Genomic DNA, 56,632 nt, shown 5'->3' on the forward strand with positions numbered 1-56,632 from the left:
GGTCGCTGCGGGCCAGCCCGAACCGGTTGAGGGCGCGCAGCAGTTGGGCGACGGCCATCTCGTCGCGGGGTTCGTCGTCGTCCATGGTGAGGGCCCGGGTGACGGCCCAGCTGTAGAGCAGCCGCATGGGGATCGGGTCGGGGCCGAAGAAGGAGCAGATCTCCAGCATCTCGACGGCGGCGCGGTTGCGTTCGCGCAGTTCCTCCACCGCGATCTGCCAGGTGCGGGCGGCGGAGTTGGGGTACTCCCGGGGCGGCAGCGGGGTGTGGTCGAGGATGTCGACGGTGCGGTCGCGCAGCCGGGCGAGGTAGATGTCGACCGGCATGCTGCTCTGGCTCAGCCAGACCGCGGCCTGGCCCACGGCGAGCGGCAGGTCGCCGAGTTCGACGGCGATCTGGTCCGCGTCCTCGGGGGCGAGCAACGGGCTGAATCTGCGCAGCAGTTCGACGCTCTCCTCGCGGGTGAACACCTCCACCTCGGCCCGGCCCACGCTGTTGACCCAGGCCCGGTCGCGGGAGGTGATCAGCACATGCCCGCCGAGCGGCCCCTCGGGGAGGAGGCCGTCGAGTTCGGTGGGGTTGCCGGCGTTGTCGTAGACCAGGAGCCAGCGGTCGTACGGCCGTCCCTGTCCGAGGGCGCGCAGCACGGCCTCGGCGGTGGAGCCCACGTCCTCGCCCTCCTCCAGGTCGAGGTAGGGGGCGAGGTCGGCGAGGGCGGAGCGGATCAGGCCGGGCTGGGCGGCGTTCATCCACCACACCACGTCATAGGCGGATTTGTAGCGGTGTGCGTATTCCAGGGCGGTCTGGGTCTTTCCCATGCCGCCGAGGCCGTACAGCACCTGGCTGGGCACGGCGGCGCCCGGTCCGGCGGTGAAGTGGTCGCGCAGCCGCTCCAGGAGCGGGCCGCGGCCGGTGAAGGACAGGTTGCGCGACGGCAGGCGCTGGGCCGCCGGGATCGAGCCGGGGAAGTTGGGCAGGGTGGTGCCGAGGGGCGGGGTGGAGCCGTCCGGGAGACGGCGGCCGGGGGGTGCTCCGAGGACGGCGAGGAGCTGGTCGGCGGCCTCGGCCGGGGCGCAGCGGCCGAGGTCGGCGAGCGTGCTGTCGAGGTAGGGCTCCGCGGCGGCCGGGTCGAGGTCCTGGACCCGGACGGCGACCAGGCCGGGGCCGCCGGGCGTCTCGTGCCCGGTCAGCTGGAAGCGGATCGCGGCGGCCCGCGGCTGGGCGGCGTACTCCGGCGACAGCAGGGCCAGCACCCGGCCCTGACCGCCGAGGGTGCCGGTCACCTCGGGCAGGACGCCGCCGTCCGCGGCGACCGTGCTGTGCAGGGAGACCTGGTAGCCGGCGGCCTCCAGGGTCTCGGCCGCCCATTCCGCCCACATCCGGCCCAGCGGGGCGTAGCTGACGAAGATCTGGGTGGGCAGGGTGCGGGGCACGCGCAGGTAGGCGGCGCGCAGTTCGGCGCGCCGGTCCGCGGGCAGCGGGGCGAGCCGTCGTACCCGGCCGTCCGAGATCCACTCCGTGAGCCGCTCGAACGCGGTGAGCAGCGAGCGCTCCTGGCGGGGCCGGTCGGCGACGGTGGCGGGAATCTCCTCGTAGGCGTAGAACGCCTTGTACGGGATCTCGATCTCGCCCCAGTAGCGGCTGCGCTCCTCCTGCGGCAGCCAGGCGAGGAAGGGGTCGAACTCGGTGCGGGAGAAGTCCCGTCCGGCCTCCAGCCGTTCGGTCTCGGCCTCCTCGACCCGCATCGGGACCGGCAGCACCTTGATGGGCCGGGGCGCGGAGCGCTGAACGGCCGCCGCCGCGTCCACACCGCCGCGGATGCTCTGGACGCTCATGGTGAAGCAGTCGACCAGGATGTCGGGCAGCAGGATGGTGCAGATGCCGGAGGTGTCGCTGACGCCCGTACGGCTGTCGATCAGCACATAGTCGTAGGAGGAGATCATCTCCTCGCGCAGCGCCTGCAGGAAGTGCCCGCCGCCGTGCCGGTCGTAGAAGCTGTGCCAGTTGAAGCTGGTGACGGCGGCCGAGTAGGCGGCCGACTGGCGTCCGGCGGGCAGGAAGTCCAGCCGCCCGCCGGAGGGGAGTTCCAGCAACAGTCCGATGGTGTACGGCGTCGGGTCCGCGGCGGTCCGCAGCCAGTCGTCGGTCTCGGTGGCCGCCGCGGCGGATCGCGGCTCGGGGCCCGAGGCGGCGGTCGTCCGGACGGGGGGCGCCTGCGGGCTCAGCACGGTCCGGACGTAGGCCTGCACCATGTTGATCAGGCCGTTGGACGAGCGCAGTTCGGGATCGACCAGCAGCGGGTGCAGATAGCGGTGCAGGCCGGGGGCCTCCAGATCCCAGTCGACCAGCAGCACCCGGTGGCCGCCGCCGGCGAGGATCCAGCCCACGTTGGCCAGCGCCATGGTGCGTCCGGTACCGCCCTTGTACGAGTAGAACGTGACGATCTTGCCCGGTCCGGTGGGCCTACTGGTCATCGTCCGTGTCCTTAGTAGCGGGCGGTCCGCCGGGCGGCTCCCCCGGGCCGGCGGCCACCGGCCCGCCGAAGCCCAGGGGCGGCTCCTGCGGGGGCGGGGCGGCGTCCGGCCGGTGGACGGGGAAGGCGCCGGGGAACGGGGGCGGGGGAAGCGGGCCGCCGGGGTCGGGCGGGCCCGGGACGGTGAGGCCGCCCAGCGGAGGCGGGGGCGGGCCGCCGGGGAGCCGGAAGGGGGTGGTGCTCTCCATCTCCATCAGCCGGTTCTGGGCCACCGCCAGCATCACGGACAGCTGGGCGTCGAACTCGTCCGCAGCCACCCTCACCCGGAACAACTGGTCGTGCGGATCGTTCTGCCGGCGCCAGTTGCGCCAGAAGACGTGGCTCAGTTCCTGCCAGATCGCGTCGCCGCCGGATTCCTCGTCGGCCTCGTGGCAGGGCACCAGGACGCCGGTGGCCGGGCGGTTCTGACCGTCGTAGTCGGCGAGCGCGTCCCGGTAGGTCCCGGTGCGCACGGCCCACGGGTCGACCAGCAGGATGCTCGTCTGGTTGTTCACCATCGTCTCGTCGAGACGGCCGCTCAGCCCGGCGTCGACGACGTCGATGTTGCTGGTGTACCCCTCTTCCGCGATCACCTTCTGGGCCCGGAGGGCGACCGTGGGGTGCCTGGGCGGGTGGTACGGCGTCCACTCGCGCGGTGAGCGCCCGTAGTACTCCTGCCGGTGCCGCCCTTCCGGCAACGGGTCGGCGACCCCGGCGGCGAGGAACACCTGGACGTGCCCGGTGCCCGACGCGGCGGCCCGCTGCTGGTCGGCCACCGGGAACAGACCGCGTACGTCGGCGAGGTCGAGGCCGGGCGTGAACGGCAGCCGGAACCGGTCGGCGGCGATCCGCACCCGGGCGGCGACCTTCTCGACCACCCTGCGGTACACCGGGCCCGTGGGGTCGGTGCGCAGGATCTGCATCAGCCCTCGCGACGCGTACTCCTCGCCCATGCCCGCCTCGTGGTACTGAAAGCGGGCGATCTCCGCCGGAATGTCCCCCTCCATGGGGGTCCACAGGACCGGGACCAGCGCCGGTACGTCGATCTCCGTCTCCCGGCGGTACTCCTGCAGCCGGTCCCAGAACGCCGTCCACTCCTTGCCGCAGAACTCGCTGTTCAGATACGCGGGGGAGTACAGCGCGACGAAGGCGCGGCAGTGCCCCACCGCCGCGCCGAGCACCCGCGCCCAGTTCGAGCCCAGCCCCAGCCGCTCGACGTCACGGAACGGTGGTTGCGCGGCCGGGTCGGCACCGATCCGGCGCAGCTCCAGCACGAGGTCGTCGTAGAACCGCTTCACGAACTCGTCGCGGTCGTCCTTCCGCGCATAGCTGAGGAAGAAGTACGGCTCGTGAACCAAGGCGTCCCCCGATACCTCCCTGGCCGACCTGACTGCATGCCACTCGTATGCCGGAGCACGTACGGGTCATACCCAGAGCCGTGAGGCCTCAAGCTGTGAGGTTCGGACATCCGTCCGAGGTCCGTCCGGGTGCCCATGTGCGGGCCGGGACCTGCTCAGATGGAGGAGTCGAAGGCGGCGAACGTCTCGCCGGCGGGGTGGACCGCCTCGTCGACGACACGACGCAGCACCGCGCCCAGGGCGGTGTCGGGCAGTCCTTCGAGCAGCTTGTCCAGCGCGTCCATGCCCAGGCCCGTGACGTCCAGCAGGCATGAGTCGATCCGGGCGCTCGCGTCCATCGGCATCCTTCGCACACACGCGTGCTCGGGTCGGTCCTTGGCACGCGAAACCTACCGCACCCTATAGGGATCCGACGGCCCGATTCCAGGCACCACAGCCCACCGTTCCTGATCAGTGAGCAGGAGTGTGTCTTGGACCCAGACCTGGTCAACTGGCGCATCCCGAACGGTTGTGGATGCGCTGGTCGCCCGCATTCGCGCCGCGTCCGGCGACACGGATCGTGTCCGTGGTCCGGGGATGCGGGGGCGGGTTTCCTCACGCCCGCGGGTTCCGTGTCCGGCCTGGGCGGTCCGATGCCCCACACGATCGCTCTGGTCGTGTGAGGGCGGTGCCGTCCGGCGCCGGACGCGGTGTCCGAGAGCGCGTCGTCCGATCGCGACGCCAGCAGCGTCGTGGCGGGTGGTCTTGCGGTTCTTGCTGCTGAGGGGCTTCTGCCAGTGCTCGGCGCCCCAGCGGGAGGTGTAGGCGGGGTCGACGACGACGATGGTGATGCCGAGTTCGGCGGCCATGGACACCAGCCGTGCCCGCAGTTTGGCGACGGGCATGCCGGAGATCAGCTTGCGGAACCGCTTCCTGCGGCCGTGTTTCTCCCGGGTCTTCTCCGCGCTGAAGTCCAGGTCCTCGATCGCGATGGAGACGCCTGCGTGCCGTGCCCAGCGAAGGAGGCGGGTGAGGGCGTGCCTCACCTGGGCGTCCCGGCAGGTGGCCGGCCCATCGAGACCGTAGAAGAATCGGCGGGGCTCACCCATCGGGTTGCCGTGCTCATCCAGACGCCACGCTGCGAAGTGGTCGGCGTTGGTGTCCACGCCGATGAGCCCGTTCGTCCTGGCTACGGCCAGGGGAACGGTCTGGACCGGGGGGATCGTCCACGACGCGGCGAGGTACCAGCGGCCCCGGTCCACGTCCAGATGGATGCGGTAGGCGACAGCACGGTTCGCCGATACGCGGTCGGCCCACTCTTCGCCGCGGTGCCGGAAGTCGATCCGGCCGTCGAGCACGTACCGGCCGCGCGGGGCATTGGCCAGGTGCGCCAGCGGAGCGGGGAGCTTGATGTCGACCTCGCCGTCGGAGCTGACGCGGATGGTCTCGTTCCCCAAACGCTTCCCCGACTCCCCGTCTGCCTGGAGGAACCAGCGTTCGGCATCCCAGCGCCTGCGCCACTCGTACTCGGTGAGCTGGGCAACTTCCAGATTGTGCCGGCCTTGAGCCAGTCGCTTCCCGCCCCGCACCACGTGCACGACACCGGCGTCACGGTCGGACCGCTCACGCTCCAGCCGGTCTTGCAGCACATGCAGGCGCCGGGTCTTTTGGAACCACTCCTGCTTCGTGCGGTAGCCGCCCGGCGCCCGCTTCGTGCCCTTCTCCCCGACCGGCTGGGACAGGCGGTGCGCGATCGTGCGCGCCCCGGCCTCAAGGTTGTGGATGTGGGCGAGCTGGGTACGGCGCGAGAGGCCCCACTGGTCGTGGGTGGTCTTCGTGATGCTCCCGGCCCAGCGGGCGGACGACTCCTCGGTCAGGGCCCGCTTGCGCTCCGCCCACTGGTCGCTGTCGTGATCGGTACCCGCCCGGCAACGTGCCTTGAGGTCGGCGGAAGCCAGCGAACCCAGGTGTGCGCCCACCAGCGGCAGCACCTCACTGTCCCGCTGGGACATGCCCTTGATGCTGGTGCGGATCGCCACCCCGGACGGGCCCAGCGCAACGAACGGCGCCTCGATCGTGCGTAGTGTGGAGTCAGCCATGCTCGGCGGCCTCCAAAGCCTTGCGGGCCCGGTTCTTCGCCGACCGGCGACCGTACAGGCGGGCACAGAACGAGGTCAGCACCTCCACCATGTCGCGCACCAGGTCGTCTTCGACCTCGCCGTCATCAAGGACCACGAGGCGGCGCCCATGTGCGGACAGGGCAGCTTCGACAAGTTCGGTGTCCATCCGGCCCAGCCGGTCCTTGTGCTCGACCACCACCGTGGTCACGTCCGGATCGGCCAGCAGCCGCTTGGCTTTGGGGCGGGCACCGTTCATACCGGATGCGATCTCCGCCTCCACGCGTACCACCCGGTGACCGGCCTGCGCCGCCCACTGGGACAGCCGGGCGACCTGCCGCTCCAGGTCGGTCTTCTGGTCACGGGAGGAGACACGGGCATACAGGCCCAGCCCGCCGATCGCCTCGGGCACGGCGTTGACCCCAACATTCACGAGGATCGTGCGCGGGCCGACCCGCTGAGCCGGTACCGGCAGCATCCCCTCACGGAACCAGCGATACGCGGTCTGCGGATGCACACCCTGCGACTTCGCCCATTCCGTGAGATTCATGCTCTGACAACGACACTCACTCACACATGGTTACGCTCACTCACTCGACTTTGAAGAGCAGCGGTTGAAGACCCCGCGCGGCCCCCTCACCCAGGATCCGCGGCTCGTGGATCTATGGGGCACACTGGACGAATGTGTGCTCATCTACGCCCCCTCCACCGGTGTCACGGCAGCAGCCGGACCCGGTCATCACGCCGCACACCAGTGTCGCCCTGGGATGCGTCGAAGCCCTGGTTGAATTCCACGCCAAGGGCTGGGCTCACGGAGACGTACAGCCCGCCCACTTCATCCTCGGGCTCGAACGGACGCACCTCATCGACCTCGCCCTGGCCAAGGGTGGGCACGTGCCCCAGGGGTACGACTTCCCGTTCCGCGGCTGCCTCGCCCACTACGAAGCCCCGGAGATCGCCCGTAGCGTGCTCGCCATTGGTGAGGCCAAGCCGACACAGGAAGCCGACGTCTACGCGCTCGGCGCCTCCCTGCTCATCTCGGCCACCGGCTTCCGGGCGGTCGAGTACCCGGACGACGCTCCCCGCCCCGTACAGAGAGAGGCCGTGGCGAACGGACGCCGTCGCCCGTGAAGGCGCCTGGTGAGCTGGGCGAACTGATCGACGCGATGCTCAGTCACGCCCCCGAGGACCGACCGACGATCTACGAGGTGGGCAAAGTCCTGAGCTGATCCCGAAGCCCGTTCGCCGTGGGTTGCTCGTGCGGCGGCGGCCGACAACAAGAGACCGGACCACCCCTCAGCCTGGACAGCATCCCGGGTGGTCCGGTCGTGGAAGTCATGATCAGGCCCCCGGTGCCGATGGTACCGGGGTGATCGGCGTGCCCGAACAGGGGTGCGTCTACAACCTCGGCCTCCTACCCATGAGTTAGAGAGAGCTAGATGAAGTCACTCCGAGGAGAGCCCAGTTCTGACCAGAGCCACCGAAAGTCAGCCACGATGGCGGGTTGGCCAAACGCGCACCCGTCAGGTGTGCCTCCAGCAACCCCGTACGGGCCTCAGAAGCTGTGCCTGACGCAGACATGCAGGTGAAGCCTCGGGTCACTTCTACCCTTGACAATGAGCCATATCATCGGTCGGCCAGATCTTTGCGCGGGCTAGCCCCACGCTCGGCGAGCACGAGGTGCCCCCGCAGGCCGACAACATGGGAACACCGCCATGGGTAGATCCACGGGCTTTGGTAGCGATGCCAAAGACACCTTCATAGGCTTCGTGGTACTCGGCATCATCATCGTTGCCATCGTGCAGAACTGCGACGCCGACGAGCCGGAATCAGATCCCTCGCCGCGCCCCGCTGCAACGGTGAATGAAACCGCTTCTACACGTGACCTCCCAGAGACAGAGCAAGAGCCCGACGTACCGGAGAAAGATGAAGGCGACAACGGCGGAACAGGCGGCCAGGACTTCGATGGCCAGGTGGGCATCCAGTTCGGATATGCCTGCTCCCCGGTCGGCGCTCTAGGCATCGCCGAGGACGGACGTCCCGCCAAGTGCTTCATGGGCAAGGACGGCCGGGCGCGGTGGGGCTATGACTCGAACCGTGGTTAGTGCGGGCTGGAGACTCCCGTTGACGATGTTGGCTTCGTACGGTGCTCGTATGGGCAGCGACGGCCCCGGCTGCGGCTGATCGTGGTCACGGCCAACGATGCGGGGCCGCGCTTGTGCCGTGGATGCGGTGGCCCGCTGATGCCGTCAGCGAAGGCGACAGCAGTGTTCCGTTCGTCGGCCTGCCGTTCTCGGCACTGACGTCGGCTGCGGCGCACGAGGGCGAGGACCGAGGCGATCCAGGCCGGAGTGACGTCCAGCTGCCCGGAGTGCGGCGCGTCGTGGACGGTCGGGATCGAACATCCTGCCTCGGCAACGTACTGCTCTCCCACCTGCCCCAAATGGGCCTGGCACAGGCGGCGCGCGGCTGACACCGGGTTGTGAGACGGCGCATTCGGCGGCCGTCATGGTGCTTCACTGCGGGGCCGTGCTCCCCTGGCGCGTGGAGTCGGTTGGATGGTGCGAAGGTAGCTCGGGAGAAGTCGTCTCGTCCGTTTCACGCGATAGGCGAACATAGATACCGGCGCGCATCCCCGGCGCGTCGGCCGGTACGCCCTTCCAGCGCCGGGCACGGGGCATGGCCCGAGCCGTGGCAGGTGCACTGTCTGTCACGCTGACAATCCTATCCGTGGAGGTATGCGTGTCCTGCCTGATCGTCCAGTCGGACAAAACCCTGCTCCTCGAAGTCGACCACGAGCAGGCCGACGAGTGCCGTCGGGCCATCGCGCCGTTCGCCGAGCTGGAGCGGGCGCCCGAGCACATCCACACCTACCGGGTGACCCCGCTGGGCCTGTGGAACGCGCGGGCGGCCGGGCACGACGCCGAGCAGGTGGTGGACGCGCTGGTGCAGTACAGCCGCTACCCGGTGCCGCACGCGCTGCTCGTCGACATCGCGGAGACGATGGACCGCTACGGCCGGCTGACGCTCAGCAAACACCCGGCGCACGGGCTGGTGCTCACCACCACCGACCGGCCGGTCCTCGAGGAGATCCTGCGCTCGAAGCGGATCACCCCGCTGGTCGGGGCCCGGATCGACCCGGACACGGTCGCGGTGCACCCCTCGGAGCGCGGGCAGATCAAGCAGACCCTGCTGAAGCTGGGCTGGCCGGCCGAGGACCTCGCCGGGTACGTGGACGGCGAGGCGCATCCGATCGAGCTGGCCGAGGACGGGTGGGCGCTGCGGCCGTACCAGAAGCAGGCCGTGGAGAACTTCTGGCACGGCGGCAGCGGAGTCGTCGTCCTGCCCTGCGGGGCCGGGAAGACGCTGGTCGGCGCCGGGTCGATGGCCCAGGCGAAGTCCACGACGCTGATCCTCGTCACGAACACCGTCTCGGCGCGGCAGTGGAAGCACGAGCTGGTGAAGCGGACCTCGCTCACCGAGGAGGAGATCGGCGAGTACAGCGGGACGCGGAAGGAGATCCGCCCGGTCACCATCGCCACGTACCAGGTGCTGACGACGAAGCGGAAGGGCGTCTACCCGCACCTGGAGCTGTTCGACTCCCGGGACTGGGGCCTCATCGTCTACGACGAGGTGCATCTGCTGCCGGCGCCCGTCTTCAAGTTCACCGCCGACCTCCAGGCCCGTCGCCGGCTCGGTCTGACGGCGACCCTCGTCCGCGAGGACGGCCGTGAGTCGGACGTGTTCTCCCTCATCGGCCCCAAGCGGTTCGACGCGCCGTGGAAGGAGATCGAGGCGCAGGGGTACATCGCGCCGGCGGACTGTGTCGAGGTACGGGTGAACCTCACCGACTCCGAGCGGCTGGCGTACGCGACCGCCGAGACGGAGGAGAAGTACCGCTTCTGCGCGACGACCGCGACGAAGCGGAAGGTGACGGAGGCGATCGTGCGGCGCTTCGCGGGCCAGCAGATCCTCGTCATCGGCCAGTACATCGACCAGCTCGACGAACTGGGCGAGCACCTGAACGCGCCGGTCATCAAGGGCGAGACCTCGAACGCGCAGCGCGAGAAGCTCTTCGACGCCTTCCGGGAGGGCGAGATCAGCGTGCTGGTGGTGTCGAAGGTCGCGAACTTCTCGATCGACCTGCCCGAGGCGACGGTCGCCATCCAGGTGTCCGGCACCTTCGGCTCCCGCCAGGAGGAGGCCCAGCGGCTGGGCCGGGTGCTCCGTCCCAAGGCGGACGGTCACCAGGCCCACTTCTACTCGGTCGTCGCCCGCGACACCATCGACCAGGACTTCGCCGCCCATCGGCAGCGGTTCCTGGCGGAGCAGGGGTACGCCTACCGGATCATGGACGCGGACGAGCTGCTGGCGGAGGGCTGATCCGGCCGGTACCGGTCACCGCCTGCGGCGGACTCCGGCCTCCTCGCCGTACTCGCCGAGGATGATCACGTCGAAGGCGGCGCCCACGAAGACCCTGATCGCGTGCAGGGCGTCGCCGAAGGGGTGGCGGTGGGCGTCGGAGAGGGGGGTCGCTCCTGACGGGCGACCGGGGGCTGGGGTGAGGGTCGCTGTACTCATGTCTCCATGGTGCGTCGGCAGGCATAAAGGGGGCATCGGTCCCAGGTCCCCACTTGGCGTACTACCTGAGTACACCGGGGAACCGCGGTCTCCCCCAGGGGGACGAGGCCCCAGGGAGACCTGGGGGGAGGAAAACCATTCGCCTCCCCTCCCCCGTTCCCCTAAAATCTCCGCTCTTGCCCGCCTCCCTTCACGGAGTGCCGCCGCCCGGACGGAAACCGGACGGCATCGCCGTAGCCCATCCCCAGCAGGCCCGGAGGCACCGCCTTGTCCACGCCCGTCCACGACCCCCTCGGCCGCGAGCGCGCCCATCTCACCTCCTCCCGGGCCGCCCTGCGGGCCATGCGCGAGGACGTCGAGGCGCTCGACATCAGTGACGTCACCGCGAACTGGGTGAACGCCGAGGTCCTCTCCCGCCAGATCGGCGAGCGCATCAAGGCGCTCGCCGATCTGAGCGACACCCCGTTGTTCTTCGGTCGGCTCGACTACCTGCACGCCCCCGGTGCCGCGCAGGCGGAGGGCGCCGAGGGTGAACGCTTCTATATCGGGCGGCGGCATGTGCACGACGGCGACGGCGACCCGATGGTCATCGACTGGCGTGCGCCGGTCTCGCAGCCGTTCTACCGGGCGTCGAAGAAGGACCCGATGGACGTGGGGCTCAGGCGCCGCTTCGGGTACACCGGCGGCGACCTCACCGCGTACGAGGACGAGCACCTCTCCGACCCGGAGGAGGGCGCCCGCACCAGCAAGCTGCTCCAGCAGGAGATCGAGCGGCCGCGTGTCGGCCCGATGCGGGACATCGTCGCCACCATCCAGCCCGAGCAGGACGAGATCGTCCGGTCCGGGCTGGGCGGGACGGTCTGCGTGCAGGGAGGGCCGGGAACGGGGAAGACGGCCGTGGGCCTGCACCGGGTCGCGTACCTGCTGTACGCCCACCGCGAGCGGCTCGCCCGCACCGGCACCCTGGTCATCGGCCCGAACCGGTCCTTCCTGCACTACATCGAGCAGGTGCTTCCCGCGCTGGGCGAGTTGACGGTCCGCCAGGCCACCGTCGACGACCTGGTCGCGCATGTCGAGGTGCGCGGCACGGACGACGCGGCCGCCGCGCTCGTCAAGGGCGACGCGAGGATGGCGGAGGTGCTGAGGCGGGCCGTCTACGCCCACGTACGGATGCCCACCGAGCCGGTCGTCGTGGTGCGCGGCTCGCGCCGCTGGCGCGTCCCGGCGTACGAACTGGAGGACATCGTCCGCGAGTTGCTCGGCCGGGACATCCGCTACGGCGCCGCCCGCGACGCTCTGCCGCAGCGCATCGCGCACGCCGTGCTGGTGCAGATGGAGCGGTCCGGCGAGGCACCGGACGACCGGGTGCAGGACGCGGTGGCCCGCAACAGCGCGGTCAAGGCGGCGGTGAAGGAGAGCTGGCCGCCCGTCGACCCGGCGAAGCTCGTCCTGCGGCTGCTCACCGACGCTGACTTCCTCGCCGTGCACGCGGAGGGGATCCTCGACGAGGACGAGCAGAAGACGATCCTGTGGGCGAAGCCGGTCCGCAGTGTGAAGTCCGCCAAGTGGTCGGCGGCGGACGCGGTGCTGGTCGACGAGGTGACGGATCTCGTGGAGCGCACGCACTCACTGGGCCATGTGGTGCTGGACGAGGCGCAGGACCTCTCCCCCATGCAGTACCGGGCCGTCGGCCGCCGCTGCACCACCGGATCGGCCACCGTCCTGGGCGATCTGGCGCAGGGCACCACGCCCTGGGCGACGAGGAGCTGGGCCGAGGCCCTGTCCCACCTGGGCAAGACGGACGGCGTGGTCGAGGAGCTGACGGCCGGTTTCCGCGTCCCCACGGACGTCATCACCTACGCCTCCCGCCTTCTCCCGCACATCGCGCCGGGCCTCACCCCGGTCGCCTCGGTCCGTGAGAACCCCGGTTTCTTCGCCCTCCGCCCGATCACGGACACCGCCGAAGTCGTCGCCGCCTGCGAGGAGTTGCTCCGCAACGAGGGCTCGACCGGTCTCATCGCCGCCGACGCCCGCGTCCCCGCCCTCGCGGAGGCCCTGACGGCGGCGGGCATCCCGTATCTGAACCCGGGCGAGGAGACCACCGCCGAGACCCGCCTCACCCTGGTCCCGGCCTCCCTCGCCAAGGGTCTGGAGTACGACTACGTCGTCCTCGACGAGCCCCGCGCGGTGGTGGACGGCGAACCCGACGAACGCACGGGCCTGCGCCGCCTGTACGTGACCCTGACCCGAGCGGTGTCGGGTCTGATCGTCACCCACGCGAGCGACCTGCCGCCTCAGCTCGGCTAGGGCACAGCGTTCCTTTCGACCAGGACAGCGTTCCTTCAGGCTTCAACCAACATGCCCCAAAATGCCAGCAATTGGTATAATTGCCACGAGCAGGGACACGGGGTTGATGGCGATGGACGCGTTCATATCGTCGGCGGCCACAGCGTTGGTGGGGGTCATGACCACCGACGCATGGCAACAGGCACGGACCCTGCTCGTCACCTGGTGGCGCCGTGTCCGCCCGCGACAGGCGGGGCGGGTGGACACGGCGCTGGTGGAGTGCAGAAACCGCGCCCTGGCGGCCCGCCGGGAGGGGGACGAGAACGCGGAATCCCACCTGGTCGAAGCCTGGGAATCCCGTCTGACCGCACTGGTGCGGGACGAGCCCGCGCTCACGGACGAACTGCGGCGGCTGATCGACGAGGAGATCGCTCCGCTCCTCTCCCCTGAGGGCGACGTCCGCACCGGATCGCACGACTTCCGGGCCGAGGCATCCGGACACGGCCGGGTGTACCAGGCCGGACACGACCAGCACATCTACGGGCCGTGACTCCCGCCGACCGGCTGCCGACACCCGGACAGGACATCCGGCTGGAGGCCCACGCGTCGGACCGCGCCAGGATCTACCAGGCACACCGCGACCTCTACCTGTCGGAACGGGACCTGCACCTGCACTACGAGGACGGCGTGCGCTCGGCCCGACGTGTGCGCACCACCGAGATCTCCCAGGAGTGCCCGTATCCCGGCCTGGCCCCCTTCAGCGCCGAACAGGCCCAGTGGTTCTTCGGCAGGGACGCGCTGGTGGCCAAACTGCTGGTCCGGCTGGACGTCAGCCGCGCGGTGGGCGGAGCACTGGTCGTCGTCGCGCCCTCGGGGGCCGGGAAGTCCTCGCTGCTCAGAGCGGGACTCCTGGCCCAGGTCGCACGGGGCGCGCTGCCCGGCTCGTCGGGCTGGCCCCGTCTGTGGATGACCCCGACGGCGCATCCCTCGACAGCCCTGGACCGCGCACGCGTGGCAGCCGTCGGCAACGCCGCTCCGCGGCGACCCCTGCTCCTGATCGTCGACCAGTTGGAGGAACTCTTCACCCTCTGCACCGACGAGCGGGAACGGCGGACCTTCCTGGACACGGTCCTGGGCATGACGGTGGCGGGCCCGGGCGGTGAACCTCCGGCCGGCCTGGTCGTCTTCGGCCTGCGGTCCGACTTCTACACCCAGTGCGCGGCCCATCCCCGCCTCCTCGACGCCGTGGAACGCAACCAGGTGATCGTGGGGCCGCTGTCCCAGGCAGGAGTGCGGGAGGCGATCCTCCACCCCGCCCGCGCGGCCGGGCTGGAGGTCGAACCGGGCCTTGTGCAGGTCCTGTTGCGCGATCTCGGCGCACCTGAGCCGGGCGACGGGCCCGGAAGGACGGACGACGTCGACGCCTACGAGATCGGGCGGCTACCGCTCCTCGCGCACGCGTTGCGGGCCACCTGGCTGTGCCGGGCGGGTCACGTCCTCACCGTGGACGGCTACGAGTCGACCGGCGGCATCGCGCACAGCGTGAGAGTCGAGGCGGACCGCTGCTTCGACCGTCTCGACGCCCGGTCCCGGCGGACGGCGGAGCGTGTCTTCCTGCGGCTGGTCAAGTTCGGCGACGACACCCACGACACGCGTCGTCCGGTCCGGTACGCCGACCTCCTGGGCCACGGCTCACGCTCCGACGAGGCCGCCGAGATCATCGAGACGTTCACCCGGGGGCGGCTGCTGACCCGGGAGCAGGACACGGTCACCATCACCCATGAGGTGCTGCTGCGGGCCTGGCCGCGCCTTCGTGAGTGGATCGAGGCCCACCGCGCCCGGTACACGGCCCGCCAGCGACTGGACGACACGGCCGCCGCGTGGCAGGAGGCCGACCGCGACCCGGGGCTGCTGTACCGGGGCCACAGACTGGACGAGGCCCGGGCCCTGGCCGACGAGAAGGACACGGGCGAGTGCGGTCCGGTCGTGTCCGCGTTCCTGGCCGCGTCGGTGCGGCAGCGGCACCGTACGCGGCGGATCCGCCAGGGGGTCCTCGCGGGTCTGACCGTGCTGGCCGTACTCGCCGCGTTCTCCGCCGTCCTCGCGTTCCAGCAGCGCGACACGGCACAGCAGCAACGCAACACCGCGATCCTCGGCGAGATCAGGGCCCAGGCCGACCTGATGCGGGCGACCGACCCGTCCCTGGCGGCCCAGCTGGACCTGGTCGCGCACCGGATGTCACCGGCCGCGTCGACGGAGACCCGGCTGCTCAGCGCCCAGAACGTGCCGCTGGCCACCGTGCTGACCGGTCACACGGACCGGGTGAACGCCGTGGCCTTCAGCCCGGACGGACGCGTGCTGGCCAGCGCGGGCGGTGACGGGACGATCCGGCTGTGGAACACCGCCCGCGCGGGCGATCCGGTTCCGCTGGGCGATCCGCTGCGCGGCCCCCGGGGCGCCGTACGGGCGCTCGCCTTCAGCCCTCGGGGACAGCTCCTGGTCAGTACGGGCGACGACGGCGTCGTACGTCTGTGGGACCTCAGCAGTCCCGGCCGCCCGGAGGGTCTGGGCACCCTGGCCCGTGACGGTACCGGAGCCCTGAGGACTCTCGCCTTCAGCCCGGACGGACACGCCCTGGCAGTGGCGGGCGACGACGGCCGGGTCCACCTGTGGGACGTCACCGACCCCGGGCACCTTCTGCCCCTCGCCAAACCTCTGTCCGCCTCCGCGTACGAGGTCAACGGAGTGGCCTTCAGCCCGGACGGCAAGCTACTGGCGAGCGCCGGAAACGACGGGACGGTGCGGCTGTGGAAGATGACGGACCCGCGGCATCCGTCGGCCGTCGGCCGGACGGCCGACATCTCCTACGAGAACGGGCTCCCGGGCTCCGCCCAGGCGGTCGCCTTCGGCCCGAACGGTCGCACGCTGGCCGTGGCGGGGAGCGACGAGACCACCCACCTGTGGGACGTCAGGAACCCCGCCAAGCCGGTCCGGATCGACTCGGCCTCCAGCAACAACGTCGTCAACACCGTCGCCTTCTCCCCCACCGGCAACCTCATGGCCTACGGCGGGGACGACAACAGCATCTGGCTCGAGAACGTGACGAATCCGGGCGACGTCCGGAACCTCACCAATGCCCTGGACGGTCACACCGGGCCCGTGCTGGCCCTGGCCTTCGACCCGAAGGGCACCATGCTGGCCAGCACCGGCGCCGACCACTCCATCCGCCTGTGGACCATCCCGCGGACCATCCTGATCGGGCACTCCGGCTACGTCGACACCGTGGACGTGAGCCCGGACGGCCGACTGCTCGCCTCGGGCTCCCAGGACAACACCGTCCGTCTGTGGGACGTCAGGAACCCCGCCGATCCCCGCCCGGTCAGCGCGTCGATCCGCGGCCGCACACCGTACGTCAACTGGGTCGCCTTCAGCCCCGACGGGAAGACGCTCGCCGTAGCGGCCGGGCCGGACATCCGGATGTGGGACGTCACCGTACCGAGCAGACCCGAGCCGCTGAGCAGGCCGCTGCACAACCCGCAGGGCAACTTCCTGGCCGTCGAGTTCACACCGGACGGGCGCACCCTGGCAGGCGGCAACGGCGACGGCTCGGTCGCACTGTGGGACGTCTCCGATCCGTCTCGCCCCGTCGGCCTCGGACGGCCGCTGGAGACCGGCGCCGGCACCATCTGGCGGGTGGCCATCAGCCCGGACGGCCGCACACTCGCCGCCTCCGGCGACGACGGCACGCTCCGCCTGTGGGACATCACCAGGACCACGAAACCCGCAGCCCTGGGCGCACCCCTGCACGCCAGTGCCTACCCACTCAGGACAGTCGTCTTCAGCCCGAACGGCCGTACCCTCGCCGCCGCCGGCAACGACGGCACGATCCGCCTGTGGAACCTCACCGACCGCACACACCCCGCGTCCGTGGGCCCGCACCTCACCGGCCACTCGGACACCGTCTACGGCCTGGCCTTCAGCCCGGACGGGCGCACTCTGGTCAGCAGCAGTTACGACACCACACTCAGAGTGTGGGACATCGACGAGCGAGGCCACGCTCAAGCCCACGGCCTGCCGGTCACCGGCCCCTCCGACTACGCCAACGTCACGGTGTTCTCCCCCGACGGCCGCTTCCTCTTCACCGGCGTCGGTGAGGCGACGGTGCAGATCCTGCCGTTGTCCATCCAGACCGCCATCGACCACGTGTGCCGGGCGACCGGAAACCTGCTGACACCCGAACTCTGGCGGAAGTACATCCCTCAGCCGGACTACGACCCCCTGTGCAGCTGACCCCCCGAAGTCCGGCCGTCCACCACAGCCCGCCACTCCGCGACCGCGTCCGCCGACACCGGCTCGCTCCAGCCCCCCGGCCGGGCCGCGCCCCCGATGTGAAAGGCGCTCACGCCCGCCCCCCGCAGGGCCGGTACATGGTCGAGGCGGAGGCCTCCGCCGACGAGGAGGCGCTGCTCGTATCCGGGTTCACCGCCGCGCGCCGCCTCGGCGAGCAGTGTCGGAAGGCCCTTGTCGACGCCGGCGGCGGAGCCGGCGGTGAGGTAGGTGTCGAGGCCGGGCAGGTCGGCGAGTTGCTTGCGCAGGGCGTGCCGGTCGGTGGTGTGGTCGATGGCCCGGTGGAAGGTCCAGTGGCAGCCCTCCAGCTCCGCCAGGACGCGCTCCACCGCGGGCAGGTCGACCTGCCCGTCGGCGTCGAGGAACCCGAGCACGAACTCCTCGGCTCCGGCGGCCCGCATTTCCCGGGCGGCCCGCACCAACCGGTCCACCTCCCCCGCCGCGAACCCGTCCGCCAACCGCAGCATGACCCGCAGCGGGATGTCGACGGCGGCCCGGATCCGCGCGAAGGTCGCCACCGGCGGGGTCAGCCCGTCCGCCGCCATGTCGGTGACCAGTTCGAGGCGGTCCGCGCCTCCGGCCCGGGCCGCGATCGCGTCCTCGGCGTCGAGGGCGATCACCTCCAGCACTGCACGCTCGCTCATGGGACCCCATTCATCGACGGCTGCGGGTGAGGGACCAGAGACCGACCCAGGCCGCCCGACGACCTGGAGGTCCGGAGGCTTAGAGGTCTAGTCCAGTTGTCTAGTCCAATTCCACCATACGCTCGCCCCGAACCCTCGCCCCCGTCCCTCACCCGCGTCCCGCGCCCGCGCCCGCGCCCCGCGCGCGAGAATGGGCCCATGGCCGACCTCGACGCCCTGCGCACCCGCTTCGTCCACGCCCTGGAAGCAGCCCGGGCCCCCGGCGCCGGCGGCCCCGACCCCGCGCCCTACGCCGACGACCTCCTCGCCCGCTGGCAGGAACCCCAGCGCCGCTACCACACCCTCACCCACCTCACCGCGGTCCTCGACCGCGTCGACGCGCTGGAGGAGTACGCGGACGACCCGGCCGCCGTACGCCTCGCCACCTGGTTCCACGACGCCGTCTACCTCCCCGACCGCTCCGAGAACGAGGAGCGCTCCGCCCGGCTGGCCGAGCGTGCCCTGCCCGAGGCGGGGGTGCCGGACGCGAGGACCGCCGAGGTGGCCCGGCTGGTCCGGCTCACCGTCACCCACGACCCCGCCGAGGACGACCCCGACGGCCAGGTCCTGTGCGACGCGGACCTCGCGATCCTCGCCGCGCCGCCCTCCGCGTACGCCGCCTACACCGCCGCCGTCCGTCAGGAGTACCACTTCGTCCCCGACGACGCCTTCCGCACCGGCCGCGCCGCGATCCTGCGCCAACTCCTCGACCTGCCCAGGCTGTTCAGGACGCCGTACGGCGCCGCCGAGTGGGAGCCGACCGCGCGCTACAACCTGCGGTCCGAACTGGAGCTCCTGACCTCGTGACCCGCATACCCGGCCCCCGCCTCACCCTCGAGGGCGCCTCCCTCACCACCCTCGCCGACCTGTGGTCGGGCGGCGACGGCGGGTTCGACTGGCTCGGGGGCACACCGTTCGACGGCACCCGGAACGCCGCAGGAATGATGTTCCGGGCGCACCAAGCGGGCTTGCTGCGGCCCGAGTTCGGGCTCTACGTCCTCGTACGGCAGGAGGACGGCCGCGCGATCGGCAGCATGGGCTTCCACGCCGCCCCCGACGAGGACGGCCGCACGGAGATCGGCTACGACCTCGTCCCGCCCGCCCGCGGCCACGGCTACGCCACCGAGGCGCTGCGGGCACTGGCCGGCTGGGCGCTGGCCCGGGACGACGTACGACGCCTGTTCGCCATCGTCGAACACGGCAACGCCCCCTCCCGGGCCGTACTCGAACGGGCCGGGTTCGTCCGGGTCTGGGAGGGCGAGGGCGAGTACGCGTATGAGCTGCGCGGCTGACCTGGACCTGGCGTAGCCCGGGGCGATCTTCCGGCCTTCGGCTCCCCTCGCACCCCACGCGCTTCGGATAATTCCGGCACGGCCGCGCCGCGCACGGGCCGCGTACGCCGGGGGAAGCGGGGGAGCGTCATGAGTCAGCACGGCCCGTCCACGCCACCGCAGCCCCCCGGACCGCCGCTGCCGGACCCTCATGCCGGTCGGGGTGTGCGCTGGACGATCATCGGCGTGGTGATCAGTACGGTGATCGCCCTGGTGAGCCTCTATCTCCAGGCCCAGCAGTCCAAGGGGGACAGCCCGGACCCGCCCACGACCAGCAGCGGCACGCCCGTCGAGCCCGTCCGCTCACCGTCCGGCGAGAGCCCGAGCAGCGACCCGCCCTCCCCCGGCCCGGACGACTCCAGCCCCACCCCGCGATCCGGCAACGACGGCCTCACCGTCGCCGAACACGAGCTGCGCGACTCGCTCAACACCGACCAGTGGTCCCGCGAGAGCTGCTCCCACACCGTGTGGCAGGGCGCCACGGCCGCCCTGTACTGCACGGTGACCACGGTCGACCAGTACGGCGTCACCGGCACCGGCAAGGCCAGCGTCGCGATGTACGAGACGAAGACCGACCGGGACGCCGTCTTCCAGACCTACGCGGGCAGCCTGCCGGAGGGCGACTGCGAGTCCCAGATCAACGTGCGGGGCAGCTGGGCCGAGAACAACACCGGCCAGGCGGCCGGCGACGTGGTCTGCTTCCTGTCGAGCACCGGCCAGTACGTCTTCCTCTGCAGCTACTACGACCGCCCCGCCCTGGTCCAGATCACCGGCCCGGACCAGCTGAGCCTCACCACCTGGTGGCACACCATGGAGCCGGTCTTCACCGGCTGACCGCGCCGGCGTCCCCGTTCCCGGCCCCGGACCCGCCCTTGCGCCGGCGCAGCCCCGCCGCGTGCAGCAGCCGCACCACCTCACGGCTGCCGACCTCGACCGCGCCGGCGGCCACCACCTCGGCGTACCGGTGCGACGGGATGTCGTAGTGGTCGCGCTCGAAGGCACGCCGGGGCACGCCCAGTTCCTCGGCGAACTTGTGCAGTTCGTCGTACGAGACGTCGCTGACGAGGTGGGACCACATCCGGCCGTGGCCGGGCCAGTTCGGGGGGTCGATGTAGATCGTCACGAGTGCCTCACGAGGGCGGCGCCCCACCCGTCGCCGACCCCAGCGTCCCCACCGCCGCGACCTTCACGCCCGCCTTGTGGCACACCCAGTGCGGATCGGGACCCAGCTCGGGCTCCACGTCGAGCGCGTGCGGATCGCCGGAGCCGCAGACCGGGCACAGCGGCCAGCGGCCGTAGCGTTCGAGGAGCGCGTCCTGCACGTCCTGCGCGACCAGCCCGGCCAGGTACGCCACGCCGTCCGGCCACTGCTCCACCCACCAGCGGCGCTGCACGACGGAGTCCTCGACCATCGACACCACGTCCGCCGCGGCCACCTCGCCCGCGGCCAGATCGGAGAGCACGAGGGCGCGCGCGGCGTGCAACGCCTGTTCCAGGGAGCTGATGCGGGCGCCGGAGGGCGGATCGGAGGAGTCCATGTCCCTATTGTGCGCACGCTTGACCCGACCCCGAACCGAAAATATCTTTCAAGAGTGACCCAGGAAGCGAAGGAAACCTTCAATCCGGAAGCCTTCCGTCCGGCACCTGCCGCGCTGGCCAGCAAAGTCCGTACGCTCGCCCCCTCCCTGACCCGCTCCATGCAGCGCGTCGCCGAGGCGGTCGCGAGCGACCCCGCGGGCTGCGCCGCCCTCACCGTCACCGGCCTCGCCGAACGGACCGGCACCAGCGAGGCGACCGTCGTCCGCACCGCCCGCGTCCTCGGCTACCCGGGCTACCGCGATCTGCGCCTCGCCCTCGCCGGGCTCGCCGCCCAGCAGCAGTCGGGCCGCGCGCCCGCCCTCACCACCGACATCGCCGTCGACGACTCCCTGGCGGACGTCGTCGCCAAACTCGCCTACGACGAGCAGCAGACCCTCGCCGACACCGCCGCCGGTCTCGACACCACCCAGCTGGAGGCGGCGGTCGCCGCGGCGGCCGCCGCGCGGCGCATCGACGTGTACGGCGTCGGCGCGAGCGGGCTGGTCGCCCAGGACCTCACCCAGAAGCTGCTGCGGATCGGGCTGCTGGCGCAGGCCCACAGCGACACGCATCTCGCGGTGACGAACGCCGTGCAGCTCGCCTCCGGCGATGTCGCCGTCGCCGTCACGCACTCCGGGTCGACGGGGGATGTCATCGAGCCGTTGCGGGTGGCGTTCGAGCGGGGGGCGACCACGGTCGCCATCACCGGGCGGCCCGAGAGTGCGGTGACCCAGTACGCCGATCATGTGTTGACCACGTCCACCTCGCGGGAGAGCGAGTTGCGGCCTGCGGCGATGTCGTCCCGGACGGGGCAGTTGCTGGTGGTGGACTGTCTGTTCGTGGGGGTGGCTCAGCGGACGTATGAGGTGGCGGGGCCGGCGTTGGCCGCGTCGTACGAGGCGTTGGCGCACAGGCACCGGTAGACCGTAGGGGTCACTGTGTGTGGGTATGTGCGGCGCCGCCGTGGCTGGTCGCGCAGTTCCCCGCGCCCCTTAGGTAGGACATCGCACCGAAGTCGAAAAGAGCTGTCTGTCCATGACCTCCGCCTTCCCTTCCGACGATCTGCGCGCCCAGCTGAACTCCCTCACCACCGAAGCCTTCCGGCCCGAGCTCGCCAAGATCGACTGTCTTCCCACGCTCGACCTCGCCCGGCTGATGAACGGTGAGGACGCCGGGGTCGCGGCGGCCGTCGCCGCGCAGTTGCCGCGGATCGCCGCCGCCATCGACGCCGTCGCGGAGCGGATGGCGCGCGGCGGGCGGTTGGTCTATGCCGGTGCCGGGACGGCAGGGCGGCTCGGTGTGCTCGACGCGTCCGAGTGTCCGCCGACCTTCAACACCGCCCCCGGGCAGGTCGTCGGGGTGCTCGCCGGCGGGCCGGAGGCGATGGTCACGTCCGTCGAGGGCGCCGAGGACTCCCGGGACCTGGCCGTCGCCGACCTGGAGGCCCTCGGTCTCACCCCGGTGGACACGGTCGTCGGCGTCTCCGCCTCCGGCCGTACCCCGTACGCGATCGGCGCGGTGGAGTACGCCCGTGCCCGGGGTGCGCTGACCGTGGGGCTCGCCTGCAACGCGGGGAGTGCGCTGGCGGCGGCCGCCGAGCACGGGATCGAGGTCGTGGTCGGGCCGGAGCTGCTCACCGGGTCGACGCGGCTGAAGGCGGGCACGGCGCAGAAGCTGGTGCTCAACATGGTGTCGACGATCACGATGATCCGGCTGGGCAAGACGTACGGGAACCTGATGGTCGACGTCCGTGCCTCGAACGAGAAGCTGCGTGCCCGTTCGCGGCGGATCGTGGCGCTGGCGACCGGGGCCGCGGACCGGGAGATCGAGGCGGCTCTCGCGGCCACCGACGGCGAGGTGAAGGACGCGATCCTGGTGCTGCTGGCCGGGGTGGACGGGCCGACGGCCGCCCGCCTTCTGGAGGAGTCCGGCGGTCATCTGCGTGCCGCGCTGGCCGCGGCGGGGAGCTGAGCCGCACGCTCGACGGGTGCAGACCTCCCACGATCTCGCGGCCGCGATCCTCCCCCTGGTCGGCGGCCCCGCCAACGTCACCTCCGTCGCCCACTGCATGACCCGGCTGCGGCTGGGCCTGGCCGATCCGTCCCTGACCGACGAACCGGCGCTGCGGGCGCTGCCCGGTGTGCTGGGGGTGGTGGCCGCCGACGGGACGTACCAGGTGGTGCTCGGTCCGGGGGTCGTGACGCGGGTGACGGCCGAGTTCGAGAAGCTGGTGCCGACGACGGCCCCGGCGACGGGGACTCCCCCGGAGGCGCGCGCGGGGTCCTCCCTGCGCGGGGCCCTTCGCCGGATCGCCGCCGTCTTCGTCCCCCTCGTCCCCGCCCTGATCGGCTGCGGAGTCCTCGCCGGTCTGAACGGGCTGCTCGTGAACGCCGGGCTGCTGCCCGGCCTCACCCCCGCCCTCGCCTCCCTCGCCGCCGCCTTCATGTCGCTGATCGCCGTCTTCGTCGGGTACAACACGGCGAAGGAGTTCGGCGGCACCCCGATCCTGGGCGGCGCGGTCGCGGCGATCGTCGTGTATCCGGGGGTCGCGAAGGTGACCGCCTTCGGGGTGTCCCTCTCCCCCGGCCAGGGCGGGGTGCTGGGCGCGCTGGCGGCGGCGCTGCTGGCGACCAGGGTCGAACGGTGGTGCCGGGGCAGGGTGCCGGACGCCCTGGACGTCCTGCTCACCCCGACCGTCACGGTCCTCGTCGCGGGCCTGGGCACGCTGTACGGGATCATGTACGCGGCCGGCGCGGTGTCCTCGGCGATCGGTACGGCGGCGAACTGGCTGCTGGCGTCGACGGGTGCCGTCGCGGGACTGCTGCTGGGCGGCCTCTTCCTCCCGCTGGTGATGCTCGGCCTCCACCAGGCCCTCATCCCGATCCACACCACCCTCATCGAACAGCAGGGCTACACGGTCCTGCTCCCGGTCCTGGCGATGGCGGGCGCGGGTCAGGTGGGCGCGGCGGCGGCCGTCTACGTCCGTCTGCGCCACCACACCGCCCTGCGTACGACGATCAGATCGGCGCTCCCCGCGGGTCTTCTCGGCGTCGGCGAACCCCTCGTCTACGGCGTCTCCCTCCCGCTGGGCCGCCCCTTCCTCACCGCCTGCGTGGGCGGCGCGGCGGGCGGGGCGTTCGTCGGCTTCTTCGCGATGCTGGGCGACCAGGTGGGCGCGACGGCGATCGGCCCGTCGGGCTGGGCGCTCTTCCCCCTGCTGGCGGGCAACAGGGGGCTCGGCACCGAGGCTGCGATCTACGGCGGGGGCCTGCTGACGGGCTACGCGGTCGGCTTCGCGGCGACGTACCTCTTCGGCGTCACCGACCGCGTGGCCGCCGCCGCTACTTCCGCCGGTTCCTCCGGTACCCCGACACCTTCCCGATCCACGTGACGAAGTCGCCCGGGTCCAGGTCGGCACCGTGGCCGGCGTCCCAGTAGTACGACGTGTCGACGTCGTCCCCGAGGCTGCTCAGGCGGGTGGCGAGGTTGGCGACCACGGACAGGGAGGTGTCGGTGTCCTTGGTGCCCACGCGGATCCACCAGTGCCTGGCGCGGTGCGGGTTGACCCTGTCGACCAGGTGGTACATCGGGTTCATCAGGTGCAGCTTGGCGGGGATGTCGGCGTCCGGGCGGGCGCTGTCCCCGGCCGTGTGGCGGAGGCTGTAGAGGGTGAAGTGGCGGGCCCTGGTGGTGCCGGTGCCGTAGAGGTTGCACTCGGGCGTGGACAGGTCGAACGCGTCGAACGAGGGGGCGTTCTTCTTGCGCGCGCCGACGTGGGTGAGGAAGTCGGCCCAGGTGAAGCCGGCCTTGCCGGCGGACCAGGTGATGAAGGGGTTCGCGGCGAGGTAGGCGGCGCGGGCCGTGTCCGACAGGGCCGCCAGGTACTTGGTGGCGGACGGCTGGATGAAGGTCTCCAGGATGTACGTGTCCAGGTTGCGGGCGCTGAGGGCGCCGTAGCCCCGGGCGCGCAGTCCGAGGGACGCGAGGTAGTCCGTGTACTGGGCCTTGAGGTCGGCGGAGATCGTCGCGTCGACGCTCGCGCCCGAGGCGAGGGGGTTGGCGCCCCAGTTCCACTCGTAGGCGGCGTCGGCGTGCTCCAGGTCGGTGATCGGGCACCAGTCGCCGCTGGCGAAGATGGCGTCGCTCGCGTCGGCCGCGCCGATCTCCTCCAGGTAGGGGCGGTAGAGCGGGCTGTCGCCGGACGCGCCGAGGAGGGCGGAGAGGGCGCCGCCGGCGCTGACGCCGGAGGAGACGATCCGGTCCACGTTCCCGGGCACCCGGCCCCTGTTGAACTTCAGGTACCGCACGGCCGCCTTGAGGTCGACGATCGCGGCGGGCGCGGTGCCGTAGTAGGTGCCGTTCGCGTCGACGAGGGTCCGTCCCCGCGCGCCGGGCTCGACGACGACGTACCCGGCGGCGAGCGCGAGGGCCTGCCGGCTGGTGCCGCCGCCCATGCCGGACGCGCTGATCCCGGTGGCGTTCGCCACGGACGACGGCATGTAACCGCCGACGGCGTTGGCGAGCAGGATGGGCGCGTCGGAGGCGTCCACGGCGGCGCCGTCGACGGCGACCGGGACGCTGACGTTGAGGGACTGGTAGGCGGCGTTCACCGGGTTGGCCACATAGCTGGCGACCTTGAAGAAGCGGTAGGTCACGCTGTGGGCGGTGCCGGTCGTGTCGGTGATGGCGATGGTCTGCTCGGTGTACGCGGACGGGTCGAAGACCAGGGCGGAGTCGGCGGCCGCCTTCCGCACGGTCCCGCTCGCGGCCCGGGCACCGGTGGCGAACCCGACAGCGGGCGCCGCTGCAGCGCCGGTCAGACCCATGACCACAGTTCTGCGCTTCACTCGCTTCACTTCCGTCTCTTCTGTAGGCGGCTCTTACCGACGCCCCTTGCTATCACCGCCCACCCCGAATCGTCATCAAAATTGTCAACAATCATAGGCTGTGGCCGCAACTTGGCCGAGAGCCGCCGCCCCCGGCACCCGCCCCTACCCTTGGTGCCATGAACCACGCCCAGCTCACCGCTCTCGGTCGTGCCCTCCGGCTGCTCGGGGAGCACGGTGAGGCCCTGACCGCCGACACGCCCGACGCCCGGCTGCACGAGGTCAAGGCCGATCTGCGGCGGGCGCTGGAGCTGCTGGACGAGAGCGTGACCAGCGCATCACCCACCACCCGGTGCGCCGAGCATCCGCACGGGCCCGTCGACGAGGCCGCCCCGGACCTGTGCCTGCTGTGCGAGACCCGGCGCCGGGCGGCACGCCGCGCCGAGTTCAACGGTCCGGCCCCGCAGACCGCGCCCTCCTCCGCCCCCTCCCGCTACGGCACCCGCGGCGACCGGCCACAGCCCCAGCAGCGCTGGCTGCCGGAGCTGTGGAACGGCCAGGAGTGGCAGCTGTGCGGCACCCCGAGGCGGGACCGCCGCGAGGCCGAGCTGTATCTCGCCGCCCTGCGCCGCGGGTCCCGGCCGGCCATGGCCTACCGGCTGGTGCACGAGTTCACCGACTACGAGGTGCTGCGGATCTGGGGCACCCCGGTGAAGGTCGACATCGAACCGCTGGGCAATCTGTGACCGCCCGCGGGGCCGTGGCTACCAGCAGGGCTTGAACGAGCTGATGCGGTCGTTGTTGGCGTCCCCGACCCAGTCGGTCGCCTTCCCCGCGGGGACCCAGGTGAGCATCTCGCCGCCGTAGTCCGCGTTCTGGTAGAAGCAGATGTCGCGGTTCGTCCAGTTGACGATCGAACTGGTCCGGTCGTTCATGAGGTCACCGACGTTGGGGCGGTACGGATCGGTCTGGCCGATCCAGATGCCGGTGAAATTGACGTTCTGGAAAATGCACACCATGGCCGCCGGACAGTCGCCCGAAGAGGCGCTGGCCGTGGGTGCCACGGCCAGGGTGCTGCCCGCCACGGCGGCCACCGTCGCCACCGGTAACGCCACTCGCCGGAGAAGTCGCTTGTAGGTCACTGGTTCCATCCTTCCTGTGGGGAGGGAAGTCAAGCAGCGCCTTGTTGGCTGATCGTTGTCGGACGTCACTCACGCCTTCACCGGCGCACCCTGCCCCACCTCCTCGACGGCCGCGACCGGGTCCGCCTCCTTCCGCTTCGGGATGAAGCTCGCCAGGAAGAAGGCGCAGAGGGCGGCCCCGGCGCCGATCGCCATGACGACCTTGAAGCCGTTCTCCGAGGGCAGGGCGTAGCCGCCGAAGTCGGTGGTCATCTGGGCGAGGATGACGCCGGCGATGGCGCTGGCGAAGGACGTGCCCAGGGACCGCATCAGGGTGTTGAGGCTGTTCGCGGCACCCGTCTGGGAGGGTTCCACCGCGCCCATGATGAGGGCGGGCATGGCACCGTAGGTGAAGCCGACGCCGGCGCCGATGACGCAGGACACGAGGACGAGGTGCCAGACCTCGCTCATCAGGACGATGTTCAGGGCGTAGCCGGCGGCGACGATGAGCGCGCCGATCATCAGGGTGACCTTGGGGCCCTTGGCCTTGGTGATCTGGGCGGACACGGCGGACATCACCATCATCACCAGGCCCTGCGGGGCCAGCACCAGACCGACGGTCAGCATCGACTTGCCCAGGCCGTAGCCGGTCTGCTCGGGCAGTTGCAGCAGCTGGGGCAGGACCAGGGACATCGCGAACATCGAGAAGCCGAGGGCGACCGAGGCGAGGTTGGTGAACAGGACCTGGGTCCTGGCGGTGGTGCGCAGGTCGACCAGCGGCTGCTCGGCCTTCAGCTCCCACCGGCCCCAGGCCACCAGGATCACGACGGCGGCGGCGCCCAGGCCCAGCGTCGTGGCGGAGGTCCAGCCCCAGTCGGCGCCCTTGGACACGGCGAGCAGCAGCGCGACCAGACCGGCCGACAGGCCGAGCGAGCCGACGAGGTCGAAGCGGCCGCCGGTGCGGTTGTGCGACTCCGGGACGACCAGCAGGACGAGGAGGAGGGCGACGACGCCGAGAGCGGCGGAGGTCCAGAACAGGACGTGCCAGTCCCAGTTGTCCGCGATGAACGCGGCGGCGGGCAGACCGAGGGCACCGCCGACACCGAGGGAGGCGCTCATCACGGCCGTCGAGCCGGCGAGCTTCTCGGCGGGCACGGTGTCCCGCAGGATGCTGATGCCCAGTGGCACCACGGCCGCCGAGAGGCCCTGGAGGGCGCGGCCGACGATCATCGGGACGAGCGAGTCGGCGAGGGCGCAGACCAGCGAGCCGGAGATCAGCATCAGGATGCTCGCCACCAGCATCCGCCGCTTGCCGACCATGTCACCGAGCCGGCCGACGACCGGGGTGGCCACGGCGGCCGCGAGCAGGGTGGCGGTGACCGCCCAGGCGGTGTCGGACGCGGGCGCGTCCAGCAGCTTCGGCAGCTCGGGGACGATCGGGATGACCAGGGTCTGCATCAGCGAGACGACGATCCCGGCCAGGGCCAGTACCGCCACCACGGCGTTCGACCGCGGCAGGGCGGATGTCCCCGCCGCGGCGGGTCGGGCAAGGGCGTCGGACATGACAGAGCCTCCGTCGAATGCGCAAGAGTGAACTGCTTGACTCAAGCAAGCGTATATAGATTGATTGAGTTAAGCAAGAGAAATGGGATGCGCATGCCCTGACCTGCGGAGACAAGAACGGGCGACTCAGCCGTGCCGCGCGATGAGCTCCCGCGTCCGCTCCTCGTCCAGCTCGTAGACGGTCTCGTGGGCCCGCGGATCCCGCGCGTGGAAGGTGTGGAACAGCGGCCCGCCCGCCCCGCCCAGCTCCACCAGCGACGCGGAAGCGCCTCGCACCGCCCGCTCGGTCCCGGGGGCGGTGGTCAGGTCGACGCGGTTGACGACCCCGGGCGTCACCCACACCGGCACGGACGCCAGGAACCCGCAGAGCTGGAGGTGGTAGTGCCCGGTCAGCAGGACCCGTACGTCACTCCCCCGGATCGCCTCCGCCAGCTCGGCGGGGTCGCGCAGCCCGAAGACCGGCTGGGTGACGGAGAGGTCGAGGCTGATCGGCGGGTGATGGAAGGCGAGCACGGTCCCGTGCTCGGCCGGGGTGCTCAGCACACCGGCCAGCCACTCCAGTTGGGCCGCGCCCAGGCGGCCGTACACCTCCCCCGGCACCAGCGAGTCGAGCGTGACGAACCGCCACCCGCCCACGACGCTGACGGCGGCCCGCTCGTGGCCGGGGAACGTGAGGCCCGCGGCGGGATGCCCGCTGCCCAGCACCTTCGTGAAGGCGGACCGTTCGTCGTGGTTGCCGGTGGTGCAGAAGACGGGCGCGTCGAGCGAGCGCGCGAAGTCGCCGATCAACTCGCGCACGATCGTGTAAGCCTCCACCGCACCGTCGTCGGCGAGATCGCCGGTGACGACGATCGCGTCCACGCCACGCAGGTGCCGGAGCTCGGTGAGCATCAGCCGCAGGGATTCGGTCGGGTCGACACCCCGCCGGTCGGGGCCGGGGGTCCGCCGGACATGGGTGTCCGAGAGATGAAGAATCCTCATCTCCCGGACCATACACGCGCGTTGGCGGTCAGCTGAGGGTCCGCAGCGCGGCGGCGTCGTACGGCTTCAGCTCGTCGGTACGGCCCGCGAGGACCTTCACCGCCCACTCCGGGTCCTGCAGCAGGGCACGTCCCACGGCCACCAGGTCGAACTCGTCGCGCTCCAGACGGTCGAGGAGGTCGTCGATGCCCTTGAGGGGCGAGCCCTCGCCCGCGAAGCCCCGGATGAAGTCGCCGTCGAGGCCGACCGAGCCGACGGTGATGGCCTGCTTGCCGGTGAGCTTCTTCGTCCAGCCCGCGAGGTTGAGGTCGGAGTCCTCGAACTCCGGAAGCCAGTAGCGGCGGGTCGAGGCGTGGAAGGCGTCGACGCCGGCGGCGGCGAGCGGGGTGAGGATCGCCTCCAGCTCCTCCGGGGTCTCGGCGAGCCGGGCGTCGTACGCCTCCTGCTTCCACTGCGAGTACCGGAAGATGATCGGGAACTCCGGCGAGACGGTCTCACGGACGGCCGCGACGATCTCGGCGGCGAACTTCGTGCGCGCCACGGAGTCGCCGCCGTAGGCGTCGGTGCGGCGGTTGGTGCCCGCCCAGAGGAACTGGTCGATCAGATAGCCGTGGGCGCCGTGGATCTCGACACCGTCGAAGCCGATGCGCTCGGCGGCGGCCGCGGCCTCGGCGAACGCGCCGATGACGTCGTCCAGGTCGCGCTGGGTCATCGCCTTGCCGGTGCCCTCGGTGCCGTCGACGCGCAGGCCGGAGGGACCGACGGCCGGGGCGTCCGCGTACGGCGGCTCACCCTGCTTGCGCACCATCCCGATGTGCCACAGCTGCGGCACGATCGTCCCGCCCGCCGCGTGCACGCCCTCGGCGACCTTCGCCCACCCGGCCAGCTGCTCCTCGCCGTGGAACCGGGGGACGCGGTCGCTCTGCCCCGCCGAGTCGTGCCCGACGTACGTCCCCTCGGTGACGATCAGCCCGACGCCGGCGGCCGCGCGCCGCGCGTAGTACCCCACCACGTCCTCACCGGGGACGCCGCCCGGGGAGAACATACGGGTCATGGGCGCCATCGCGATCCGGTTCGGGACGGTCAGACCGTTGATGGTGACCGGCCGGGAGAGGATCTCGGCGGCGCGGGAGGGGCTGGACTCGGTGACGCTCACGTGGGGAGCTCCTCGTGAAGTGGTGACGTGCTGATGTGGGGACCGGTCGGTATGTGCACATGCATGAAGTCCCTCCCTTAGGAAACTCCCCCGACGGCCCCGCCATTCCGGCTCCGCCCCGGAATGCCCTGTGATCCCGGCCACGGAGGGGGCAGGAGCGTGGCCGGGGCGTTGTCAGTGCGGCCGGTTAGCGTTCGGAGCATGGCTGATGCGATGTGGGTGGCGGCATGGGAGACGGGCGGGGCACCGGAGGATCCGCGCCTGTTGCGGACGCTGACGGGTCATGAGGGCTGGGTGACCGCCGTCGCCACGACCGTCGTCGACGGCCGTGCGGTGGCCGTGACGGGCAGCAGGGACCACACCGTACGCACCTGGGACCTGGCCACCGGCCGACAGCTCCACACACCCCTGGTCTGCCGCGCGGACACCTGGACGTCGACCACCGCCGAGGTGGAGCACATCGCCACGGCCACGATGGACGGCCGCCCGGTCGCCCTCCTGCTGGAGCGGCTCGACCGCGAGAAGCGGGTCCTTCTGCTCGATCCGGCGACAGGGCTCCCGGCCGGTGAATGCGTCCGCGCGGTGGAGGTGTCGGAAGCGGACGGCCTCGGCACGGTACTGCTGACGGTCGAGGACGACCGGACCCTACGGCTGTGGAGCACGACCACGGGCGAGGAGATCGGCTCGGCACTCCCGGCCCGAATACTCACCGGCCCCGACGACGAGCCCCTCGCCGTGCGCGCGGAGATCGAGGGCGCGGTGGTGAGGACGTGGGATCTGGCAGGGAGTGTGCTCGACGAGGAGGGGCCGACGAGCAGCTCGGAGAGGTCGGCGGGCGGAGCGGCGGACGGGGCGGAGGGGAGGTCGGCGGGCGGAGCGGCGGACCGGTCGGCGGGCGGACCGGCGGACCAGGCGGCGGGCAGTTCGGCAGATGATTCGGCGGACGGCTCGCCGGTGACCTCGGCTGAGGGCTCGGCGGACGGCTCGAAGGAGGGGTCGGCGGACAGTTCGCCGAAGGGCTCGGCGGACGGGCCGGCGGAGGTTTCTGACGGCGGCTGGACGCAGGGGGCGGCTGTCGTGGTCGGTGGGCGGCTGGTTGCGTTTGCGTTCCGTGCTGTCGGGGTCGTCGGCTTTCTCGACGGTGAGACGGCGGTGGCCGTGGTGGGCGAGTTGGCCGCCGGCTGCGGGCGGCAGTCGGGTGAGGTGGTGCCCGTGTCGCAGGTCGTGGAGCTGGAGGGGCGGCCGGTCAGCCTGGTGCGGCGGCCGGGCGGGGAGCTGCGTCTGTGGGAGCGGGGCGAGGCTCGCCGGACCGACGGGGGCGGGTGGGCGGTGACGACCTCCGCCCTGCGCGGACAGCGACTCCGCCGTCCCCGGGACGTCGACGGTCAGCAGGACTGGACCCGGCGACTCGTCCACCCCGCACCCGCCACCGACGCGGCGCTGCGTGAGCGGCTCGCACAGCACACGGACCGGATCAGGGCGGCAGCGGCGGTGCCGGAGGACGGCGAACGGGGGACGGCCGTGACCACAGGCCTGGACCGGACCGTACGGGTGTGGGACATGACGACCGGCCGGCAGCTCGGCGAGCCCCTGCGCGGGCACACCGCACAGGTGTGGGACGTCGCGACGGCGCTCCTGGACGGGCGCCCGGCCGCCGTCACCGCCGGCACCGACCACACCGTGCGTGTCTGGGACATCGGAGAGACCGACGGCCCGCCCCTCCCCCTCTCCGGCGGTCATGAGGAAGCGGTCGTGGCCGCCGCCGCGACCGTCCTCCACGGCCGGCCCGTCGTCGTCACCGCCGGCGCCGACCGGACCGTACGCACCTGGGACGCGGCCACCGGGGCACCGGTCGGCGAGCCCGTCGCCACCGAGGCCGCCCTGATGGCGACGGCGGACGCCGACGGCTCCCCCGTCGTGGTGACCGCGGCCCCGGACGCCACACTGCACCGCTGGGACCTGGCCTCCGGCCGGGAGACCAGCGCACCCGTCGCCCTGCCCAGCGGCCGGATCCTGGCCCTGGCCACCACGCGGGTCGACGGACGGAGCGTCGCGGTGACCGGCGGCTCGGACGGCACCGCCCGGGTGTGGGACCTCGCGACGGGCGACCCCCTGACGGATCCCCTCACCGGCCACACCAGCCGCATCACCACCCTCGCCACCCTCCGCGCGGACGACCGTGCGACGGCCGTGACCGGCAGCTGGGACAAGACCGTACGGCTGTGGGACCTCACCACCGGCCGGCAGCTCGGCGCGCCCCTCACCGGCCACACCGACTGGGTGACGTCGGTGATCACCACCGTGGTGGACGGACATCCCGTCGCGGTCTCCGCCGGCCGGGACGCCACGGTCCGCGTCTGGAGCCTGCGCACGCACGAACAGCTCGGCGAGCCGCTGCCCGCACCCGCCGGAGCGATACGCGGCATGACGGCCACGGTGATCGACGGCCGCACCCACCTGATCACGACGAACGGCACCGAGACCCTCTCGATCCACGACCTGACGACCGGCGCGGCGACCGCCCCGCCCCTCACCTTCGCCGCCCCCGTCCACACCGTCCTGGCCACACCGGAGGGCCGACTGGTCGTCGGCCACGGCCGGGAAGTCTCCGTGCTCACCCCCGCCACGCCGGGCGTGAGCGCATGACCGAGCGCGCGCTGGTCTCCCTGACCGCACTGGAACGGTCCTCCGTGGTCGCCAACAACACGATGAACCGCGAACGCGGCCTCACCGGCGTCAACAGCTACGCCCGCGAACTGGGCCTCGACCCCCTGACCTGGCTGTCGGCCCGCCCCGGCGCCCCCTCCTGGCTGGACCTGTGCAGCGGGGAGGGCCGCGCCCTGCGGGAGGCGGCCCCTGCTCTGCCCGCCGACGCCGTCCTCACCGCCGTGGACCTGGTGGGCCCTCTCGTCCCCCTACCGGCCCCGCCGGCCCTGGAGGAGGTCGTCGCCTCCGTCTCGGTCTGGGAGCCGACCCGCCGCTACGACCTCATCACCTGCGTCCACGGCCTGCACTACGTGGGCGACCAGCTCGGCCTGCTCGCCCGCGCCGCCTCCTGGCTGGCCGAGGACGGCCTCCTTCTCGCCCACTTCGACCCGGACTCGATCCGCCGGGCCGACGGTTCGGCGGCGGGACGGGCGGCCGTAGCGGCACTCCGGGCCGCGGGGTTCACCTACGACGCGCGCCGCCACCTGCTCACCCTCCACGGCGGCCGCACGATCGACCTCCCCTTCACCTACGTCGGCGCCGACCCCATCGCCGGCCCCAACTACACGGGCCAGCCCGCCGTCGGCTCCCACTACACCTGACGACCGCGCCCGGTCGGGACTAGGGGGGTGTGCTGGACTTTCACAACACCCCCTAGGGCTCCAGGACGACCTTCCCGGCGACCGTGCCCGACTCGGCCAGGCGCAGGGCCTCGGCGATGTGGGTGAGCGGCAGCCGGGCGGCAATCTGGGCGGTGATGTCACCGCGCTGGAGGGCCCCGAAGACCTGGGTGAGGTCGGTGCGCAGCCGGGCCTGGAACCGGGTCCGGGACAGGGCCCGGCCCGCCCAGACGTTGTAGAAGTAGGCGTGGCGGCGGTTGGGCAGCGCGTTCCACAGCCATACCCGGCCGAGCAGCTTGAGCACGGGCAGCTGCTTGGAGCCCTCGTCGTCCCGGGTGGAGGCGCTGCCGTAGCAGACGAGCGTGCCGCCGGGTGCGAGGAGGCGCCAGGAGTCGACGGCGCTGCGGCCGCCGACGTGGTCGAAGACGGCGTCCACGCCACCGGGGGCGAGCTCGCGGATCCGCGCGGGGACGTCCTCGGTGCGGTAGTCGACGGGGAGGACTCCGCGTTGCCGTAGGGCGTCGTGGTGGCGCGCGGACGCCGTGCCGATCACCTTCACGCCCATGGCCCGGGCGAGCTGGACCAGGACCGAGCCGACACCGCCGTTGGCGCCGTGCACCACGATGGTCTGGCCCGCGCGGGCGCGGGCCTTGCGGTGCAGCATCTGCCAGGCGGTGATGCCGTTGAGGACCAGGGTCTCCGCCTCCGCCGCGTCGATCCCGTCCGGAACCCCGACCACGTCCGCCGCGTCGACGATCACATGGCTGGCCCAGCCGCCGACCTTCACCAGCGCGGCGACCCGGGTGCCGAGCAGTCCCGGCTCGACGCCCGCGCCGGCCGCCAGGACGGTGCCGACCAGGTCGTAGCCGGGCACGAAGGGGAACGCCGGCTGGTCGTAGTACCGGCCGCGGCGCATCTGCTGCTCGGCGAACGACACCCCGGTGGCCTCCATCCGGATCACGACCTGCCCGGAACCGGGCACGGGAACGTCTCCGTGCCGTACCTGCAGGCCCTCCGGCTCGACCTTGCCCGGCAGGACGACCTCGACGAGTCCTTCGGCGTTCATGGCGTTCATGGCGACCTCCACAGCGGCGGTTATCGGCTTTCGTGTTCGTTAGAAGTTGTAACCGCTAGAGACTGCGACTGTCAATAACAACAGTGATAACCTCTAACCATGACGGGAGCAGAGGACGCCAGGACCCCCCGAGAGCGCTATCGGGCCCAGGTCCGCGCGGAGGTCAAGAAGCACGCGTGGGAGCAGATCGCCACGGCGGGAGCCTCGGCGCTCTCCCTCAACGCGATCGCCAAGCAGATGGGCATGAGCGGGCCGGCGCTCTACCGCTACTTCGCCAGCCGCGACGACCTGATCACCGAGCTGGTGAGGGACGCGTACCGGAGCCTCGCCGACACCTTCCGCGCCACCGCAGGGAGCGCCCAGACCGGTGGGGCGGGCGACACGGGCGAGACGGGCGTCGACGTGACCGCACTGGCGCACGCACTGCGCGGCTGGGCCCTGGACGACCCCCAGCGGTACTTCCTCGTCTACGGCACACCCGTCCCCGGCTACCACGCGCCCGACGACATCACCGCGATCGCGGCCGAGATCATGGCGACCCTGCTCGACGCCTGCGCCGCACTGCCCTCACCCGGCCCCGCGACCCGGTTCGCGGCCCACCTCGAAGACCACCGCCAGTGGGCGCGCGACCACCCCGCCCCCTCCGCCACCCTCCACCGGGCACTGACTTTCTGGACCAGGCTCCACGGCGTCCTGTCCCTGGAACTCGCCGGCCACTTCACCGGAATGGGCTTCGACCCGGCCCTGCTGTTCGCGGCCGAACTGGACGACCTGCGGCGGCCGCACGACGAGCCCACCGAGTGAGGGTCGGGTCCGGCGGCTGAAAACGCCCGAGGGCGGTATCCCCTGCTCAAGCAGGGGATACCGCCCTCGGTAAGGACGTTGATCAACCGTCAGGTCGATCAGAAGTCCATGTCACCGCCCGGCATGCCGCCGCCGGCCGGGGCCGCGGCCTTCTCCGGCTTGTCGGCGATGACGGCCTCGGTGGTGAGGAAGAGCGCGGCGATGGAGGCGGCGTTCTGCAGGGCAGAGCGGGTCACCTTCGCCGGGTCGATGATGCCTTCCTTGACCAGGTCGACGTACTCGCCGGTCGCGGCGTTGAGGCCGTGACCCGGGGTCAGGTTGCGCACCTTCTCCACGACGACGCCGCCCTCGAGGCCGGCGTTGACGGCGATCTGCTTCAGCGGGGCCTCGAGCGCGAGCTTCACGGCCTGGGCGCCGGTCGCCTCGTCACCCTCGAGCTCCAGCTTCTCGAAGACCTGGGAGGCCTGCAGCAGGGCCACGCCACCACCGGCGACGATGCCCTCCTCGACGGCGGCCTTCGCGTTGCGGACGGCGTCCTCGATGCGGTGCTTGCGCTCCTTGAGCTCCACCTCGGTGGCGGCGCCGGCCTTGATGACCGCGACACCGCCGGCGAGCTTCGCCAGGCGCTCCTGCAGCTTCTCGCGGTCGTAGTCCGAGTCGCTGTTCTCGATCTCGGCGCGGATCTGGTTCACACGGCCCGCGACCTGGTCCGAGGAGCCGGCACCGTCGACGATGGTGGTCTCGTCCTTGGTGATGACGACCTTGCGGGCCTTGCCCAGCAGGTCGAGGGTCGTGTTCTCGAGCTTGAGACCGACCTCCTCGGAGATGACCTCGCCGCCGGTGAGGATGGCGATGTCGTTCAGCATCGCCTTGCGGCGGTCGCCGAAGCCCGGGGCCTTGACCGCGACGGACTTGAAGGTGCCGCGGATCTTGTTGACGACCAGGGTCGACAGGGCCTCGCCCTCGACGTCCTCGGCGATGATCAGCAGCGGCTTGCCCGACTGCATGACCTTCTCCAGAAGCGGGAGCAGGTCCTTGACGTTCGCGATCTTGGAGTTCGCGATCAGGATGTACGGGTCGTCGAGGACGGCCTCCATACGCTCCATGTCGGTGGCGAAGTACGCCGAGATGTAGCCCTTGTCGAAGCGCATACCCTCGGTGAGCTCCAGCTCCAGACCGAAGGTCTGGGACTCCTCGACGGTGATGACGCCTTCCTTGCCGACCTTGTCCATGGCCTCGGCGATCAGCTCGCCGATCTGGGTGTCGGCGGCGGAGATGGAGGCCGTGGAAGCGATCTGCTCCTTGGTCTCGACATCCTTCGCCTGCTCGAGCAGCGCACCGGAGACCGCCTCGACGGCCTTCTCGATACCGCGCTTCAGAGCCATCGGGTTGGCGCCCGCGGCGACGTTGCGGAGGCCTTCCTTGACCAGGGCCTGGGCCAGGACGGTCGCGGTCGTCGTGCCGTCACCGGCTACGTCGTCCGTCTTCTTCGCGACTTCCTTGACCAGCTCGGCGCCGATCTTCTCGTACGGGTCCTCGAGCTCGATCTCCTTGGCGATGGACACACCATCGTTGGTGATCGTGGGGGCGCCCCACTTCTTCTCGAGGACGACGTTGCGGCCCTTGGGGCCGAGCGTCACCTTCACGGCGTCCGCGAGCTGGTTCATGCCGCGCTCGAGGCCGCGCCGCGCCTCCTCGTCGAACGCGATGATCTTGGCCATGTGAAGTGGTCCCTCCAGGACTGGGGGTGATTCCTTCGGACCGCGCCCGCGCCCGCGACGGACGGCTCGCATGCCGCGTGGTTCCTTGCCCCACCTGGCCTGCGGGCCTCACCGACCCGGTCCTTCTTTGTCACTCTCACCTTCAGAGTGCTAACGCCAATGATTAGCACTCGGCATGGTCGAGTGCAAGCGCCTCCGCCTGATCCGCAGGTGAACACGGGCGCCCCGCGCCGCCCACGCGCCCCTCCCGGCCATGCCGAAGGGCCCGTACCCAGGAGGTACGAGCCCTTCGAAGATGAAACAGAAGAACGACGCTGTCAGTCGGCGCGTGCTTCAGCCGGTCGCCAGTCGGACCATGTCCGCCTGCGGCCCCTTCTGGCCCTGCGAGATCTCGAAATCGACCCGCTGACCCTCTTCCAGGGTGCGGTACCCGTCCATCTGGATCGCGCTGTAGTGGACGAAAACATCCGCACCACCGTCGACCGCGATGAAGCCGTACCCCTTCTCCGCGTTGAACCACTTGACGGTGCCCTGAGCCATGCCTAACTCCCCTATTACTGGCCCTTGCACAGATCCACACTTCGCGGATCCGGGTCAGACCTCACCCCCCAGTTGGATTGGGGGCGTGCGCCGGAACGCGTCGACCGCGGCCGAATGTATCTGTCCAACTGCCCTCTGCAACAGGTCACTTGGACGAGAATTCTGGACGCACACGATCCGGAATGTGGCGAGAATTCGCCAGAATTCAGGGCAAGTCGGGCCCCGCAAAAGCCACAAAAGCCACGGAAGCGGCACGCACTTTGGCCACTTCTTGTCGGGCGTAAGGCAGAATTCAAAGGCTCCGGATCAGGGTTTCGCGACCCGGTTCCCCAACTGTACCGCGCTCAACCACACTGAATTGCCCCCTCCGCTTCTCTCACGGAGGGGGCAATTCGATGAACTCTCGGTAATCACTGTTACCGACGGTTACTACCGGTGGGTACTGAACAAGGGTCAGCAGCCGCCGGCGACGGCCGGGATGATGGAGACACCCGCGCCGTCCGGCGTCGCCGTCTCCAGCCCCTGCTCGAACCGGACGTCGTCGTCGTTCACGTACACATTGACGAACCGCCGCAGCTTGCCCTGGTCGTCCAGGACCCGGGCGGCGATCCCGGTGTGGTTCTTCTCCAGATCCGAGATGACCTCCCCGAGGGTCGCGCCCTCGGCGGAGACCTCGGCGGCGCCGCCGGTGTAGGTGCGCAGGATGGTGGGGATGCGGACGTTGACGCTCACGATGTGACCTCCGGTCAGGTGCGTGCTTTTCAGGGGCGCGGGGCTGTATCGATTTGCGGCTGCGCCGCGGGGCGCGACCAGCCCCCACCGGCCCGCAGACGAACAACGACTCTTAGGCGAGCCCAGCCTCACGGAAGGACTCGAGGTTCGGACGGATCGTCGCGGTGAGTCCCGTACCAGCCACCGCATCCAGCGTCTTCAGACCATCACCGGTGTTCAACACCACCGTGGTCTTCGTCGGGTCCAGCAGCCCGTTCTCGATCAGCTTCTTCGTGACGCCGACGGTCACACCCCCGGCGGTCTCCGCGAAGATGCCCTCGGTCCGGGCGAGGATCTTGATCGCCTCGACGACCTGCTCGTCCGTCACGTCCTCCACGGCCCCACCCGTACGCCGAGCGATGTCGAGAACGTAAGGACCGTCCGCCGGGTTGCCGATCGCCAGCGACTTGGCGATGGTGTTCGGCTTCTGCGGCCGGACGACGTCGTGCCCGGCCTTGAAGGCCACCGACACCGGCGAACAACCCTCCGCCTGCGCGCCGAAGATCTTGTACGGCTTGTCCTCGACGAGCCCGAGCTTGATCAGCTCCTGCAGACCCTTGTCGATCTTCGTGAGCTGCGAGCCGGAGGCGATGGGCACGACCAGCTGGTCGGGGAGCTCCCAGCCGAGCTGCTCGGCGATCTCGTACGCGAGCGTCTTGGAGCCCTCGGCGTAGTACGGCCGCAGGTTGACGTTGACGAAGCCCCAGCCCTCGCCCGCCGGGTCGCCGATGAGCTCGGAGCAGAAGCGGTTGACGTCGTCGTAGTTGCCCTCGATGCCGACGAGCTCGCCGCCGTAGATCGCGGCCATGACGACCTTGCCCTGCTCCAGGTCGTGCGGGATGAACACGCAGGAGCGGAAGCCGGCGCGCGCCGCCGCGGCGCCCACCGCGCCGGCCAGGTTGCCGGTGGAGGAGCAGGAGAGGGTGGTGAAGTGGAAGGCGCGGGCGGCCTCGATGGCCTGGGCGACGACCCGGTCCTTGAAGGAGTGGGTCGGGTTGCCGGAGTCGTCCTTGACGAAGAGCTTGCCGGCGTCGACGCCGAGCTCACGCGCCAGGTTGTCGGCCTTGACGAGCTTGGTCCAGCCGGGGTTGATGTTGGGCTTGTCCGCCACGTCCGCCGGGACGGGCAGCAGCGGCGCGTAGCGCCAGATGTTCGCGGGTCCCGCCTCGATGCGCTTGCGGAGCTCCTCCGTTTCGTAGGAGGAGAAGTCGTACGCGATCTCGAGCGGGCCGAAACACTCCTCGCAGGCGAAGACCGGGCCGAGGGGGACGCGGTGACCGCACTCGCGACAGCTCAACGCCGCGGCGGGACCCAGGTCTACGGTGGAGGCGGTGGTGGTTTCAACAGTCTGCGCAGCCATGTGAGGCGAGGCCCTTTCTCCTCATCTTCCTCACGACGCATCTCGCCGTGAGACGGATTTGGCACCTTCCCTAGCCGGGAGCCTCACCACGACGACGTGGTCAGACCGGCTGGAGGGTTGCCGGGGCTTCATCGGGCCGTGTCCCTCTGCCCCTCTGGATGAGCGGTATGTGGTTGTTGAACGCTGAACGCCTGATGACCTCGGACATGCGATGGTCATCCGCGTTGTTCAAGACTGTAACCGAAGGCCAGGACAGTTGAGATAGTCGTCCGAACCGCGAGATGGATCACACGGTCACCTGCCGTGCACCCGGTGTGATCACGACAGTGAGGAGCCGCTGACTGTGCTGGAAGAAGCCGAGCGCTGGCTGGCCACCCGCTCCTGGTCGGTGACCGATCGCCCGCTCCACCGGATCCTGGCGGCCAAGCGCGCCACGGGCCAGTCGGTGTCCGTGGTCCTGCCCGCGCTGAACGAGGAGGAGACGGTCGGCGACATCGTCGCCGTCATCCGTCACGACCTCATGCAACAGGTCCCGCTCGTCGACGAGATCGTCGTCGTCGACTCGGGCTCGACCGACCGTACGGCCCAGGTCGCGGCGGCGGCGGGCGCGCGTGTCGTCCACCGCGACACGATCCTCCCCCGCATCCCGGCCGTGCCCGGCAAGGGCGAGGTCCTGTGGCGCTCGCTGCTCGTCACGACCGGGGACATCGTCTGTTTCATCGACGCGGACCTGAGGGAGTTCTCCTCCGACTTCGTCTCGGGCATCGTGGGCCCCCTGCTCACCGACCCGGGCGTGGACCTGGTCAAGGGCATGTACGACCGTCCCCTGGCCGGCGCGGCCGGCCAGGGCGGGAGGGTCACCGAGCTGATGGCCCGGCCCCTGCTGAACATGCACTGGCCGCAGCTGGCCGGTTTCGTGCAGCCGCTCGGCGGTGAGTACGCGGCCCGCCGCAGCCTGCTGGAGCAGCTGCCCTTCCCCGTCGGGTACGGGGTCGAGCTGGGCATGCTGGTGGACGCGCTGCACCTGGTGGGGCTGGACGCCCTCGCACAGGTGGACGTGGGGGTGCGCAAGCACCGCCACCAGGACGGGCAGGCGCTCGGCCGGATGGCGGCGGCGATCTACCGCACCGCCCAGCTCCGCCTGGCCCGCGGCCACCTGATCCGCCCGTCCCTCACCCAGTTCGAGCGCGGCGGCGACGGCTTCGAGCCGCGCACCTACTCGGTGGACACCGAGGAACGGCCGCCGATGGCGGAGATCGCCGAGTACGCGGCGCGCAAGGTCGCGTAACACCGGGGGCGGGCCGTATACGGGTGATATACGGCCGGAAACGGCCCGCCTACCGGCTGCGACCGTACGTTTGAGCGTTTCCCGTCCGGGCTAGGTTGAGGCGTATGGCTTCCACGCACGACGCTGCTGCTGCTGCTCGGGGTGCTCAGGTGCTGGTCGCGTCAAACCGCGGCCCGGTCTCCTACACGGTGGGCGAGGACGGCTCGCTGCACGCGAAACGCGGGGGTGGCGGGCTGGTCTCCGGTCTGTCGGCCATCGGCCCCGAAGCGGGCGCCCTCTGGGTCTGCTCGGCGCTGTCCGACGGCGACCGGGAGGCGGTCCGGCGCGGGGTCGGCGAGGAGGGCGTGCGGATGCTGCCCATTCCCGCCGACGTGCACGCGGACGCCTACAACGGCATCGCCAACTCGGTCCTCTGGTTCATCCACCATCTGCTCTACCAGACCCCGCTGGAGCCGGTCTTCGACGCGGAGTTCCGGCGCCAGTGGGCGTCGTACGAGACGTACAACCGCGCCTTCGCGGAGGCCCTGGCGCAGGAGGCGGCGCAGGGCGCGGCGGTCCTCGTCCAGGACTACCACCTGTGTCTGGTCCCCGGGCTGCTCCGCGAACTCCGCCCCGACCTGCGCATCGGCCACTTCTCGCACACGCCGTGGGCACCCGTGGACTACTTCGGGCTGCTGCCCGCGGACATCCGGGAGCGGCTGCTGAGGGGCATGCTGGGCGCGGACCGCCTGGGCTTCCTCACCCGGCGCTGGGCGGACGCGTTCACGGCGTGCTGTACGGAGTTCGCCGGCGGCCTGGGGAACACGCGGATCGGCGTGCACGGTCTCGGCGCCGACGCCGACTTCCTGCGCGAGCGCTCGCACCGGCCGGACGTGGAGGAGCGGATCACCGCCCTGCGCGAGGAGATCGGCGGCGAGGGGCGGAAGGCGATCGTCCGGGTCGACCGCACCGAGCTGTCGAAGAACATCGTGCGCGGCCTGCTGGCCTACCGTCAGCTGCTCGACGACCACCCCGAGTGGCGCGAGCGGGTCGTGCACGTCGCCTTCGCGTACCCGTCCCGCCAGGACCTGGCCGTCTACCGGGAGTACACGGCGGAGGTCAGCCGGGTCGCGGAGCAGATCAACGAACGGTACGGCACCCCCGGCTGGACGCCCGTCCTGTTGAACCTCAAGGACGACTTCGCCCGCTCCCTCGCCGCGTACCGCCTCGCGGACGTGGCTCTGGTCAACCCCATCCGGGACGGCATGAACCTCGTCGCCAAGGAGGTCCCCCTGGTCTCCGACGAGGGCTGCGCGCTGGTGCTGTCGCGGGAGGCGGGGGCGTACTGGGAGCTGGGCGAGGACGCGATCGTGGTGAACCCGTACGACGTCCTGGAGACCGCCCGCGCCCTGCACGAGGCCCTCACCATGAAGCCGGAGGAGCGAGCCGACCGCGCCAAACGGCTGGCGGCGGCCGCGACCGCGCTGCCCCCGGCCCAGTGGTTCCTCGACCAGCTGACCGCCCTGCAGCGACTTCAGCCGAGCTGACCGCCCAGCTCCCGCAACAGCCGTACGACCCCGGCCGGGCCGTCGACGACGAGGTCCGCGCGGGCCGCCAGCTCGGCGACCTCCGTGCTGCCGCTGCAGACCAGGAGGCCGGGGACGCCTTCGGAGCGGAGTCGCTCGACGGCGGCGAACGCGGGGAGGTCACCGAGGTCGTCGCCGGCGTAGAGGACGGACTCGGCGCCGGTCTCGCGGACGTGGTCGAGGAGGGCGACGCCCTTGTCCATGCCGGGGGGCCTGAGCTCCAGGACCAGTCGGCCGGGTTCGACGATCAGGCCGTGGCGGCCGGCGAGGTCGGTGAGGGGTTCACGCAGGGCGTCGAAGGCGGCCTGGGGTTCGGTGGCGCGGCGGGTGTGGACGGCGACGGCCCGGCCGCCCTTCTCCTCCACCCAGACGCCCGGCCATCGCCCGGCGGCCTTGTCCAGGACGTCCGGCAGCTCCGCCCGCACGGCGGCGACGCCGGGGTGCGGGGCGGGGGCGGTGATCTTGCCTGTGCGGGCCTCCCAGCGTTCGGCGCCGTAGTGGCCGAGGACGGCGAGGTGTTCCAGGCCCTCCGCTCCGGCGAATCCGCCGTTCCGTACGGCGACCTCGGCCGGGCGGCCGGTGATGACGGCGACGGCGGCGACCTTCGGGGCGAGGGCCGTGAGGGCGGGGAGGGCGTCGGGGTGGGCCCGGGCGTCCTCCGGGTTCTCGACGATGGGGGCGAGGGTGCCGTCGAAGTCGAGGGCGACGAGGGTGGTCGACGGGCTGCTGAGGATCGCGTCCAGCGCGGCGCGGCCTGCGGGGGTAGTGGGTGCGGGGTCCGTGGAGTGCGTCTCTTGGGTGCCCATACGGCGACGATAGCCGCGGGGCGCCGGAGCCGGGGCCGGTGCTGGTGGCTGGGCGGGGGTGGGTCGCGCAGCCCGGCGCTCACGGGGTGCCGCCACGCCCACCCTCCCCCACTCCCGGCTCCGCTCGAGCGGGGGGCACTTTCTGGCGCCGGGCAGCTGCGCACACCTAGGGGCGCGGGGCTGTGTCGATATGCGGCTCCGCCGCGTGGGCGCGACCAGCCACGACGGACCCGCAGCCGAAGTCAGCCGGCGGAGGTCATCTTTCGCCCCTCCGTGCCTCCCTCACCCTCCTCAGCCTGTTCACCGTCACCGGGGCGTGGGCCAGGGCGCGTGGATCGTCGAGGAGGGCGTTGAGGAGTTGGTAGTAGTGGACCGGCGACAGGTCCAGCTCCTCACGGATGGCGCGTTCCTTCGTGCCGGGCCCGGGAAAGCCTCGCCCCTCCAGGGCGAGGATGCTCCGCTCCCTCGCCCCCAGCTGCTCCTCGTGCCGCTCCATGGCTGCACCGTACCGCCGCCCACTGTCACCGCCCCCGCCCAAGGCGTCGTCGCCTCACTCGCCGGTGTCGTTCTCCGCGCCAGTGGCCGTCGCCTGCAGATCGCCCAGGACCGTGGCGGGACTGCCGGACGACGAGACGGCCTTGCCGATCCGCTGCTTGACCGACGCGCTGACCTGCGCCCAGGAGGTCCGCCCCACGGGGTAGAGCTGGGACAGCGGGAGTTCCTCGAGGAACGGCCGCAGCTCGGCGTCCTCGTCGGCCGTGCTCATGACCAGGGAGGCGGAGGTGGTGACCGGCAACAGGTCGTACTCGCGGGAGAAGTCGAGCACGTTCTCGTCGTCGTAGACGAAGTCGAGGAACTTGCCGATCTCCTCGGCGTGCCCGTTCTCCTTGAAGGCCATCATCCAGTCGGCGACGCCCATGGCGACCCTGCTGGGGCCGTCGACGCCGGGCATCGGCACCATGCCGACCTTCACGCCTTTCTCGACGGCCGTCTTCATCAGGGACGGATGGCCGTTGAGCATGCCGACCTGTCCGTCGGCGAACGCGGCGAACGCGTCCGCGCGGTTGAGCTTGCCCGGCGCGACGGGCCCGGTGAGGCCCTTGCCGACCAGCTTGTCCTTCAGCCAGGTGAACGTGTCGATGTTCTCGGTGGAGTCGATGCTGTAGCTGCTGACGGTCTGGGTGTAGCCGCCTCCGCCGCTGAGCAGCCACTGCATGGTCTCGGCCTGTGCCTCCTCGGGCCCGAGGGGCAGCGCGTAGGGGTACTTCACGCCCTCGGCCTTGAGCGCCTCGGCGTCCTCGGCGAGCTCGGCCCAGGTGGTCGGCGGGGTGATCCCGGCCTTGGTGAAGAGGGTCTTGTTGTAGAACAGCAGCCGCGTGGAGGAGGCGAACGGCATGCCGTACTGCGTTCCGCGCACCTTGCCGGCGGTGGCGAGCTGCTGCACGAAGTCGGCCTGGGTGGTGACGGAGAGGACGTCGTCGACCTTGTACAGCTGGTCGGCGGCCGCGTAGTCGGCGTAGGCGCCGATCTGCGCCATGTCGGGCGCCCTGCCCGCGTCGACCATCGCCTTGACCTTGGCGTCGACGTCGTTCCATGAGTAGACGGTCACGTCGACCGTGACGTCCGGGTGCTCCTTCTCGTAGGCCTCGACGAGCTCGGCCCAGTACTTCTTGGAGCTGTTGGCACTGCTGTCGCCGTAGTCGGCGGCGACCAGTCTCAGGGTGACGTCACCGGAGCCTCCGGTGAGTCCGCAGCCGGAGAGGACCACGGTCATGCCCAGTGCGGACACCCCCGCGATCATCCCGGCGATCGTTCCCGACTTACCTGCCCGCTGCACTGCGCTTCTCCCGAGGTTCCAGAGTGATTGTCCAATATATGGACAACTGATTGTTCCTACCAATGGACCGTTATCCGGACCAAGGTCTACACCACATGTGTGGACTAGACCTCTTTCGGGCCACTTGGGGGCGCACAGTACTCCCCAGAGGGGTAAGTGGACTAGACCTCTTGTGGGTCCTCGGGCCACACTGTTCCCGTGAGACATGTCATCGCCCTCGACGTGGGCGGCACCGGGATGAAGGCCGCGCTGGTCGGGGCCGACGGCGCCCTCCTGCACCAGGACCGCCGGGCCACCGGCCGTGAGCGCGGCCCCGACGCGGTGGTCGCCGCCATCCTCGACTTCGCCGCCGACCTGCGCGCCCACGGCGTCGAGCACCTCGGCGAACCCCCGGCCGCCGCCGGCGTCGCCGTACCCGGCATCGTCGACGAGACGCACGGCGTCGCCGCCTACGCGGCCAACCTGGGCTGGCGGGACGTACCCCTGCGCGAGCTGCTCACCGCACGGCTCGGCGCCCCCGTCGCCCTGGGCCACGACGTCCGCACCGGCGGGCTCGCCGAGGGCCGCGTCGGCGCGGCCCGGGGCGCGGACCGCTTCCTGTTCGTGGCGCTCGGCACCGGCATCGCCGGCGCGATCGGCGTCGACGGCCGGGTGGAGGCGGGCGCGCACGGCTTCGCGGGCGAGATCGGCCATGTCGTCGTACGGCCCGGCGGGACCCCGTGCCCGTGCGGCCAGCGCGGCTGTCTGGAGCGGTTCGCGTCCGCGGCGGCGGTGAGCGAGGCGTGGGCGGCGGCCACTGGAGACCCCGAGGCCGACGCGGCGGACTGCGCCAAGGCGGTCGCGTCCGGCGACCCGAACGCCGTCCGGGTCTGGCAGCAGGCCGTGGACGCCCTCGCCGACGGCCTCGTCACCGCCCTCACCCTGCTGGACCCGCGCACCCTCGTCATCGGTGGCGGCCTCGCGGAGGCAGGAGAAACCTTGTTCACACCGCTGCGGGACGCCGTCCGGCGGCGGATCACCTTCCAGCAGATGCCGGACATCACCCCGGCGGCCCTGGGCGACACAGCGGGCTGCCGAGGCGCGGGGCTCCTGGCCTGGGATCTGCTCGACCACACCATCGACAGTTCGGAGGTAACCGCGTGACGGCAACGCCCTCAGGGGCGCGGGGCACTGCGCGATCAGCCACAGCGCTCCTGCACCCCGCGACGGCCCGAACCCCCATGGTGCTCGGCGGTGCCAACGTGGTCATGCCCACAGGAACCGTCGAAGGCGGCCACGTCACCATCGAGGGCACACGCATCACCGGTGCCGCCCCGGCAAACGCCCGCCGGATCGACGTCTCCGGCCACTGGCTGGTCCCCGGCTTCATCGACATCCACAACCACGGCGGCGGCGGAGCCTCCTTCTCCAGCGGCACGGCGGAAGACGTCCTCAAAGCCGTCCGCACCCACCGGGCCCACGGCACCACCACCCTCGTCGCCTCCACCGTCACCGACGACATGGACGTCCTGGTCCGCCAGGCCGGCCTGCTGAGCGAGCTCACCGAGCAGGGCGACCTGGCCGGCATCCACTTCGAGGGCCCGTTCATCTCGCCGTGCCGCAAGGGCGCGCACTCCGAGGAACTGCTGCGCGACCCGGACCCGGCGGAGGTGCGCAAGCTGCTCGACGCGGCACGCGGCCAGGCACGGATGGTCACCCTGGCGACCGAACTCCCCGGCGGCCTGGACTCCGTACGGCTGCTCGCCGAGCACGGCGTGATCGCCGCGGTGGGGCACACGGACGCCACGTACGAGCAGACGGTTCAGGCCATTGAAGCGGGGGCGACGGTCGCCACCCACCTCTTCAACGCGATGCCCGTCCTCGGCCACCGCTCCCCCGGCCCGATCGCCGCGCTCCTGGAGGACGAGCGGGTCACGGTGGAGCTCATCAACGACGGCACGCATCTGCACCCCGCCGCTCTGGAGCTGGCGTTCCGTCACGCGGGCGCGAGCCGGGTCGCGTTCATCACCGACGCGATGGACGCGGCCGGCATCGGTGACGGCCGCTACATGCTCGGCCCGCTGGAGGTCGAGGTCAGCGAGGGTGTGGCGCGTCTGGTGGAGGGCGGTTCGATCGCGGGCTCGACCCTCACCCAGGACCGCGCCTTCAAACGCGCGGTGACCATCGACCGCCTCCCCGTCGAGGACGTCGTCACGGCCCTGTCCACCAACCCGGCCCGCCTCCTGGGCCTCACCGACACCGTCGGCTCCCTGGAGCCCGGCAAGGACGCCGACCTGGTCCTCCTGGACGAGAACTTCGACCTCAAGGGCGTGATGCGCAAGGGGGATTGGGTGGTGGATCCCCAACTGGGGTCAACTACCTGGCGCTAGGGCGCCTGGCTTGCACAACGGGCATCACTGGCGGTGATGCTGCGTTCGCGTCCAGCCCCGCCCCGCTGGCGCGGTGGTGGGGCAGGGGCCGTTGACGGGGCCCCGCTTCGCCACAACTCCCACGCGCGGGCGCGGATGTTGCGGGAGCTGTTCCGGTCCGCGTGATCAACGAATCCGCAGTTCCGGCAGGCGAACCAGGCCTGGGAGACCCGGTTCGCCTTGTCGATGTGCCCGCATTCGGCGCAGGTGCGCGAGGTGTACGCCGGATCGACGTACACCACCGGCACTCCCGCCCGGCGGGCCTTGTACCCAATGAAGCTGCCCAGCTGGGCGAACGACCAGCTGGAGTGAGTGGCCCGTTGGGGCTTTCGAAGCCGTACCCGCTCACGGATGCCCGTCAGGTCCTCCAGGGCGATCCCGCGACCGGTGCGTTCTGCCTCGGCCACCACATGCTTCGCGATCTTGTGGTTGATGTCCTTCGCCCGCCGCGCCTCCTTGCGCCGCCGCTTCTTCAGGCGGCGCCTGGCGGACGGGGTGTTCTTCCTCTGGAGCTTGGTGCGCAGCTTCCGTTCCCGGACACGGCTGCGGTTGATCTCGCGTCCGGCCATGATCTCGCCGTCGGAGGTGGTGGCGATGTTGACGATGCCCAGGTCGATCCCGAGGAAGTCGCGCGGATCGGTGCGCGGCTCGGCTTCGGGGACCTCGCAGGTCGCCAGCAGGAACCACTTGCCGTCCCGGCACAGCAGATCCGACTCGCCCTTGCGGTACAGGGCCAGCGTGGCCAGCTGCTCCGGGGACGTAGTTAAGGCCACGTCCTTCATGCGCCCGGCCACGGACCAGATCGAGACTCGCCGTTCAGGGATCTGCCAGGACAGCATCCGGTCGTCGTACGGCTGCGCCCCTTCCGACCGGAAGACGATCGGCTTCCCAGTGGCCTTCCGGTACCGCTTCGAGCCGGGCCTGCCCAGATTCCCCGCCGTCAGGTTCGCCTTCAGCGTGGCGTACGCGTCACACGTCTTCTTGATCACATGCTGGGCGGCCTGCGCCCCCAGCCCCCACCGCACCTTGACCTCGCCGTAGGTGTGCTCACGCAGCGCGAAGTTCCGCTTCACGTCCTTCTCGAACGCCACACCGCTGGCCCAGGTGGCTGCCTCATTGCAGGCACGCAGAGTCGCCTCCAGCGCCGCCGCCTGCTCGGGCGTCGGCAGCAGTCTCACCTGCACGGTCAGCTTCACGATCACCCAACGTACACACATGTACGACCACCCGCCGCACGTTCCCGCTCGATCACCCGACCGAGTGAACCGTCACCGGTGCACCCAGCAGCGATATCGCGGCACTCCGCGCCGCAACCACAAAAATGCGATTCCTCCCAGGGCTGAAGCCCTGGGGTTCCTCACTGGAACACGCTGAAAAGTCTCCTCCGCCGAGGACGGTGACCGACCAGGGGTCTGGGCCGGTCGCCGTCCTTTTGGCATGATCGGGCCCCGGAAACCGTCACGCGCACACGACATCACTCGGGGGAGGTCGGCACAGGTGATCCTCACGGTCACGCTGAACACCGCTCTCGACATCACATACCGCGTGCCGGTCCTGAGGCCGCACGCCGCACACCGGGTCACGGAGGTGACGGAACGTCCGGGCGGCAAGGGGCTGAACGTGGCGCGGGTGCTGGCCGCGCTGGGGCACGACGTGACGGTCACCGGTTTCGCGGGCGGGGCGACCGGCCGGGTCGTACGGGAGCTGCTCCCGGTGTCGATCGAGGACGCGCTCCTGCCCGTCTGCGGCGCCACCCGCCGCACGGTTGCCGTCGTCGACACCCGTACCGGTGACACCACCCAGCTCAACGAGCCCGGCCCGCTCATCGGCCCGGCCGAGTGGTCCGCCTTCCAGGAGGCGTACGAGGATCTGGTCGCCGACGCCGACGCGGTGGCCCTGTGCGGGAGTCTGCCGCCGGGGGTGCCGGTGGGGGCGTACGCGGGTCTGGTGCGTACGGCGCGGGCCGCGGGCGTACCCGTCCTGCTGGACACCAGCGGGGAGCCGCTGCGCCGCGGGGTCGCCGCCCGCCCGGACATCGTCAAGCCGAACGCCGACGAACTGGCCGAACTCACCGGCTCGCACGAGCCGCTGAGGGCGACTCAGGACGCCCGGCGGCGCGGCGCGCAGGCCGTGGTGGCCTCACTGGGCCCGGACGGTCTGATCGCGGCGACCGCGGTGGGCCGCTGGCGCGCCACCCCGCCGACCCGCATCCACGGCAACCCCACGGGCGCCGGCGACTCGGTCGCGGCCGGCCTGCTCTCGGCCCTGGTGGAGGGCCTGCCCTGGCCGGCCCGGCTGGCGCGCGCGGTCGCGCTGTCCGCGGCGACGGTCCTGGCCCCGGCGGCCGGCGAGTTCGACCGGGCCGCCTACGAGGAGCTGGTGGCGCGGATCGCGGTGACCGGGGAGGCCACCGCGGCCTGAGCTCAGTTCTGCTTGCCCGCCTTCAGGTACAGCTGGTCCAGCAGCACGTTGCACTTGTCGCCGTTCTCGCAGGACAGCGTGATCGTGTTGGTGCCCTTGGTGAGCGAGGGGTACGAGTAGGTCGTCGTCCAGCCCTTGGCGAAGTCGCCGTCCTCGGCGCCGGTGTAGTTCTTCATGTTGAACTTGCTGCCGAAGACCTTGCCGTTGATGGTGAGCGTCATGGCCTGGTCGTCACCGGCGGCGCTGTAGTGCGCGTAGAGCGTGTAGGTGCCGTCCTCGGGGATGCCGTTGACGTTCCACGTGACCGACGCGCCCGTGTTGTTGAGGTTGCCGACGTAGATGCCGCCGTCCGCCTGCGCGCCCTGGACGTCGGAGGCCAGTGTGGCGCCGCCGCCCAGCTTCAGGGCCTTCGCGTCGATGGTCGGCAGTTCCTCGGCGCCCGCCTCGCCGGTGGACGACTCGCTGGGCGAGGCGCTCGCGGAGGCGGAGGCCGAGGTGGAGACCTGGTCGCTCGCCTTGTTGTTGTCGTCGGCGCCGTCGTCGCCGTTGGCCATCGCGACCGCGATGCCGATCACGACCGCCGCGACCACCGCGACCGCGCCGATCAGCAGCCCCTTGGTGTTGGGACCGCGGCCGCGGCCACCGCCGCCATGGGCCTGCTGCCGGCCCGTGGGGGCCCCGCCGGGGAACGTCTCGGGGGCCGCGTAGTTCGCGTTCGGCTGGCCGTACGCGCCCTGCTGCGGGACCGTCGGCGGCTGGCCGTACTGCCCGTACTGCGCGGTCTGCTGCTGCGGCTGCCCGTACTGGCGCTCGCCGACCGCACGCACTCTGCTGACCGAGCCGGGGTAGCCGTAGCCACCGGAGGGCGGCTGGGCGCCGTTGGCCTGGCCGTCGGCGTAGAGGTAGCCGAACGGGTCGTCGTCCTCGGGCGTACTCGCGCCGTTGTTGCCGGGCGTCATCCCTTCGTACTCCTCAACAGGTGCGGGGCTGATGCGATGCAAGGTGAGAGTTGCGAGCCTACCCGGTTCCGGTGCCCCAAACGGGTGACTCGGATCGCATCAGCTCTGCTACCAGGCTGTTGACCTGGCGGTACGTCGTGGATTCAGCCCGCACGCCTGTGCTGTTTGGGACGAGATCGTTTCTCGACGTACATCCGTTCGTCGGCGGACTTCAGGACTTCGTCCGCGGTCATCCCGCAGTGCGCCCATCCGATGCCGAAACTGGCGCCCACCCGGACGGCCCGGCCCTCGGCCCGGATCGGCTGGATGATCTCGTTGCGCAGGCGTACGGCGAGGTCGGCGGCGTCGGCCCGGCCGAGTCCGTCGGCGAGGATGACGAACTCGTCGCCGCCGAGCCGGGCGACCGTGTCGCCGTCGCGGACGGCCCGCGACAGGCGCCGGGCGACCTCGATGAGGACCGCGTCGCCCGCGTTGTGCCCGAACCGGTCGTTGATCGACTTGAAGCCGTCGAGGTCGCAGAAGAGGACCGCGAGGCCCTTGGTGCCGTCGTCGCGCGCGGCGTCCTCGGGGGCGGCGGTGTGGACGTGGTGGTCGTAGCCGTCGTACGTCTCGACGCCGGCCGGCCGGTAGTCGAAGCCATGGCCGTTGGCGTCGAACGCGGGGTGGCCGTAGGTCTGGTCCATGGCGTCGACGGCGGCGGGGTGGGTCGACTGGGGGCGCTGGCAGATCCGGGCGGACAGGCGCGAGCGCAGTTCGGCCGAGTTCGGCAGGCCGGTGAGGGAGTCGTGCGAGGCGCGGTGGGCGAGCTGGAGCTCGCGGCGCTTGCGTTCCTCGATGTCCTCGACGTGGGTGAGGAGGAAGCGGGGCCCGTCGGCGGCGTCGGCGACGACGGAGTTGCGCAGGGACACCCAGACGTAGGTGCCGTCCCGGCGCCCGAGCCGCAGTTCGGCGCGGCCGCCCTCCGCCGACGTACGGAGCAGGGTGCCTATGTCCTCGGGGTGGACGAGGTCGGAGAACGAGTAGCGGCGCATCGCGGAGGCGGGGCGGCCGAGGAGGCGGCACAGGGCGTCGTTGCTGCGCAGGATCCGCCCGTGCTGGTCGCCGCCCATCTCGGCTATCGCCATGCCGGAGGGGGCGTACTCGAATGCCTGCCGGAAGGATTCCTCGCTCGCCCGCAGGGCCTGCTGCTCACGCTCCAGGCGGACCAGCGCCCGCTGCATATTCGCACGTAGACGCGCGTTGCTGATGGCGATGGCGGCCTGGAAGGCGTACATCTGGAGCGCCTCGCGCCCCCACGCTCCCGGCCGGCGGCCGTTGCGCGGCCGGTCCACGGACAGGACGCCGATCAGCTCGCCGCAGATGCCGCCGCTCCCGGGGGGCGCGGGCGTGTACATGGGGGCGAAGAGCCGGTCCGAGGGGTGCCACTCGTCCTCGAAGCGGGGCGCGGGCCCGTCGGTGTACCACTGCGGGACGTCGTCGTCGTCGAGGATCCAGCCCTCGGTGTGGGGTATGAAGACCAGGTCGCCCCAGGTCTCGCCCATGTTCAGGCGCCGCTCCCAGGACGTGCGCGAGCCGACCCGGCCCGTGATGAGGGCCTCGGCGGCCGGGTTCCCGGCGAAGGCGGCCACCACGAGGTCCCCGTCGGGGCGTACGAGGTTGACGCACGCGAGCTCGTAGCCCAGCGCGCTTACCACACCATCGGCGACGGTCTGCAGTGTGTCGGCCAGGCTGCGGGCCGTGTTCATGTCGGCCATGACCTGGTGCAGCTGTCGCAGGGACGCAAGGCGGACGTACGGCTCCGACTCGGTCTCCATGCTTCGCCCTCCCCCCGAGACTTCGCAGCGAATCAAGGGTTGTCTTCGGCGTAACGTTCGTTTCTGTCGTTCCAGTCCGTTGCGTATGTCCTAGTGACACCTCCGCCACTGAATCACAGCGCGCTCCCCACTCGGTACACAGGGTCAACAATTAATGCGTCTTGTGACTCAAGTCACAGATGAACCTGAACATTTGAGTGGAGTTTCTGCGTTTTCCCTGTGTGTTTACTGAACACAGACGACACACAGAAGCACGCTACGGACGGGAATTGTTCCCGCTCGCTCCGTGGTCGGTCCACGGACCTACGACCCTACTGGGACCGAGGACCGATGCGGGGCGCCCCGGCCCGACACTAGCGTTCCGGACGTGGCTCCCGACGTACTGAAGACCTCTCCCGCACCCACTCCCTCCACCGCCCCCGGGCATGCTGTGGGGGTGAGCAACGACGAGTTCCGCGCGGTCATGTCCCGGCTGGCCGGCGGGGTGGTCCTGGTGACCGCGCAGGAGCCGCCGCTGGACCCGGACGACCCCGGGGCGCCGGCCGGCGAGTACGCCGGCATGACGGCGACGGCGTTCCTGTCGGTCTCCCTGGAACCGCCCCTGGTGCTGGTCAGCCTGCGCACGGGCTCCCGCATGGACGACCTGCTCGAGGAGCAGCCCCTGTGGGCGGTGTCGGTGCTCTCCGAGAGCCAGCGGCACATCGCGGGCCGCTTCTCGATGAAGGGCCGCCTCAGCGACCGGCTGCTCTTCGAGGACATCCCGTACGTCCGCGGCGAGGTCACCGGCGCGCCCCTGGTGGGCGGTGCGCTGGGCAACCTGGAGTGCCGGACCGAGCAGCGGGTGGAGGCGGGCGACCACACGCTGGTGATCGGCCGGGTGCTGGCGGCGAGGGTGCCGAGTGCGGACGGCGGTCCGCTGGTCTATTTCCGCGGCCGGTACCGGCAGTTGGGCTGACCGAGCCGGACTGACGGGAATTCAGTGGCCCGTTGCCGAACGCACGTCTTACGTTGCGCGGATGACGGAGACGACGAAGACGACCCCTTCTCTCAGGCTCGAAGAAATCACCCCGGCGAATATCGACGCGGCTCTTGCCGTCAAGGTCCACCCGGAACAGGAATTCGCAGTCGCACCGGTTGTGAAGTCGCTCGCGGAGGCATACGTGCACCCCGGTGTCGCCTGGCCGCGGCTGATCATGGACGGCGATCGTCCCGTCGGCTTCCTCATGGCCTTCTTCGACATCGACTGGAAGCTCGACGGCACCCTCGTCCGCTCCGGCCTGTGGCGCCTGAACATCGCGGCCGGCGAGCAGGGCCTGGGCTACGGACGTTTCGCGGTGCAATCAGTCGCAACCGAACTACGCAACCGCGGCGCCAAGGAACTCTGGGTCACCTGGCACGAGGGCGAACACGGCCCCGAAGACTTCTACCTGGGCCTCGGCTTCCACAAGACGGAGGAACGGGTGGAGGGGGAGGTGGTGGGGGTGTTGGCGCTGACTTGAGCCTGGGGCGCGCCTTGGGTTCGGGGCCCACACCCTGGGCTCAGGCCCCGGCCCGGGTGCGGCACTCCTCCAGGAAGTCCAGTAGGCGTAGGTGGTGGCGGCGGGCGGTGTGGCCGAGGCTGATGTTGTGGCCGGCGTCCGGCTCGTGGTCGATGCGGACCAGTGGGGCGGTGAGCGAGCCGGTCAGCTCCCGCAGGGCCGGTGGGTCCCAGGCCCACAGTCGCTCGTACTCGGCGAAGGTGAAGCGCACCGGGACGCGGATACGGCGGGCCACCTCCGCGTACCGGCCGGGCCAGTCGGGGATCTCCTCCGCCTCCCGTGCCGGGACGGGTGCGACGAAGTCGCGGGCCAGCCGGAAGGTGTCCGGCGGGTACAGCGTCAGCGGCCCCCAGTGCAGACGGGGGTCGGGGCGGTGCCGCAGGGCGGCCAGCCGGTCGGGCGGTACGGCCCAGCGGGCGCCGACCCCGGAGACGTCCACGCCGAGGAGCCCGTCGTCCCGTCCCGCGGTGGCCGCCGTGGTCAGCGCGACCTTGCCGCCCAGGGAGTGGCCCACGAGGAGGAAACCGGCCCCCGTCTCCCGCTCGGCGGCGTACGCGCGCAGGGCCGCCCGCACACACCGTGCCTGCTCGGTGAGGCACAGCCCGTGCGGCAGCAGACGCGCGGAGGCGCCGTAGCCGGGGCGGTCCAGGGCGAGGGCGGCGTAGCCGGTGCCGGCGGCGAGGGAGAGCAGCGAGGTGGAGGCATCGGCCTGACCGTGGAAGTACCCGGCGGCCATGCCACTCCCGTGCAGGGCGACGAGGACGGCGCGCGGCGGGGTGTCCGGGGGAAGAGCCAGCAACCCGGAGAGCCGAACCCCACCGGCGGCGAGCTCGATGCGTTGGACCTGCGGGACCCGGCGGGTCGGCTGGGGCGGCGAGACCGGCCGGGTCAGCCGGACCGGGCGGGTCAGCCGGACCAGGGGTGCATGCTCGGCGTGCTCGTCCGGCCGGCCCTGTCCAGCCGGCTCGGCCGGCTCGGCCTGCTGCGCTTGCTGAAAGGGCATCGGGGTCGCTCCTCGCTTCCAGGCTCTGCCGTCCAATGTCACACCGACCTGAGCGGGCGGCGAGGTGACGAGGGCCTGTAGAGGGTTGCCCGAGGCCCTGGCGCCTGTTCTCAGGCCCAGTCGCGCCCCGTCCTCCCCCGCTTGGTCTCGGACCGCTGCTTCTTCTCGCGCAGCCGCCGTTCGTTGATCCCGCGCGGGATGCGAGTGGGCCGGCGCGGCTTGGGCGGGGGCGCGGTGGCCTCCGCGAGCAGCGCGGCGAGGCGTACGGCGGCGGTCTCGCGGTTGCGCCACTGGGACCGGTGCTCGGAGGAACGGACCGTGACGACACCGTCGACGAGTCGCCCCGCCAGCCGCTCCAGCGCCCGCGCCTTCCACACCTCGGGAAGGGCCTCGGTACGGGCCAGGTCGAACCGCAGTTCCACCTGCGAGTCACTGGTGTTGACGTGCTGCCCGCCCGGCCCCGAGGACCGCGAGAAACGCCACATCAGCTCGGCCTCGGGGAGCGAGACGGAGCCGCGGATGAGATAGGGACCGGACATGCCGACCATGTTCCCGCCGAGGTCGGGCCCGAGTCACGCGAATATCCCTCGGTAAAGAAAGTAAAGAAACAGGTGAGTCGCTGGGAACCTTGACCGCGCTTCGCTGCGTTCATAGGGATAGCTGTAGCTTCGTGCCCGTACGAAGCCAGTCACGAAGCCGTACGCAACGAGGGAAGGACTCCCAACCATGGCTGTAAGCCTGTCCAAGGGTGGCAACGTCTCGCTCACCAAGGAGGCTCCGGGCCTGACCGCCGTCACCGTGGGCCTCGGCTGGGACGTCCGCACCACCACCGGCACGGACTTCGACCTCGACGCCTCCGCGATCGCGGTCAACCCCCAGGGCAAGGTGTACTCGGACGCCCACTTCGTCTTCTTCAACAACAAGCAGACCCCGGACAGCACCATCGTCCACACCGGCGACAACCGCACCGGTGAGGGC

General features: G+C 71.1%; 50 protein-coding genes, 1 pseudogene and 1 riboswitch (2 of these 52 cut by a window edge). Of the genes and pseudogenes, 24 read left to right on the plus strand and 27 right to left on the minus strand.

The genetic code is table 11. The annotated features are described in order from the left end of the window. The 5 genes from fxsT to ACIRF9_RS16960 form a co-directional block, all read right to left on the minus strand. On the minus strand, positions 1 to 2,473 hold the 5' portion of the coding sequence (fxsT, locus tag ACIRF9_RS16940; RefSeq protein WP_403821945.1) for an FxSxx-COOH system tetratricopeptide repeat protein. Its footprint begins 1,547 nt before the window's first position; only the first 2,473 of its 4,020 coding nucleotides appear in the window; the start codon lies at positions 2,471 to 2,473; its stop codon lies beyond the left edge, outside the window. Continuing rightward, complete coding sequence (gene fsxC, locus ACIRF9_RS16945) at positions 2,463 to 3,869, minus strand: FxsC protein (RefSeq protein ID WP_403821948.1); 1,407 nt, start codon at positions 3,867 to 3,869, stop codon at positions 2,463 to 2,465. The genes fxsT and fsxC overlap by 11 nt, the downstream gene beginning before the upstream one ends. Positions 3,870 to 4,024: 155 nt before the next feature. Further along, the gene (gene fxsA / locus ACIRF9_RS16950) at positions 4,025 to 4,207 is read right to left on the minus strand and encodes an FxSxx-COOH cyclophane-containing RiPP peptide (protein WP_403821951.1); all 183 of its coding nucleotides are present in this window, start codon (positions 4,205 to 4,207) and stop codon (positions 4,025 to 4,027) included. Between the two features lie 51 nt (positions 4,208 to 4,258). Continuing rightward, positions 4,259 to 5,947: an IS200/IS605 family accessory protein TnpB-related protein gene (locus ACIRF9_RS16955; RefSeq protein ID WP_403821954.1), complete on the minus strand. Its 1,689-nt coding sequence runs from the start codon at positions 5,945 to 5,947 to the stop codon at positions 4,259 to 4,261. Continuing rightward, a complete protein-coding gene (locus ACIRF9_RS16960; protein ID WP_403821957.1) occupies positions 5,940 to 6,515 on the minus strand; it encodes an IS607 family transposase in 576 nt (191 codons plus the stop codon). Before ACIRF9_RS16960 ends, ACIRF9_RS16955 begins: the two co-directional genes overlap by 8 nt. A 185-nt stretch (positions 6,516 to 6,700) precedes the next feature. Between ACIRF9_RS16960 and ACIRF9_RS16965 the strand changes: the two are divergent. The 3 genes and pseudogenes from ACIRF9_RS16965 to ACIRF9_RS16975 form a co-directional block, all read left to right on the plus strand. Beyond that, positions 6,701 to 7,194 (plus strand): annotated as a pseudogene (locus ACIRF9_RS16965) (protein kinase family protein); the annotation flags it as partial. A gap of 486 nt (positions 7,195 to 7,680) precedes the next feature. After that, the gene (locus ACIRF9_RS16970) at positions 7,681 to 8,070 is read left to right on the plus strand and encodes a hypothetical protein (protein ID WP_403821959.1); all 390 of its coding nucleotides are present in this window, start codon (positions 7,681 to 7,683) and stop codon (positions 8,068 to 8,070) included. A gap of 637 nt (positions 8,071 to 8,707) precedes the next feature. Continuing rightward, on the plus strand, positions 8,708 to 10,348 hold the full coding sequence (locus ACIRF9_RS16975; protein WP_403822444.1) for a DNA repair helicase XPB: 1,641 nt from the start codon (positions 8,708 to 8,710) through the stop codon (positions 10,346 to 10,348). A gap of 15 nt (positions 10,349 to 10,363) precedes the next feature. On the opposite strand, the gene ACIRF9_RS16980 is transcribed toward ACIRF9_RS16975, so the two are convergent. Then, complete coding sequence (locus ACIRF9_RS16980; protein ID WP_403821962.1) at positions 10,364 to 10,546, minus strand: hypothetical protein; 183 nt, start codon at positions 10,544 to 10,546, stop codon at positions 10,364 to 10,366. A gap of 267 nt (positions 10,547 to 10,813) precedes the next feature. Between ACIRF9_RS16980 and ACIRF9_RS16985 the strand changes: the two genes are divergently transcribed. The 3 genes from ACIRF9_RS16985 to ACIRF9_RS16995 all read left to right on the plus strand — a co-directional run bounded on the left by ACIRF9_RS16985 (position 10,814) and on the right by ACIRF9_RS16995 (position 17,122). Then, on the plus strand, positions 10,814 to 12,853 hold the full coding sequence (locus ACIRF9_RS16985; RefSeq protein ID WP_403821965.1) for a HelD family protein: 2,040 nt from the start codon (positions 10,814 to 10,816) through the stop codon (positions 12,851 to 12,853). Positions 12,854 to 13,010: 157 nt separating this feature from the next. After that, positions 13,011 to 13,382 carry a hypothetical protein gene (locus tag ACIRF9_RS16990; protein WP_403821968.1) on the plus strand — a complete coding sequence of 124 codons (372 nt, stop codon included), beginning with the start codon at positions 13,011 to 13,013 and terminating at the stop codon, positions 13,380 to 13,382. Continuing rightward, complete coding sequence (locus tag ACIRF9_RS16995) at positions 13,379 to 17,122, plus strand: hypothetical protein (RefSeq protein WP_403821971.1); 3,744 nt, start codon at positions 13,379 to 13,381, stop codon at positions 17,120 to 17,122. The genes ACIRF9_RS16990 and ACIRF9_RS16995 overlap by 4 nt, the downstream gene beginning before the upstream one ends. Here ACIRF9_RS16995 and ACIRF9_RS17000 read toward each other — a convergent pair. Then, the gene (locus ACIRF9_RS17000) at positions 17,101 to 17,823 is read right to left on the minus strand and encodes a copper homeostasis protein CutC (protein ID WP_403821974.1); all 723 of its coding nucleotides are present in this window, start codon (positions 17,821 to 17,823) and stop codon (positions 17,101 to 17,103) included. The two genes, ACIRF9_RS16995 and ACIRF9_RS17000, sit on opposite strands and share 22 nt — an antisense overlap. Positions 17,824 to 18,021: 198 nt before the next feature. Between ACIRF9_RS17000 and ACIRF9_RS17005 the strand changes: the two genes are divergently transcribed. From ACIRF9_RS17005 to ACIRF9_RS17015, 3 genes are all read left to right on the plus strand, one after another. After that, on the plus strand, positions 18,022 to 18,669 hold the full coding sequence (locus ACIRF9_RS17005) for a hypothetical protein (RefSeq protein WP_403821977.1): 648 nt from the start codon (positions 18,022 to 18,024) through the stop codon (positions 18,667 to 18,669). Beyond that, positions 18,666 to 19,154, plus strand: coding sequence for a GNAT family N-acetyltransferase (locus tag ACIRF9_RS17010; protein ID WP_403821980.1), 489 nt, complete (start codon positions 18,666 to 18,668; stop codon positions 19,152 to 19,154). Before ACIRF9_RS17005 ends, ACIRF9_RS17010 begins: the two co-directional genes overlap by 4 nt. A 225-nt stretch (positions 19,155 to 19,379) precedes the next feature. Beyond that, positions 19,380 to 20,027, plus strand: a complete 648-nt coding sequence (locus tag ACIRF9_RS17015; protein ID WP_403821983.1) for a hypothetical protein — start codon at positions 19,380 to 19,382, stop codon at positions 20,025 to 20,027. On the opposite strand, the gene ACIRF9_RS17020 is transcribed toward ACIRF9_RS17015, so the two are convergent. Next, positions 20,017 to 20,316 (minus strand): DUF4031 domain-containing protein, encoded by a 300-nt coding sequence (locus tag ACIRF9_RS17020; protein ID WP_403821986.1) that lies wholly within the window; start codon positions 20,314 to 20,316, stop codon positions 20,017 to 20,019. The genes ACIRF9_RS17015 and ACIRF9_RS17020 overlap by 11 nt on opposite strands. 7 nt (positions 20,317 to 20,323) lie before the next feature. Continuing rightward, entirely contained in the window at positions 20,324 to 20,731 is a 408-nt protein-coding gene (locus ACIRF9_RS17025; RefSeq protein WP_403821990.1) for a hypothetical protein, read from the minus strand. Positions 20,732 to 20,785: 54 nt separating this feature from the next. Between ACIRF9_RS17025 and ACIRF9_RS17030 the strand changes: the two genes are divergently transcribed. The 3 genes from ACIRF9_RS17030 (at position 20,786) to ACIRF9_RS17040 (ending at position 24,162) form a co-directional block, all read left to right on the plus strand. Continuing rightward, positions 20,786 to 21,694, plus strand: a complete 909-nt coding sequence (locus ACIRF9_RS17030) for a MurR/RpiR family transcriptional regulator (protein ID WP_403821993.1) — start codon at positions 20,786 to 20,788, stop codon at positions 21,692 to 21,694. A 112-nt stretch (positions 21,695 to 21,806) separates the two neighbouring features. After that, positions 21,807 to 22,742, plus strand: coding sequence for an N-acetylmuramic acid 6-phosphate etherase (gene murQ / locus ACIRF9_RS17035; protein ID WP_403821996.1), 936 nt, complete (start codon positions 21,807 to 21,809; stop codon positions 22,740 to 22,742). 16 nt (positions 22,743 to 22,758) lie between these two features. Next, complete coding sequence (locus ACIRF9_RS17040) at positions 22,759 to 24,162, plus strand: PTS transporter subunit EIIC (protein ID WP_403821999.1); 1,404 nt, start codon at positions 22,759 to 22,761, stop codon at positions 24,160 to 24,162. On the opposite strand, the gene ACIRF9_RS17045 is transcribed toward ACIRF9_RS17040, so the two are convergent. Further along, positions 24,113 to 25,597, minus strand: coding sequence for a subtype B tannase (locus tag ACIRF9_RS17045; RefSeq protein ID WP_403822447.1), 1,485 nt, complete (start codon positions 25,595 to 25,597; stop codon positions 24,113 to 24,115). The two genes, ACIRF9_RS17040 and ACIRF9_RS17045, sit on opposite strands and share 50 nt — an antisense overlap. A 179-nt stretch (positions 25,598 to 25,776) precedes the next feature. On the opposite strand from ACIRF9_RS17045, the gene ACIRF9_RS17050 reads away from it, so the two are divergent. Beyond that, positions 25,777 to 26,343, plus strand: coding sequence for a hypothetical protein (locus ACIRF9_RS17050; protein WP_403822002.1), 567 nt, complete (start codon positions 25,777 to 25,779; stop codon positions 26,341 to 26,343). 18 nt (positions 26,344 to 26,361) lie between these two features. Here ACIRF9_RS17050 and ACIRF9_RS17055 read toward each other — a convergent pair whose 3' ends face one another. The 4 genes from ACIRF9_RS17055 to ACIRF9_RS17070 form a co-directional block, all read right to left on the minus strand. Beyond that, positions 26,362 to 26,682 carry a peptidase inhibitor family I36 protein gene (locus ACIRF9_RS17055; protein ID WP_403822005.1) on the minus strand — a complete coding sequence of 107 codons (321 nt, stop codon included), beginning with the start codon at positions 26,680 to 26,682 and terminating at the stop codon, positions 26,362 to 26,364. Positions 26,683 to 26,808: 126 nt separating this feature from the next. After that, a complete protein-coding gene (locus tag ACIRF9_RS17060) occupies positions 26,809 to 28,281 on the minus strand; it encodes an MFS transporter (protein WP_403822008.1) in 1,473 nt (490 codons plus the stop codon). Between the two features lie 126 nt (positions 28,282 to 28,407). Beyond that, positions 28,408 to 29,262: a metallophosphoesterase family protein gene (locus ACIRF9_RS17065; RefSeq protein ID WP_403822011.1), complete on the minus strand. Its 855-nt coding sequence runs from the start codon at positions 29,260 to 29,262 to the stop codon at positions 28,408 to 28,410. A 28-nt stretch (positions 29,263 to 29,290) separates the two neighbouring features. Further along, a complete protein-coding gene (locus tag ACIRF9_RS17070) occupies positions 29,291 to 30,418 on the minus strand; it encodes an NADH:flavin oxidoreductase (protein WP_403822014.1) in 1,128 nt (375 codons plus the stop codon). Between the two features lie 201 nt (positions 30,419 to 30,619). Between ACIRF9_RS17070 and ACIRF9_RS17075 the strand changes: the two genes are divergently transcribed. After that, complete coding sequence (locus tag ACIRF9_RS17075) at positions 30,620 to 33,064, plus strand: WD40 repeat domain-containing protein (RefSeq protein ID WP_403822017.1); 2,445 nt, start codon at positions 30,620 to 30,622, stop codon at positions 33,062 to 33,064. Beyond that, a complete protein-coding gene (locus tag ACIRF9_RS17080) occupies positions 33,061 to 33,726 on the plus strand; it encodes a methyltransferase domain-containing protein (RefSeq protein WP_403822020.1) in 666 nt (221 codons plus the stop codon). Before ACIRF9_RS17075 ends, ACIRF9_RS17080 begins: the two co-directional genes overlap by 4 nt. 52 nt (positions 33,727 to 33,778) lie before the next feature. Here the strand turns inward: ACIRF9_RS17080 and ACIRF9_RS17085 are convergent, their stop codons facing one another. Further along, positions 33,779 to 34,810: a medium chain dehydrogenase/reductase family protein gene (locus tag ACIRF9_RS17085; protein WP_403822450.1), complete on the minus strand. Its 1,032-nt coding sequence runs from the start codon at positions 34,808 to 34,810 to the stop codon at positions 33,779 to 33,781. 108 nt (positions 34,811 to 34,918) lie between these two features. On the opposite strand from ACIRF9_RS17085, the gene ACIRF9_RS17090 reads away from it, so the two are divergent. Further along, positions 34,919 to 35,623 (plus strand): TetR/AcrR family transcriptional regulator, encoded by a 705-nt coding sequence (locus ACIRF9_RS17090; RefSeq protein ID WP_403822023.1) that lies wholly within the window; start codon positions 34,919 to 34,921, stop codon positions 35,621 to 35,623. A 98-nt stretch (positions 35,624 to 35,721) separates the two neighbouring features. Here the strand turns inward: ACIRF9_RS17090 and groL are convergent, their stop codons facing one another. The 4 genes from groL to thrC form a co-directional block, all read right to left on the minus strand. Continuing rightward, on the minus strand, positions 35,722 to 37,344 hold the full coding sequence (groL, locus tag ACIRF9_RS17095) for a chaperonin GroEL (protein ID WP_403822026.1): 1,623 nt from the start codon (positions 37,342 to 37,344) through the stop codon (positions 35,722 to 35,724). A gap of 333 nt (positions 37,345 to 37,677) precedes the next feature. Further along, positions 37,678 to 37,884: a cold-shock protein gene (locus ACIRF9_RS17100; RefSeq protein ID WP_007493268.1), complete on the minus strand. Its 207-nt coding sequence runs from the start codon at positions 37,882 to 37,884 to the stop codon at positions 37,678 to 37,680. 453 nt (positions 37,885 to 38,337) lie between these two features. Continuing rightward, entirely contained in the window at positions 38,338 to 38,616 is a 279-nt protein-coding gene (locus ACIRF9_RS17105) for a MoaD/ThiS family protein (protein ID WP_403822030.1), read from the minus strand. Between the two features lie 112 nt (positions 38,617 to 38,728). Beyond that, on the minus strand, positions 38,729 to 40,015 hold the full coding sequence (gene thrC, locus ACIRF9_RS17110; RefSeq protein ID WP_403822032.1) for a threonine synthase: 1,287 nt from the start codon (positions 40,013 to 40,015) through the stop codon (positions 38,729 to 38,731). Between the two features lie 18 nt (positions 40,016 to 40,033). Next, positions 40,034 to 40,180, minus strand: a riboswitch (SAM riboswitch). 178 nt (positions 40,181 to 40,358) lie between these two features. Between thrC and ACIRF9_RS17115 the strand changes: the two genes are divergently transcribed. Next, the gene (locus ACIRF9_RS17115; RefSeq protein ID WP_403822035.1) at positions 40,359 to 41,303 is read left to right on the plus strand and encodes a glucosyl-3-phosphoglycerate synthase; all 945 of its coding nucleotides are present in this window, start codon (positions 40,359 to 40,361) and stop codon (positions 41,301 to 41,303) included. A 104-nt stretch (positions 41,304 to 41,407) separates the two neighbouring features. Next, positions 41,408 to 42,829: a trehalose-6-phosphate synthase gene (locus ACIRF9_RS17120; protein ID WP_403822038.1), complete on the plus strand. Its 1,422-nt coding sequence runs from the start codon at positions 41,408 to 41,410 to the stop codon at positions 42,827 to 42,829. On the opposite strand, the gene otsB is transcribed toward ACIRF9_RS17120, so the two are convergent. The 3 genes from otsB to ACIRF9_RS17135 form a co-directional block, all read right to left on the minus strand. Beyond that, positions 42,817 to 43,674: a trehalose-phosphatase gene (gene otsB, locus ACIRF9_RS17125; protein WP_403822041.1), complete on the minus strand. Its 858-nt coding sequence runs from the start codon at positions 43,672 to 43,674 to the stop codon at positions 42,817 to 42,819. The genes ACIRF9_RS17120 and otsB overlap by 13 nt on opposite strands. A 256-nt stretch (positions 43,675 to 43,930) precedes the next feature. Next, positions 43,931 to 44,170: a DUF3263 domain-containing protein gene (locus tag ACIRF9_RS17130; protein ID WP_403822044.1), complete on the minus strand. Its 240-nt coding sequence runs from the start codon at positions 44,168 to 44,170 to the stop codon at positions 43,931 to 43,933. 54 nt (positions 44,171 to 44,224) lie between these two features. Beyond that, on the minus strand, positions 44,225 to 45,475 hold the full coding sequence (locus ACIRF9_RS17135) for an ABC transporter substrate-binding protein (RefSeq protein ID WP_403822453.1): 1,251 nt from the start codon (positions 45,473 to 45,475) through the stop codon (positions 44,225 to 44,227). A 234-nt stretch (positions 45,476 to 45,709) separates the two neighbouring features. On the opposite strand from ACIRF9_RS17135, the gene ACIRF9_RS17140 reads away from it, so the two are divergent. Together ACIRF9_RS17140 and nagA are read left to right on the plus strand one after the other, a co-directional pair. Continuing rightward, a complete protein-coding gene (locus ACIRF9_RS17140; RefSeq protein WP_403822047.1) occupies positions 45,710 to 46,654 on the plus strand; it encodes an ROK family protein in 945 nt (314 codons plus the stop codon). A gap of 77 nt (positions 46,655 to 46,731) precedes the next feature. Continuing rightward, positions 46,732 to 47,880 (plus strand): N-acetylglucosamine-6-phosphate deacetylase, encoded by a 1,149-nt coding sequence (gene nagA / locus ACIRF9_RS17145; protein WP_403822050.1) that lies wholly within the window; start codon positions 46,732 to 46,734, stop codon positions 47,878 to 47,880. Here nagA and ACIRF9_RS17150 read toward each other — a convergent pair. Continuing rightward, the gene (locus tag ACIRF9_RS17150; RefSeq protein WP_403822053.1) at positions 47,877 to 49,115 is read right to left on the minus strand and encodes an RNA-guided endonuclease InsQ/TnpB family protein; all 1,239 of its coding nucleotides are present in this window, start codon (positions 49,113 to 49,115) and stop codon (positions 47,877 to 47,879) included. The two genes, nagA and ACIRF9_RS17150, sit on opposite strands and share 4 nt — an antisense overlap. 301 nt (positions 49,116 to 49,416) lie before the next feature. Here ACIRF9_RS17150 and ACIRF9_RS17155 point away from each other — a divergent pair, with 301 nt between their 5' ends. Then, the gene (locus tag ACIRF9_RS17155) at positions 49,417 to 50,340 is read left to right on the plus strand and encodes a 1-phosphofructokinase family hexose kinase (protein WP_403822056.1); all 924 of its coding nucleotides are present in this window, start codon (positions 49,417 to 49,419) and stop codon (positions 50,338 to 50,340) included. Positions 50,341 to 50,342: 2 nt separating this feature from the next. Here the strand turns inward: ACIRF9_RS17155 and ACIRF9_RS17160 are convergent, their stop codons facing one another. Together ACIRF9_RS17160 and cdgB are read right to left on the minus strand one after the other, a co-directional pair. Continuing rightward, complete coding sequence (locus ACIRF9_RS17160) at positions 50,343 to 51,299, minus strand: carbohydrate-binding protein (RefSeq protein WP_403822059.1); 957 nt, start codon at positions 51,297 to 51,299, stop codon at positions 50,343 to 50,345. Positions 51,300 to 51,442: 143 nt separating this feature from the next. After that, on the minus strand, positions 51,443 to 53,113 hold the full coding sequence (cdgB, locus tag ACIRF9_RS17165; protein ID WP_403822062.1) for a diguanylate cyclase CdgB: 1,671 nt from the start codon (positions 53,111 to 53,113) through the stop codon (positions 51,443 to 51,445). 367 nt (positions 53,114 to 53,480) lie between these two features. On the opposite strand from cdgB, the gene ACIRF9_RS17170 reads away from it, so the two are divergent. Continuing rightward, positions 53,481 to 54,068 carry a flavin reductase family protein gene (locus ACIRF9_RS17170; protein WP_403822065.1) on the plus strand — a complete coding sequence of 196 codons (588 nt, stop codon included), beginning with the start codon at positions 53,481 to 53,483 and terminating at the stop codon, positions 54,066 to 54,068. Between the two features lie 61 nt (positions 54,069 to 54,129). Then, the gene (locus tag ACIRF9_RS17175) at positions 54,130 to 54,612 is read left to right on the plus strand and encodes a GNAT family N-acetyltransferase (protein WP_403822068.1); all 483 of its coding nucleotides are present in this window, start codon (positions 54,130 to 54,132) and stop codon (positions 54,610 to 54,612) included. 40 nt (positions 54,613 to 54,652) lie between these two features. On the opposite strand, the gene ACIRF9_RS17180 is transcribed toward ACIRF9_RS17175, so the two are convergent. Further along, positions 54,653 to 55,654 carry an alpha/beta hydrolase gene (locus tag ACIRF9_RS17180; RefSeq protein WP_403822071.1) on the minus strand — a complete coding sequence of 334 codons (1,002 nt, stop codon included), beginning with the start codon at positions 55,652 to 55,654 and terminating at the stop codon, positions 54,653 to 54,655. 110 nt (positions 55,655 to 55,764) lie between these two features. Continuing rightward, positions 55,765 to 56,202 (minus strand): alternative ribosome rescue aminoacyl-tRNA hydrolase ArfB, encoded by a 438-nt coding sequence (gene arfB, locus ACIRF9_RS17185; RefSeq protein WP_403822074.1) that lies wholly within the window; start codon positions 56,200 to 56,202, stop codon positions 55,765 to 55,767. 178 nt (positions 56,203 to 56,380) lie between these two features. Here arfB and ACIRF9_RS17190 point away from each other — a divergent pair, with 178 nt between their 5' ends. Further along, a protein-coding gene (locus tag ACIRF9_RS17190) for a TerD family protein (RefSeq protein ID WP_403822077.1) crosses the window boundary here: on the plus strand, positions 56,381 to 56,632 show its start. 324 nt of this gene lie beyond the right edge of the window; 252 of the gene's 576 nt are visible here — the first part of the coding sequence; the start codon lies at positions 56,381 to 56,383; its stop codon lies beyond the right edge, outside the window.

Source organism: Streptomyces sp. NPDC096132 (genome assembly GCF_044763345.1).
Lineage (GTDB): Bacteria > Actinomycetota > Actinomycetes > Streptomycetales > Streptomycetaceae > Streptomyces.

Coding starts and splice junctions, on each gene's coding strand:
- murQ (WP_403821996.1), top strand. CDS start 21,807: ATGACCTCCGCCTTCCCTTCCGACGATCTGCGCGCCCAGCTGAACTCC.
- ACIRF9_RS17090 (WP_403822023.1), top strand. CDS start 34,919: ATGACGGGAGCAGAGGACGCCAGGACCCCCCGAGAGCGCTATCGGGCC.
- ACIRF9_RS17075 (WP_403822017.1), top strand. CDS start 30,620: ATGGCTGATGCGATGTGGGTGGCGGCATGGGAGACGGGCGGGGCACCG.
- ACIRF9_RS17085 (WP_403822450.1), bottom strand. CDS start 34,810: ATGAACGCCGAAGGACTCGTCGAGGTCGTCCTGCCGGGCAAGGTCGAG.
- otsB (WP_403822041.1), bottom strand. CDS start 43,674: ATGGGCACCCAAGAGACGCACTCCACGGACCCCGCACCCACTACCCCC.
- ACIRF9_RS17080 (WP_403822020.1), top strand. CDS start 33,061: ATGACCGAGCGCGCGCTGGTCTCCCTGACCGCACTGGAACGGTCCTCC.
- arfB (WP_403822074.1), bottom strand. CDS start 56,202: ATGGTCGGCATGTCCGGTCCCTATCTCATCCGCGGCTCCGTCTCGCTC.
- thrC (WP_403822032.1), bottom strand. CDS start 40,015: ATGGCTGCGCAGACTGTTGAAACCACCACCGCCTCCACCGTAGACCTG.
- nagA (WP_403822050.1), top strand. CDS start 46,732: ATGGTGCTCGGCGGTGCCAACGTGGTCATGCCCACAGGAACCGTCGAA.
- ACIRF9_RS16955 (WP_403821954.1), bottom strand. CDS start 5,947: ATGGCTGACTCCACACTACGCACGATCGAGGCGCCGTTCGTTGCGCTG.
- ACIRF9_RS17175 (WP_403822068.1), top strand. CDS start 54,130: ATGACGGAGACGACGAAGACGACCCCTTCTCTCAGGCTCGAAGAAATC.
- fxsA (WP_403821951.1), bottom strand. CDS start 4,207: ATGGACGCGAGCGCCCGGATCGACTCATGCCTGCTGGACGTCACGGGC.
- ACIRF9_RS17000 (WP_403821974.1), bottom strand. CDS start 17,823: ATGAGCGAGCGTGCAGTGCTGGAGGTGATCGCCCTCGACGCCGAGGAC.
- ACIRF9_RS17135 (WP_403822453.1), bottom strand. CDS start 45,475: ATGATCGCGGGGGTGTCCGCACTGGGCATGACCGTGGTCCTCTCCGGC.
- ACIRF9_RS17180 (WP_403822071.1), bottom strand. CDS start 55,654: ATGCCCTTTCAGCAAGCGCAGCAGGCCGAGCCGGCCGAGCCGGCTGGA.
- ACIRF9_RS17060 (WP_403822008.1), bottom strand. CDS start 28,281: ATGTCCGACGCCCTTGCCCGACCCGCCGCGGCGGGGACATCCGCCCTG.
- ACIRF9_RS17005 (WP_403821977.1), top strand. CDS start 18,022: ATGGCCGACCTCGACGCCCTGCGCACCCGCTTCGTCCACGCCCTGGAA.
- ACIRF9_RS16980 (WP_403821962.1), bottom strand. CDS start 10,546: ATGAGTACAGCGACCCTCACCCCAGCCCCCGGTCGCCCGTCAGGAGCG.
- ACIRF9_RS16960 (WP_403821957.1), bottom strand. CDS start 6,515: ATGAATCTCACGGAATGGGCGAAGTCGCAGGGTGTGCATCCGCAGACC.
- ACIRF9_RS17025 (WP_403821990.1), bottom strand. CDS start 20,731: ATGGACTCCTCCGATCCGCCCTCCGGCGCCCGCATCAGCTCCCTGGAA.
- ACIRF9_RS17065 (WP_403822011.1), bottom strand. CDS start 29,262: ATGAGGATTCTTCATCTCTCGGACACCCATGTCCGGCGGACCCCCGGC.
- ACIRF9_RS17050 (WP_403822002.1), top strand. CDS start 25,777: ATGAACCACGCCCAGCTCACCGCTCTCGGTCGTGCCCTCCGGCTGCTC.
- ACIRF9_RS16990 (WP_403821968.1), top strand. CDS start 13,011: ATGACCACCGACGCATGGCAACAGGCACGGACCCTGCTCGTCACCTGG.
- groL (WP_403822026.1), bottom strand. CDS start 37,344: ATGGCCAAGATCATCGCGTTCGACGAGGAGGCGCGGCGCGGCCTCGAG.
- ACIRF9_RS17045 (WP_403822447.1), bottom strand. CDS start 25,597: ATGGGTCTGACCGGCGCTGCAGCGGCGCCCGCTGTCGGGTTCGCCACC.
- ACIRF9_RS17130 (WP_403822044.1), bottom strand. CDS start 44,170: ATGGAGCGGCACGAGGAGCAGCTGGGGGCGAGGGAGCGGAGCATCCTC.
- ACIRF9_RS16970 (WP_403821959.1), top strand. CDS start 7,681: ATGGGTAGATCCACGGGCTTTGGTAGCGATGCCAAAGACACCTTCATA.
- ACIRF9_RS17160 (WP_403822059.1), bottom strand. CDS start 51,299: ATGACGCCCGGCAACAACGGCGCGAGTACGCCCGAGGACGACGACCCG.
- ACIRF9_RS17100 (WP_007493268.1), bottom strand. CDS start 37,884: ATGGCTCAGGGCACCGTCAAGTGGTTCAACGCGGAGAAGGGGTACGGC.
- ACIRF9_RS17120 (WP_403822038.1), top strand. CDS start 41,408: ATGGCTTCCACGCACGACGCTGCTGCTGCTGCTCGGGGTGCTCAGGTG.
- cdgB (WP_403822062.1), bottom strand. CDS start 53,113: ATGGAGACCGAGTCGGAGCCGTACGTCCGCCTTGCGTCCCTGCGACAG.